This is a genomic window from Bifidobacterium platyrrhinorum, assembly GCF_010667645.1.
Lineage (GTDB): Bacteria > Actinomycetota > Actinomycetes > Actinomycetales > Bifidobacteriaceae > Bifidobacterium > Bifidobacterium platyrrhinorum.
Map to the genome: position 1 here is coordinate 1 of NZ_WHZV01000011.1, position 57,671 is coordinate 57,671.

At 66.9% G+C, this 57,671-nt stretch carries 41 protein-coding genes, 2 tRNA genes and 1 pseudogene (1 of these 44 running past the window's edge); 9 read left to right on the forward strand and 35 right to left on the reverse strand.

The features are described from left to right. Positions 1–725: 725 nt before the first annotated feature. Positions 726–1,286, forward strand: a complete 561-nt coding sequence (locus GFD21_RS09860; RefSeq protein ID WP_225431785.1) for a GNAT family N-acetyltransferase — start codon at positions 726–728, stop codon at positions 1,284–1,286. A gap of 131 nt (positions 1,287–1,417) precedes the next feature. Here GFD21_RS09860 and GFD21_RS09865 read toward each other — a convergent pair whose 3' ends face one another. From GFD21_RS09865 to fbaA, 9 genes are all read right to left on the reverse strand, one after another. Next, positions 1,418–2,683: an ABC transporter substrate-binding protein gene (locus GFD21_RS09865; protein WP_163197803.1), complete on the reverse strand. Its 1,266-nt coding sequence runs from the start codon at positions 2,681–2,683 to the stop codon at positions 1,418–1,420. Between the two features lie 166 nt (positions 2,684–2,849). Continuing rightward, positions 2,850–3,686: an ABC transporter ATP-binding protein gene (locus GFD21_RS09870; RefSeq protein ID WP_163197804.1), complete on the reverse strand. Its 837-nt coding sequence runs from the start codon at positions 3,684–3,686 to the stop codon at positions 2,850–2,852. Between the two features lies 1 nt (position 3,687). Beyond that, the gene (locus tag GFD21_RS09875; RefSeq protein ID WP_225431786.1) at positions 3,688–4,743 is read right to left on the reverse strand and encodes an ABC transporter ATP-binding protein; all 1,056 of its coding nucleotides are present in this window, start codon (positions 4,741–4,743) and stop codon (positions 3,688–3,690) included. Then, positions 4,736–5,719 (reverse strand): branched-chain amino acid ABC transporter permease, encoded by a 984-nt coding sequence (locus GFD21_RS09880; protein WP_163197805.1) that lies wholly within the window; start codon positions 5,717–5,719, stop codon positions 4,736–4,738. Before GFD21_RS09880 ends, GFD21_RS09875 begins: the two co-directional genes overlap by 8 nt. Before the next feature lie 3 nt (positions 5,720–5,722). Beyond that, a complete protein-coding gene (locus GFD21_RS09885) occupies positions 5,723–7,150 on the reverse strand; it encodes an ABC transporter permease subunit (protein WP_163197806.1) in 1,428 nt (475 codons plus the stop codon). 158 nt (positions 7,151–7,308) lie between these two features. Next, a complete protein-coding gene (locus tag GFD21_RS09890) occupies positions 7,309–7,674 on the reverse strand; it encodes a fluoride efflux transporter FluC (RefSeq protein WP_163197807.1) in 366 nt (121 codons plus the stop codon). After that, positions 7,671–8,654, reverse strand: a complete 984-nt coding sequence (locus GFD21_RS09895) for a fluoride efflux transporter FluC (RefSeq protein WP_163197808.1) — start codon at positions 8,652–8,654, stop codon at positions 7,671–7,673. Before GFD21_RS09895 ends, GFD21_RS09890 begins: the two co-directional genes overlap by 4 nt. Before the next feature lie 19 nt (positions 8,655–8,673). Then, on the reverse strand, positions 8,674–9,960 hold the full coding sequence (locus tag GFD21_RS09900) for an adenylosuccinate synthase (protein WP_163197809.1): 1,287 nt from the start codon (positions 9,958–9,960) through the stop codon (positions 8,674–8,676). Between the two features lie 228 nt (positions 9,961–10,188). Beyond that, positions 10,189–11,256: a class II fructose-bisphosphate aldolase gene (fbaA, locus tag GFD21_RS09905; protein ID WP_163197810.1), complete on the reverse strand. Its 1,068-nt coding sequence runs from the start codon at positions 11,254–11,256 to the stop codon at positions 10,189–10,191. Between the two features lie 132 nt (positions 11,257–11,388). Between fbaA and GFD21_RS09910 the strand changes: the two genes are divergently transcribed. Further along, positions 11,389–12,852, forward strand: a complete 1,464-nt coding sequence (locus tag GFD21_RS09910; RefSeq protein ID WP_163197811.1) for a C1 family peptidase — start codon at positions 11,389–11,391, stop codon at positions 12,850–12,852. A gap of 123 nt (positions 12,853–12,975) precedes the next feature. Here the strand turns inward: GFD21_RS09910 and GFD21_RS09915 are convergent. From GFD21_RS09915 to GFD21_RS09935, 5 genes are all read right to left on the reverse strand, one after another. Beyond that, positions 12,976–13,049: transfer RNA gene (locus GFD21_RS09915), tRNA-Gly, on the reverse strand. Positions 13,050–13,210: 161 nt separating this feature from the next. Next, on the reverse strand, positions 13,211–15,286 hold the full coding sequence (locus GFD21_RS09920; RefSeq protein WP_163197812.1) for a glycoside hydrolase family 31 protein: 2,076 nt from the start codon (positions 15,284–15,286) through the stop codon (positions 13,211–13,213). A gap of 70 nt (positions 15,287–15,356) precedes the next feature. Beyond that, entirely contained in the window at positions 15,357–16,793 is a 1,437-nt protein-coding gene (locus tag GFD21_RS09925; RefSeq protein WP_163197813.1) for an MFS transporter, read from the reverse strand. A gap of 377 nt (positions 16,794–17,170) precedes the next feature. Continuing rightward, positions 17,171–18,184 (reverse strand): LacI family DNA-binding transcriptional regulator, encoded by a 1,014-nt coding sequence (locus GFD21_RS09930; protein WP_163197814.1) that lies wholly within the window; start codon positions 18,182–18,184, stop codon positions 17,171–17,173. Positions 18,185–18,309: 125 nt separating this feature from the next. Then, on the reverse strand, positions 18,310–19,533 hold the full coding sequence (locus GFD21_RS09935) for an ROK family protein (RefSeq protein ID WP_163197815.1): 1,224 nt from the start codon (positions 19,531–19,533) through the stop codon (positions 18,310–18,312). A gap of 290 nt (positions 19,534–19,823) precedes the next feature. Between GFD21_RS09935 and GFD21_RS09940 the strand changes: the two genes are divergently transcribed. Then, a complete protein-coding gene (locus GFD21_RS09940; RefSeq protein ID WP_163197816.1) occupies positions 19,824–21,347 on the forward strand; it encodes a xylulokinase in 1,524 nt (507 codons plus the stop codon). Positions 21,348–21,524: 177 nt separating this feature from the next. On the opposite strand, the gene GFD21_RS09945 is transcribed toward GFD21_RS09940, so the two are convergent. From GFD21_RS09945 to GFD21_RS10000, 12 genes are all read right to left on the reverse strand, one after another. After that, on the reverse strand, positions 21,525–22,169 hold the full coding sequence (locus tag GFD21_RS09945; RefSeq protein WP_163197817.1) for a sugar O-acetyltransferase: 645 nt from the start codon (positions 22,167–22,169) through the stop codon (positions 21,525–21,527). 265 nt (positions 22,170–22,434) lie between these two features. After that, positions 22,435–23,796, reverse strand: coding sequence for a sugar porter family MFS transporter (locus tag GFD21_RS09950; protein ID WP_163197818.1), 1,362 nt, complete (start codon positions 23,794–23,796; stop codon positions 22,435–22,437). A 317-nt stretch (positions 23,797–24,113) separates the two neighbouring features. Then, entirely contained in the window at positions 24,114–25,460 is a 1,347-nt protein-coding gene (gene xylA / locus GFD21_RS09955; protein WP_163197819.1) for a xylose isomerase, read from the reverse strand. 218 nt (positions 25,461–25,678) lie between these two features. Next, positions 25,679–26,638 (reverse strand): zinc metalloprotease HtpX, encoded by a 960-nt coding sequence (gene htpX / locus GFD21_RS09960; protein WP_163197820.1) that lies wholly within the window; start codon positions 26,636–26,638, stop codon positions 25,679–25,681. Positions 26,639–26,668: 30 nt separating this feature from the next. Further along, a complete protein-coding gene (locus GFD21_RS09965) occupies positions 26,669–27,727 on the reverse strand; it encodes a serine hydrolase (protein WP_163197821.1) in 1,059 nt (352 codons plus the stop codon). Then, complete coding sequence (locus GFD21_RS09970; RefSeq protein ID WP_163197822.1) at positions 27,714–27,953, reverse strand: hypothetical protein; 240 nt, start codon at positions 27,951–27,953, stop codon at positions 27,714–27,716. The genes GFD21_RS09965 and GFD21_RS09970 overlap by 14 nt, the downstream gene beginning before the upstream one ends. Before the next feature lie 17 nt (positions 27,954–27,970). Continuing rightward, positions 27,971–29,431, reverse strand: a complete 1,461-nt coding sequence (locus tag GFD21_RS09975) for an FAD-dependent oxidoreductase (protein WP_163197823.1) — start codon at positions 29,429–29,431, stop codon at positions 27,971–27,973. 136 nt (positions 29,432–29,567) lie between these two features. Then, positions 29,568–30,155, reverse strand: a complete 588-nt coding sequence (locus GFD21_RS09980) for a TetR/AcrR family transcriptional regulator (protein ID WP_163197824.1) — start codon at positions 30,153–30,155, stop codon at positions 29,568–29,570. A 272-nt stretch (positions 30,156–30,427) separates the two neighbouring features. Beyond that, positions 30,428–31,786 (reverse strand): glycoside hydrolase family 30 protein, encoded by a 1,359-nt coding sequence (locus tag GFD21_RS09985; protein ID WP_163197825.1) that lies wholly within the window; start codon positions 31,784–31,786, stop codon positions 30,428–30,430. 86 nt (positions 31,787–31,872) lie between these two features. Further along, positions 31,873–33,195, reverse strand: coding sequence for an MFS transporter (locus tag GFD21_RS09990; protein ID WP_225431788.1), 1,323 nt, complete (start codon positions 33,193–33,195; stop codon positions 31,873–31,875). A gap of 578 nt (positions 33,196–33,773) precedes the next feature. Next, entirely contained in the window at positions 33,774–36,197 is a 2,424-nt protein-coding gene (locus GFD21_RS09995) for a heavy metal translocating P-type ATPase (RefSeq protein ID WP_163197826.1), read from the reverse strand. Between the two features lie 1,207 nt (positions 36,198–37,404). Beyond that, positions 37,405–39,405, reverse strand: a complete 2,001-nt coding sequence (locus tag GFD21_RS10000; RefSeq protein WP_163197827.1) for a S1C family serine protease — start codon at positions 39,403–39,405, stop codon at positions 37,405–37,407. Between the two features lie 246 nt (positions 39,406–39,651). On the opposite strand from GFD21_RS10000, the gene tgt reads away from it, so the two are divergent. The 3 genes from tgt (at position 39,652) to GFD21_RS10015 (ending at position 41,911) form a co-directional block, all read left to right on the forward strand. Beyond that, positions 39,652–40,956, forward strand: a complete 1,305-nt coding sequence (gene tgt, locus GFD21_RS10005) for a tRNA guanosine(34) transglycosylase Tgt (protein WP_163197828.1) — start codon at positions 39,652–39,654, stop codon at positions 40,954–40,956. A 12-nt stretch (positions 40,957–40,968) separates the two neighbouring features. After that, positions 40,969–41,715 carry a nitroreductase family protein gene (locus GFD21_RS10010; RefSeq protein ID WP_225431789.1) on the forward strand — a complete coding sequence of 249 codons (747 nt, stop codon included), beginning with the start codon at positions 40,969–40,971 and terminating at the stop codon, positions 41,713–41,715. 110 nt (positions 41,716–41,825) lie between these two features. Further along, positions 41,826–41,911: transfer RNA gene (locus GFD21_RS10015), tRNA-Leu, on the forward strand. 252 nt (positions 41,912–42,163) lie between these two features. On the opposite strand, the gene GFD21_RS10020 is transcribed toward GFD21_RS10015, so the two are convergent. Both GFD21_RS10020 and GFD21_RS10025 read right to left on the reverse strand, forming a co-directional pair. Continuing rightward, complete coding sequence (locus tag GFD21_RS10020) at positions 42,164–42,496, reverse strand: putative heavy metal-binding protein (RefSeq protein ID WP_163197829.1); 333 nt, start codon at positions 42,494–42,496, stop codon at positions 42,164–42,166. A gap of 153 nt (positions 42,497–42,649) precedes the next feature. Next, a complete protein-coding gene (locus GFD21_RS10025) occupies positions 42,650–43,573 on the reverse strand; it encodes an aldo/keto reductase (protein ID WP_163197830.1) in 924 nt (307 codons plus the stop codon). Positions 43,574–43,716: 143 nt separating this feature from the next. Between GFD21_RS10025 and GFD21_RS10030 the strand changes: the two are divergent. After that, positions 43,717–44,151: pseudogene (locus tag GFD21_RS10030) on the forward strand (very short patch repair endonuclease); the annotation flags it as partial. A 570-nt stretch (positions 44,152–44,721) separates the two neighbouring features. Here GFD21_RS10030 and msrB read toward each other — a convergent pair. The 4 genes from msrB to GFD21_RS10050 form a co-directional block, all read right to left on the reverse strand. Further along, positions 44,722–45,720, reverse strand: coding sequence for a peptide-methionine (R)-S-oxide reductase MsrB (msrB, locus tag GFD21_RS10035; protein ID WP_163197832.1), 999 nt, complete (start codon positions 45,718–45,720; stop codon positions 44,722–44,724). Between the two features lie 10 nt (positions 45,721–45,730). Next, the gene (locus GFD21_RS10040; protein ID WP_191996930.1) at positions 45,731–48,655 is read right to left on the reverse strand and encodes a bifunctional lysylphosphatidylglycerol flippase/synthetase MprF; all 2,925 of its coding nucleotides are present in this window, start codon (positions 48,653–48,655) and stop codon (positions 45,731–45,733) included. Then, positions 48,652–50,211, reverse strand: coding sequence for an alpha/beta hydrolase-fold protein (locus GFD21_RS10045; RefSeq protein ID WP_163197851.1), 1,560 nt, complete (start codon positions 50,209–50,211; stop codon positions 48,652–48,654). The genes GFD21_RS10040 and GFD21_RS10045 overlap by 4 nt, the downstream gene beginning before the upstream one ends. A gap of 663 nt (positions 50,212–50,874) precedes the next feature. Next, positions 50,875–51,399, reverse strand: a complete 525-nt coding sequence (locus GFD21_RS10050; protein WP_163197833.1) for an Hsp20/alpha crystallin family protein — start codon at positions 51,397–51,399, stop codon at positions 50,875–50,877. Positions 51,400–51,707: 308 nt separating this feature from the next. On the opposite strand from GFD21_RS10050, the gene GFD21_RS10055 reads away from it, so the two are divergent. Next, positions 51,708–52,691 (forward strand): hypothetical protein, encoded by a 984-nt coding sequence (locus GFD21_RS10055; protein WP_225431790.1) that lies wholly within the window; start codon positions 51,708–51,710, stop codon positions 52,689–52,691. Between the two features lie 1,039 nt (positions 52,692–53,730). Here GFD21_RS10055 and GFD21_RS10060 read toward each other — a convergent pair. Further along, positions 53,731–54,654, reverse strand: a complete 924-nt coding sequence (locus GFD21_RS10060; RefSeq protein ID WP_163197834.1) for a DMT family transporter — start codon at positions 54,652–54,654, stop codon at positions 53,731–53,733. 131 nt (positions 54,655–54,785) lie between these two features. Between GFD21_RS10060 and GFD21_RS11185 the strand changes: the two genes are divergently transcribed. Continuing rightward, a complete protein-coding gene (locus tag GFD21_RS11185) occupies positions 54,786–55,205 on the forward strand; it encodes a hypothetical protein (RefSeq protein WP_225431791.1) in 420 nt (139 codons plus the stop codon). A gap of 94 nt (positions 55,206–55,299) precedes the next feature. Here the strand turns inward: GFD21_RS11185 and GFD21_RS10070 are convergent, their stop codons facing one another. Together GFD21_RS10070 and GFD21_RS10075 are read right to left on the reverse strand one after the other, a co-directional pair. Further along, on the reverse strand, positions 55,300–56,490 hold the full coding sequence (locus GFD21_RS10070) for a toxic anion resistance protein (protein WP_225431792.1): 1,191 nt from the start codon (positions 56,488–56,490) through the stop codon (positions 55,300–55,302). A 208-nt stretch (positions 56,491–56,698) separates the two neighbouring features. Beyond that, positions 56,699–57,671 carry the 3' portion of a substrate-binding domain-containing protein gene (locus GFD21_RS10075; protein ID WP_163197835.1) on the reverse strand. Its footprint extends 128 nt past the window's final position, so 973 of the gene's 1,101 nt are visible here — the last part of the coding sequence; the start codon falls outside the window, past its right edge; its stop codon occupies positions 56,699–56,701.

The following is a 57,671-nucleotide window of genomic DNA, read 5'->3' on the forward strand; positions in this document are numbered from 1 at the left end:
ACATGTAAACCATGCCCCAGGAGACACCGTCAACCATGCCCCGAGACATGCGTCAACCATGCCCCGAGACAATACAGAAACGCCGCTCGAGTCCGGAACACGGCCCTTTTTGGGAGCGTCTACGCAAAACCCTTATTTTCCGCGGATCTCCAGCCTGGACGATGCCATCCCTCAACCACAATCCGACCGTTCCCGGCATTGAGGGATGAACCGGCCTTTCCCTCAACATGAGAAACGGGCGGACGCCGATTGAGGGGGAGGCATTTCCTATCCCTCAATCCCCGAAACGGGACGACACGGGTTGAGGGGCGTCTCTTCGCCCTCGTCCGTCCGGCGCGAACGGACGATCGACGGACAAGGCGAAAGAGCCCACATCACATGGGGCCTGCACATCGCAATCGGAAGGCCGATATGGCCATGACCATATGACCATGACCATATGACCATAATGTGAAAGAAATCATTGTTGTTATGCAAACAATAATAACAATAACCAGCCATACCTCCTATAAACATGTGCACAATAGGTGGAGCACGTCATAAAACACCTATATAAGACTGAAATTGCAGTGTTTATGGCTACGCGAAGCAACCAAGGGCACCCCTTCCGGAAATCTTGCCGCCATGTAGCATACCCTTAGGCGCGACGCTACATAATACCCAATTCATCCAGATAATGAACTATCTTGATAATGCTCATTACTATATAAGGTATTTTCGGGGGCATGCGAAGCAAGAGGAATCTCCACCCCGGAAAGAAAGTCGTTTTGAAGGCGCCGACGATGGCCGACCTCGAGGACCTGCACCGCATGTACGCCGATCCGCGAACCTGGTGGAACCGGCCGAACCACCGGCATCTGAACATGGACCACACCAGGATCATGCTGGAAAGCTGGATCGAGGACTGGAAACGCGACGACATCGGCTACTGGGTGATGCGTGAACGCAACGGGGCGTTCGTCGGCGCGGGAGGCATCCGCCGCCGCGCCACGATGTGGAACATGAGCTACTCCATCATGCCCGGCCAATGGCACCGCGGGTACGCGACCTACGTCGCACGGTGCGCGACCCTCGCCGCGAGGCGGTTCGACGGCACCGCCCCCATCTTCCTGACCACGCTGGCGAAGAACCTCGCCGCATGCCTGATCGCCGACAAACTGGACTTCGTCGTGGTGCGCAACGACTTCGACCTGCTCGCCGACGCCGAACCCCGGCGCATCTACGCGGACCGTCCGGTCTATGACGAGGAGATCCGCACCTACCTCGACAGCAAGGAGATCGAGTAGCGACGACCCCGATCGACGCACGTGGGGGGAGGCGACGACCCTTCCGGCTGCCGCCTCCCCCACGCAATCGCGATCGGCCGCCGCCCGCAACCGCCCTATCGCGAACGGCCGCGAACGTCGGCGAACGCGACCTACTTGGTCGGGACCTTGCCTTCCTGGGCGTGGTCGAAGCTCGGCACGTTCTTCGCATCGAACTTGTACACGCCGATGTTGGCGGAGCTCGGGTCGTTGCTGGAGTTGAACGGCCCGATGCCGGTCACGCCCTTGTAATGGATGTCCTTTCCGGACTTCAACGCGGCGAGGCATTCCTTGTAGGACTTGCATTCGGTGCCGCCGTTCGCGCCGGAGACGGCCGCCATGTTCTTCTGGATGGTTTCGCCGTCGGCGCTGCCGCCCTTCTGCGCGGCGAGCGCGGCGAGGATGATGCCGTCGTACGTTTCGGCGCCGTAGGTGAAGGTGGAGATGTCCTTGCCGTACGCGTCGACGAGCTGCTTCTGGAAGTCGTCGGACGCCTGGACGCCCGGGATGGTGCCCTTCGAGCCTTCGAGAAGGCCCGCGTCGAGGTCCTTCGAGTAGTCTGACGTGTTGCCGTCGACGAAGTACAGCTTGTGGGTGTCGACGCCGGCGCTCTTCAGCTCCTTGACGAGCGGCTTGGTCTGGTCGAACGCGATCACGGCGACGGCGTCCGGGTTGCTCGCCTTGATGGCGGTGGCGATGGACGAGAAGTTCGTCTCGGTCGGGTCGAACGCGTCCTTCTCGCCGTAGACGATGTTCACGCCCGCGTCCTTGACGGTCTTGACGACCGTGTCGCGCAGACCGGTGCCGTACTCGTCGTTGAACACCGCGACGGCGAGGTTCTTCACGCCGTCCTGCGCGATGACCTGGCCGAGCACGGTGCCCTGCACGGTGTCCGGCGGGACGGTGCGGAAGAAGTACGGGCTCAGGCCGGAGAAGTCGGAGCTGGTGGCGCCCATCGAAAGCATCGGGATCTTCTGTTCGGTGATGGTCTTGTACACGTTTTTGACGACGGCGCTGGAGGCCGGGCCGATCACGAACGACGGGTCCTTCGACAGCACGGACTGGACGGCGGACGTGTTCTGGTCCGCGTGGTCCGCGTCGGAGGTGTCGGCGTCGGTGGTGGTCACGTCCTTGCCGAGCACGCCGCCGGCCGCGTTGATGTCCTTGACGGCGAGCTTTTCGGCGGCGAGTTCCGGCGGCGCGAGGTACGCGAGCGAGCCGGTTTCGGGCCAGAGCCCGCCGAGCACGAACGCGTCCTTCTTGCCGGATGACGATCCGGAGGCGTCGGACGACGAGCTTGCCGAGCCGCAGCCGGCGAGCGCCATGACGGCCGCGGCGACGGCCGCCGTGGCGGTGAATAGGATCTTCTTGCTGTTCATGATTGCTTCCTCTCTATTCAAGCGAATATGAACGTGTGTGAGGTACGAAATCGGGTCGATCACTGTCCTTCTGCAAGAAGGTCAGTGATGCGTGCGGAGACGGCCGTCCAAGACCGAAGGCGCGCGAAGGCACGTCGAGTGTCGAGGAAAGGCCGTATACACACCATCACTGTCCTTCTTCCTCCACCTCCTGTTCGAGGTTGCCCAAGTACAGGCTGATGACCTTGGGGTCGTTGAGCAGGTCGCGCCCTTTGCCGGAGTAGGCGTTGCGGCCTTGGTCGAGGACGTAGCCGCGGTCGCAGATCTGCAGGCAGCGGCGGGCGTTCTGTTCGACGATGATGACGGAGACGCCGGCCTTGTTGACCTGGCGCACGCGGATGAAGGTCTCGTCCTGGAGCATCGGGGACAGGCCGGCGGAGGGCTCGTCGAGGAGCAGGACGGACGGGTTCATCATCAGGGCGCGGGCCATGGCGACCATCTGGCGTTCGCCGCCGGACAGTGAGCCGGCGAGCTGGTCCTTGCGCTCCCCCAGCCTGGGGAAGATGGAGCACACGTAGTCGAAGCGTTCGTTGAACTTCTTCGGCGCCTGGTAGGCGCCCATGTGCATGTTCTCGGCGATGGTGAGCGAGGGGAACACGTTTTCGGTCTGCGGCACGAATCCGACGCCGAGGGAGACGAGCTTGTCGGCGCGCAGGTTGGTGATGTCCCTGCCTTTGAGGATCAGGTGCCCGGAGTGGATGTGGACGAGTCCGAACAGTGATTTCAACAGCGTGGATTTGCCGGCGCCGTTGGGGCCGATGATGCCGACGATCTCGCCTTGGTGGAGGGTGAGGGATGCGCCGTTCAAGATGTTCACGCCGGGGATATAGCCGGCGACGAGGTCGACGGCGTCGAGCAGCGGTTCGCCTTCCGGCTCGCCCACGTGGATTTCGGCGCGCGAACGGGTGTCCGCGGCCGTCTCGGCGGTCGTGGCTGGCGCGGTCAGTGTTGCGGTGTCGGTCATGTCAGTGTTCCTCGCTTTCCTTGAGGTCCATCACCGAGTCGTCGCCGAGGTCGATGTTGGCGTGGGCGCCGAGGTAGGCGTCGATGACGGCGGGGTCGTTCATCACGCTCTTGGGCTGGCCTTCGGCGACGATCCTGCCTTCGGCCATGACGGTCACCCAGTCGGCGATGTGGCGGACCATGTTGATGTCGTGTTCGACGAACAGCACCGTGGTGCCTTCCTCGCGCAACGCCATGATGTGGTCGAGCAGCGATTGCTTCAACGCGGGGTTGACGCCGGCCATCGGCTCGTCGAGCATGACGAGCTGCGGGTCGCTCATCAGCGCGCGCGCCATTTCGAGGAGCTTCCTCTGCCCGCCGGAAAGCGAGCCGGCGAAGTCGTCCTTCTTCTTGATGAGCAGGAAGCGTTCGAGCAGCGCCTCCGCCTTCTCGATGTTCGCCTTCTCCTGGCGACGCCACAGGCCGGGCACGAGCGCGCGGAACAGGCCCTCGCCGGGCTGGACGGGCGCGCCGAGCAGCATGTTGTCGAGCACGGTGAGGCGGCTCATCACCTTGGTCAGCTGGAAGGTGCGGACCATGCCCATGCGCGCCACCTGTTCGGGGTGCACGTGCGCGAGGTCCTTGCCGTCGAACCGCCAGGCGCCCGTGTTCGGGGCGTCGAAGCCGGTCATCAGGTTGAAGAACGTGGTCTTGCCGGCGCCGTTCGGGCCGATCAGCGCGGTGATGCCGTGCCGTTCGATCTCGAAGTGCTTCACGTCGACGGCGGTCATGCCGCCGAACCGGCGCGTCACGTTGTCGGCCACGAGGATCGGGTCGGGCTTGTGCACGCCGGGCTCGTTGTGCACGAACTTGAGGTCCTCCTTCACCTTGTCGCCGAATGCGGTGGAGATGAGGCGCTCGCCTTCGGGTGCCTTGGTGGCCCATTGGGCGAGGTCGTGGAACGGCTTGCCGGGCCGGATGCCCCTCGCCGGCGCGGGCGCGGGCGCGGATGCGGCGGTCTTCCCGGTGGTCTTCCCGGATATTCTCTCAGCTGTGTTCTCGGACGTGTTCTCAGACATTGAAGGCCAGCTCCTTTCGGTCTCCCAGCAGGCCCTGCGGCCTGAAGATCACCAGGCACATCAGCGCGACGCCGACGATCACCCATCCGAGCGACTCGACCTGGTTGGAGGAAATGACGGTTTCGGGGATCGCGCCGCGCATGAGCTCCTTGACGAAGGTGAGCAGCACCCACAGCACGCAGGAGCCGATGATCGGCCCGAAGATCGTGGCGGCGCCGCCGAGCAGCAGGATCGTCCACGCGTAGAACGTGACCGCGCGTCCCAGCGAATCGGGCTGCACGGAGCGCGGCAGGACGAAGACGATGCCGCCGAGCGCGCCGAAGATGCCGCCGATGATGAGCGCCTGCATCTTGTAGACGGTAACGTTCTTGCCGAGCGAGCGGATCGCGTTCTCGTCCTCGCGGATGCCCTTGAGCACGCGACCCCACGGGGAGCGGAACCAGCGCCAGCACAGCACGGCGGCGATGGCGACGAGCGCCCAGGCGACGATGCGCAGCCACCACGAGTTCGCGATGTTGTTCGAATACGTCCAGAACAGGATCGTGGTCGAATCGTCCGGCAGGGGCGAGAGGCTCTCGAACTTCGTGGTGAAGTCCTGCGGCGAGATGCCGGCCGAGCCGCCGGTGAGCTTGGTCATGGCGGTGGAGCGGCCGATGATGCGGATGATCTCGGCCGCGGCCAGCGTGACCATGGCGAGGTAGTCGGGGCCGAGCTTCAGCGTCGGGATGCCGAGCAGCAGCGCGTAGATCACGGCGAGCGCGATCGCGGCGCACACGGAGGTGAACAGGTTCGCTCCCATCGACTGCGTGATGGCGAACCCGTACGCGCCGAGGAGCATGAAGCCCGCCTGGCCCATGTTCATCAGTCCGGTCATGCCGAAGTGGATGTTCAGTCCGATGGCGGCGAGCGCGTACGCCGCCGTGGTGGGGGCGATGAGTTCGCCCAGCGTGTTGGTGATGATGGTCATGATGTCCATGTCTCAGCCCACCCTTTGCTGTTTGCCGAAGATGCCCTGCGGACGGACCAGCAGGACGATGATGAGGATCGCCAGGGCGCTGGCGTATCGCATGTCGTTGGGGATGACGAGCGAGCTCATGTCCGCGACGATGCCGATGATCAGGGAGCCGACGAGCGCGCCGTTGGCGGTGCCGAGGCCGCCGAGCGTGACGGCGGCGAACATGAGGAGCAGCAGCGTGGCGCCGGTGTTCCAGGAGATGCCGTTGAGGTAGACGCCGAGCAGCACGCCGGACAACGCGGCCATCGCGCAGGAGATGATCCAGACGATGCGCACGACCTGTTCGACGTTGATGCCGGATGCGGCGGCGAGCGCGGCGTTGTCGGAGACGGCGCGGGTGGCGCGGCCGAGCCGCGTCCGGTAGAGGAACAGGCTCACGCCGACGATCGCTACGACGGCGATGGCCGCGGAGATGAGCGTGGGCGAGTCGGTGGTGATCGGGCCGACCCGGAAGCTGTTCGGCACGGATTTGACGATGCCTTTGATGTCGCCGCCGAAGAAGAACTGGAAGAGGTATTGCAGCGCCATCGACAGGCCGATGGTGACGATCATCTGCTGCATGGTGCCGACGTGCTTGCGGCGCAGCGGCGCCCATACGATCTCGTTCTGGATCCAGCCGGTGAGGCCGCCGATGACGATCGCGAAGATCGCGGCGGGCACGAGCGGCCAGTGGAGGATCTGCGTGCCGACGAACGCCATGAGGCCGCCGAGGGTGACCTGCTCGCCGTGGGAGAAGGAGCTCAGGCCGGTGGTGCCGTAGACGAGGTTCATGCCCACGGACATGAGGCCGAGCATGAGGCCGAAGATCACGCCGGAGTAGAGCTGCTGCCAGAAGCGGGCGCCGATGTTGGCGCCGGCGCCACCGGCATCGGGCGAGGCGGCGGCCTCCGAAGCCGAATCGGACGCGCCCGAACCGGACGCGCCGGACTTGCCGGACGCGGAACCCGAGCCGCCCGCCGCCGGCGCGGGCTTGTCGAAGCGGACCACCTGGCGGGCCGCGTCGAAGCTGTTCTTCTCGACCTTGACGGTGGCGGTGGCGGCCTTGAGGCCGTGTTCCTTGGCGACGGATTCGTCCATCGTGACGGTGTACGAGCCGTCCTTGCCGACGCTGAACGCCCAGTTGCCGTTGGCGTCGGTCTTGGTGGTGGCGCTTTCCGCTCCGGTGAGCTTGAGTTCGACGCCGGCGATGGGCTTCTTGGACGCGTCCTGCAGGATGCCGTTGACGCATCCGTTCTCGGCGGACGGGTTGCAGGTGGGGACGGCTTCCGCCGCCTGGGCTTGGTCGGGTGGTGTGAAACAGAACGCCATCAGTAGGGTCAATGCCGCCGCGCAGAGCGACGAGCGCAACAATCCCATTCGACGACGCCGTTCGATGTTCTTCACGGCTGTCATGTGAATGTCCTCTCTGGATTTGTTCCATAACCTAGAGAGGCAAACCGCGTGCGCCGTTATGCTCCGGTTTCCCGGGCGTTACCGCTCACAGCGCATATTTCCCGAACATGTCGCGCGCCGGCGTTTGATTTCCCCGGCATTACAAGATGTCGGCCACGTTACAGCGAGGCCACCCACCATCCGGCGGCGACGCAGCCGATCGGCACGAGGATCGTCATCGCGCAGTAGACGGCGGCCATGCGCAGACGCCGGGCGCGCACCAGCGACACCATCTCGTTGATGGCGGTGGAGAACGTGGAGAATCCGCCGAGGAACCCGGTGACGAACAGCAGGTACACGCCGTGGTCGACGGTGCCGGACGCGTAGGCGCCCGCGGCGATGCCGGCGCAGAACGTGGCGATCACGTTGATGATGAACGTGGACAGCGGGAACGCGCGGTTCCACCAGCGTTGCACGGACGTGTTCACGACGAACCGGGTCACGGCGCCGACGCCGCCGCACAGGCACACGAGCAGGAAGGTCATCGCGTGTCCTTCCTGCCGTCGTGCGCGTCGCCGGTGACGGGGTCGCCGACCATCGGGATCTCGTCGGTGATCGGCGCCGGTTCGAACGCCGGCGCGTCGGCCGCGGCGGGAGACGTCGCCGGCGCCCCGGTGCGGGAGGCGACGTGCGCAGGCTGCCGGCCGCGGTCGCCCTCCGACGGCGTCGACGGCCTGATCTCGATGGGGCCGGCCGCGGGGTCGCCGACCTCGATCGGCTTGTCGGCGAGGGCGCGGCCGTCGAGATCGCGTTTCGGCGCGGCGTGCGCGGGCGCGGGTCTGCCGCCCGACCGTCCGGATCGACCGCCATGCCCGGTGGCGTCGGCGGCGGCGAGCGCTTCGGCGACGACGCGGGCCGACCGGCGCGAGGCAAGCGCGAGCGCGCATCGCACGCCGGCCGCCGCGATGGCAAGACCGCAGGCGAAGCTGGCGAGCATATAGAAGAGGAATCCGCCGATCTGGTCGGCGCGGATCGAGACCAGCTCCTCGATGACCATGGCGGACAGCGTGGAGAAGCCGCCGCACATGCCCATGCCGATGCCGCGCGAGGCGAGCTGGCGGACGCGTTTGCGGATCCACGCGGCCTGCGACATGTAGGTGGAGACGAGGGCGAAGATGAAGCATGCGGCCATGTTCGCGACGAATGTGGCCGTGTGGAACGCGCCGAGGAAACCGTGCGCGGCGGCCGGGCCGGGCAGCGCGAGGGACAGGGCGTAGCGCAGGCCGGTGCCGAAGCAGCCGCCGACGAACACGACGAGGTACATCATGCCGTCGGCGAGCGGGTTGAACTGCGCCTGCATGCGCTTGCCCGGCGCGAGCGGGATCCGCGGGGGCGCGGCCGCGGCGGCGGCGCCCTGCGGATGCGGCACACCCGCCGCGTAGGAGCGGGCGTGCGCGGCGCTCATCTCCTGCGTGGTGGGGTCCGGCTCGGCGAAATACTCGGGCTGTTCGGTCGTTACGGCCATATCGGCGGTCGGGCCGGCGTCAGTCGATGAGCGAGTGGACGGAGATGATGTGGTCGCGCTGCGGGCCGGTGCCGATGGCGGAGATGCGGCAGTTGCTCAGCTCCTCGAGGCGCTTCACGTACGCCTGGCAGGTGGCGGGCAGCTCGTCGAAGCTGTGGCAGTTGGAGATGTCCTCGTCCCAGCCGGGCATGGTCTCGTAGATCGGCTTGGCGGCGGCGAAGGCGGCCTGGTCGGTCGGCATGTCGTCGTGGCGTTCGCCGTCCACGTCGTAGGCGACGCAGATCGGGATCTCCTTCAGGCCGGTGAGCACGTCGAGCTTGGTGAGCACGATGTCGGTCAGGCCGTTGACCTGGCTGGCGTAGCGGTTGACGACCGCGTCGAACCAGCCGCAGCGGCGCGGGCGGCCGGTGGTCACGCCGAACTCGTGGCCCTGCTGGCGCAGCCACTCGCCCGACTCGTCGAACAGCTCGGTGGGGAACGGGCCCTCACCCACGCGGGTCACGTACGCCTTGGAGACACCGACCACGCGGTTGATCTTGGTGGGGCCCACGCCGGTGCCGGTGCAGGCGCCGCCGGCGGTCGGGTTGGAGGAGGTGACGAACGGGTAGGTGCCGTGGTCCACGTCGAGCATGGTGGCCTGGGCGCCCTCGAACAGGACGGTCTTGCCCTCGTCGAGCGCCTTGTTGAGGATGAGGCCGGTGTTGGCCACGTACGGCTTGAGACGCTCGCCGAGCTTCAGGAGCTCGTCGGTGGTCTGGTCCACGTCGATGGCGCGGCGGTTGTACAGCTTGACGAGGATCTGGTTCTTCTGGTGCAGGCTCGCCTCCACCTTGTCGTGCAGGTGGTCGGCGTTGAACAGGTCGTGCACGCGGATGCCGACGCGGTTGATCTTGTCCGCGTAGGCGGGGCCGATGCCGCGGCCGGTGGTGCCGATCTTGTGCTTGCCGAGGAACCGTTCGGTGACCTTGTCGAGCGTGCGGTGGTACGGCGCGATGATGTGCGCGGCCTCGCTCACCTTGAGATGGGAGCAGTCGATGCCGCGGGCCTCGAGGCCGTCGATCTCCTCGAAGAGGACCTCCGGGTCGACGACGACGCCGTTGCCGATGACCGGGGTGAGGTGCGGGTTGATGATGCCGGAGGGCAGCAGGTGCAGCGCGTACGATTCGTCGCCGACGACCACGCTGTGGCCCGCGTTGTTGCCGCCGTTGAAACGGGCGACGTAGTCGACCTTCGTACCGATGAGATCGGTGGCCTTACCCTTGCCTTCATCGCCCCACTGGGCGCCGATCAGAACAATTCCAGGCATGATGCACCTCCGCAACTGCATGATTTCCGCATGATTCCGCCGGGGAACACACTACCGTACGCCCTCTACCCGGCCTTGGGGCGTCTCACGCGCGCATCGGGCGGGATTTCCGGCAAGGAACCACGGCATGACGAAGGCCCGCCGAACCCGGCGGGCCTGACCGTGGCTGCGGACCGGACACGGCCCGCATGCCGCTTCGCGCGATGCTTCGCGCGCGCTACTCGAGCGCTACTTGAGCGCCTTGCCGGCGGAGCCGAGCTCCTGGCAGGCCTCGACCACGCGCGCGGCCATCGAGGTCTCCGCCTCGCGGCCCCACGAGCGCGGGTCGTAGAACTTCTTGTTGCCGACCTCGCCGTCAATCTTGAGCACGGCGTCGTAGTGCTCGAACATGTGGCCCGCCACCGCGCGCGTGAACGCGTACTGGGTGTCGGTGTCGACGTTCATCTTGACCACGCCGTGGCTGACCGCCTCGGCGATCTCCTCCGGGCGGGAGCCGGAGCCGCCGTGGAACACGAGCGCGAACGGCTTGCCGTTGGGGAAGTCGACCGCGCCGGCGGCGGAGGCCACGCGGCCGTCGACCACGGCGGAGGCGACCTCGCGCTGGATGTCGCCGAGCAGGTCCGGGCGCAGCTTCACGAAGCCCGGCTTGTACGCGCCGTGCACGTTGCCGAACGTGAACGCGGCCATGTAGCGGCCGCGCTCGCCCAGGCCCAGGCGCTGCGCGACCTTCACGCCGTCGGCCGGAGTGGAGTACAGCTTGTCGTTGATCTCGTGGCTGTGGCCGTCCTCCTCGCCGCCGACCGCGCCGATCTCGATCTCGAGCACGGTGTGCGCCTTGACGGACTTGTCGAGCAGCTCCTCGGCGATGTCGAGGTTCTCGTCGAGCGGCACGGTGGAGCCGTCCCACATGTGCGACTGGAACGTCGGCTCCTTGCCGTGCGCAACCTCGTCGGCCTCGTGCGCGAGCAGCGGGCGCACCCACTCGTCGAGGTACTGCTTGGCGCAGTGGTCGGTGTGGAGCGCGACGGTGATGTTCGGGTACTTCTTCGCGACCTCGTGCGCGAACGCGGCGAACGCCAGCGAACCGGTGACGCGGTCGTTCACGGACTGGCCGGAGAAGTAGGCGGAACCGCCCACGGACACCTGGATGATGCCGTCCGATTCGGCTTCGGCGAAGCCCTGCAGGGCGGCGTTGAGGGTCTGGGTGCTCGTCACGTTGATGGCGGGGTAGGCGTATCCGCCGCGGCGCGCGGCATCCAGCATTTCGGCGTAACGTTCGGGAGTTGCGATAGTCATACCTGCCATTATCGTCCCGCGGCGCGGAACATGCGCGCCGGATGATCATTCCGCGCTGTGAATTCCCGCACATGTCACGTGCGCGACGCCTTGCGGCCATGCGCGCGGGCGAACGCGCGATAATGGGGGACCATGACCGATACCGTCAACGCAACCGACAACGCCGGCGCCGCGCTCACCGCCGCCGCGCTCGACTCCTATTCCTCCGACTTCAACGCCTCCCGCGCGAACCGCGTGGCCGCGACCGCCGCGACCAGCACCGGCGTGCTCAGGGCCGCGACCGACTACCGCGGCCTGCGCGCGCTGCCCCGCGACGACTTCTCGATCGAGCTCAAACAGGGTTCGGTCACCGCGCAGGAGCGTTCCGGCCGCTGCTGGATGTTCGCCGGTCTCAACACGCTCCGCCACGACGTGATCCGCCGCTGGGACCTCGACGATTTCGAATTCTCGGAGACCTATCTGTTCTTCTACGACAAGATCGAGAAGTCGAACTTCTATCTGGACCAGGTGCTGGCCACGCTCGACGAGCCGACCGATTCGCGCCTGTTCCAGGCGATCAACGACTACCCGGCGGACGACGGCGGCTGGTGGCAGATGTTCGCCTCGCTCGCCGGGAAGTACGGTCTGGTGCCGAAGTCCGCGTACCCGGAGACCGCGAATTCCCGTGATTCGGACGCGTTCACGCAGTATCTCAACGCGAAGCTGCGCGAGTTCGCGCTCGAACTGCGCACGCGGCACGCGGCGGGCGAGGGCGTCGACGCGTTGCGTGCGCGAGTGCGCGAGCGGATGGACGACGTGTACCGCATCGTCGCCGTCGCGCTCGGCGAGCCGCCGAGGACGTTCGACTGGACGGCGCGCCGGAAGGACGATGACGATGACGCGGGCGACAGGAAGACGGCGGAGGGTTCCGATGCCGGGAAGACCGGCAAAAAGGCCGACGACGGGTTCGTGAAGGGCGGGCTGATCAGCGAGCACGGCATCACGCCGCTCGACTTCTACGCGAAGTACGTCAAGCAGGATCTCGACGATTACGTGGGCGTGGTGAACGCGCCGATGGCCCGCACGCCGTTCGGACGCCTGTACCGTCTCGCGCACACGGGCAACGTGGTCGGCGGGCATCCGATCGAGTTCGCGAACGTGGGGATGGACGTGTTCAAGAAGGCGGTCATCGACCAGCTGAAGAGCGGGCGCCCGGTGTGGTTCGCCTGCGACTGCGACCAGTTCTCGCTGCGCGGCGAGGGCGTGTTCAGCCGCGACGTGGTACGTGTGGAGGACCTGTTCGGCATCGAATACACGATGGGCAAGGGCGACCGGCTCGAGTACGGCGTGAGCCCGTCGAACCACGCGATGACGCTGATCGGCGTGAACCTCGACGCGGACGGCAGGCCGAACCGCTGGAAGATCGAGAACAGCTGGGGCAAGGACGCGGGCCGCGACGGATATTTCGTCGCCTCCGACGCCTGGTTCGACGAGTACGTGAACGAGGCCACGATCCACACGGACGTGCTGGACGAGCCCGTGCGCGCGGTCTTCGCGACCGAACCGGTCATGGTGCAGCCGTGGGAGCCGATCTCCCGCGCCACCCGCTGCGCGTAAGCCGGCCCATGCGGGTTCCGGGGGTCATGTCGCCGCCGGCCCCCGGACCCATATACCCCGCTATAACCCACGACTGATCCACCCGGACGACGAAAAGGGCCGTTGGAATTCCAACGGCCCGAGTGGAGCGGATGACGGGAGTCGAACCCGCCTTTAAAGCTTGGGAAGCTTTCGTTCTACCGATGAACTACATCCGCAAGGGTGCGTCTTTTGGACGCGAGCCACCAGTGTAAACGCGGCGCGGGACGTGGATCGCGCCCGTCTCACTGTGCGGGATTCCGGTGGCTGCGGTCGGAGGCGTGACCCGGCCCGGCACGGATGCCGGGTCACGCCCCGACCACAGCCACCGACGATCAGGTCACAGCCTGCCGGCCAGACCGTGGTCCCTGCCGTCGCGGGCGAACACCGGCACGGTGTCGAGCGCCGCGGCGGCCGTCACCGTGGAGCCGCCGGCGTGGGTCGTGCCGTCACGCAGATCGGTCCAGGTCACGGACGCATCCCCGGGCAGGTAGACCGTACGTTCGCGGGCGCCGTACTCCATGACGGGCGCGACCAGCAGGTCGGGGCCGAACATGTATTCGTCTGCCACGTCGGCGGCCCGGCCGTCATCCGGGAACTCGTAGAACAGGCCGCGCACGAGCGGCTGGCCGTCGGTGTGGGCCTCGTCGAAAAGCTCGCGCGTATAGGGGCGCAGCGTCTCGCGCAGCTTGATGAACTTGACGAGGATCCTCTCGACCGTCTCCCCCATCGACCACGGTTCGTTGTCGGCGCCGGAGGGCGAGCGGTGCGCGCCGTCGGAGCGGGTGACGGTCTCCTTCATCGTGCCGTCGGGCTGCAGCGCGGAACGGTCGCCGTGGTTGCGCATCACCGGGGAGAAGCAGGAGAACTGCGCCCAGCGCAGAAACAGCTCGCGGAAGCGGTCCGAGTCGATGTCGCCGTCGTGGAAGCCGCCCATATCGGTGGTGAACCACGGGATGCCGGCCATGCCCATGTGGATGGCGCAGGTGATCTGATGCTTGAGGTCGTCGAACGTGGAGCCGACGTCGCCGGACCAGACGAGCGCGCCGTACTTCTGGGAGCCGGCCCATGCGCAGCGGGTGAGGTTGACGATCTCCCCCTCGCGGCCCGCCTCCACCTGGCCTTCGTAGAAGCCGCGGTTGTAGTCGCGCGGGTAGGTGTTGCCGACCTGCACGTTGGGGCCGGTGTAGTAGCGGTAGTTGGCGAAGTCGTAGGAGCCGTACTCGGGTTCGGCCTCGTCGAGCCAGAAGGCGTCCACGCCGTAGTCGGCGTAGTTCCTCCTGCACTTGTCCCACACGTACGCGCGGGCGGCGGGGTTGGTGGCGTCGTAGTACTGGCTGGGGCCTTCGAACATCATGCCGAGGTCCATGCCTCGCTCGGCCTTGACGAGCAGGTTCCTCGACTTCATCTCGACGTAGTTCTCGGAGTCGATGGCCACCTGCGGCCAGACGGACACCATAACCTTGACGCCCATCTCGTGCAGTTCGTCGCACATGGCCTTCGGATCCGGCCAGAACTCCTTCTCGAAGCGGTAGTCGCCCATGTACGGCCAGTGGAAGAAGTCGATGACGATGAGGTCGAGCGGGATGCCGCGCTTCCTGAAGCCGCGCGCCACGTCGAGCAGCTGCTTCTGGTTCCAGTAGCGCAGCTTGCACTGCCAGAATCCGAGTCCCCATTCGGGCATCTTCGGCGCGTGCCCGGTGGCGTTCGCGTAGTTGCGCTCGATGGCGGCCGGGGTGCCGCCCACGGTGACCCAGTAGTCGATCTGCTTGGAGGAGTCGGCCTCCCATACGGTGCGGTTCCTCGCGAACGTGGCGGTGCCGACGGCCGGGTTGTTCCACAGGAACCCGTAGCCGGCGGAGGAGACGACGAACGGGATGGACGCCTGCGAGTTGCGGTGCGCGAGCTCGAACGTGGAGCCCTTGAGGTCCATGACGTGCTGCTGGTATTCGCCCATGCCGTACAGATGCTCGTCCTCCGGCCCCACGAAGGAGGCGATCACCTTGTGGTCGCCGCCGGTGATGGGCTCGTAGCGGCGCGCCTTGAGGTTGAGCGACCCACCTTCTGGCAGCTCCTTGAACAGCAGGGCGCCGTCGGAGGTCCGGTGAAAGCTCAGCACGCAGCGGAACTCCTCGTAGTCGGAGGAACCGTAGCGCCAGTGGCGCGCCTCGGCCTTCACGGTGACGGCGCCGTTGACGAGCGTGGCCGTGTCGGCGGCCTCGTCGACGGCGACCGTCGCGGCGTCCGCGGAACCGGCCGCGGGCCGTTCCAGCGCGAAATCGAGGTCGAGCGGTTCGTGCATCTTCGCCGCGCGCACACGCACGGAATCGGCGCCCCACGGGTCGATGCGCAGGTATTCCCCGTCGCCGGTCCAGGCCAGGGACCGGCCGTCGTTGATGATGGTGAACTGTGTCATGGTTGTCTCCTTGTCGGGTTTGCCGGCTCTGCCGGGCTTGTCGAGGTTGCCAGGCGATGGCGTGCGGTCGTCAGTCGGCGTCCGCGGCGGTGGCGGCGCGGGCGTTGAGGTCGGCGATGACGGCCGGCTCGTGCTTCTCGTACTTGATGTAGAAGAGCATCGGGATGATGGCGAGCGCGTATGCGATGGCCGGCACCCACACGAACGAGAAGCTGATCGAGGCGAGCGACGAGGCGCTCTGCGCGTGGTCGGCGACGTAGCCGCCGGCGTTCATGATCATCGACGGCACGAACCCGCCCAGGCCGGAGCCGAGCTTGATGCAGAACGCGCTGCCGATGGCGGTGAGGAAGCCCGCGGCGCGGATGCCGGTCTTCCACTCGCCGTAGTCGACGGTGTCGCCGATCATCTCGAAGAACAGCGAGCAGGCGATGCCGGCGCCGATGCACGCCACACACCACGACACGATGAGCGGCGCGCCGCCGAGCGCGGCGGTGAAGGTGATGGCGGCCTGCCCGACGATGCCGACCACGAAGCCGAGCATCGTGCTGCCGGTCTTGCCGAGCGCCTTGACGAGGAACGGCACCGAGGCCATGCCGAGCACCTGGATGATGGAGAAGCCGTTGAGCACGGCGGTCATGGTCTTGTCGCCCATGTTGTACTGCGCGTAGTACGGCACCATCGAGTTGCGGGCGGACATGCCCACCCAGAACAGCGTGTTGGCGACGAACAGCAGCAGCCACGGCCAGTTGCCCTTGAGCGCGCGGACGCTGTCCTTGATGGAGATGGACTTGGCGCGGTGGATGGCCTGTTCGCGCATGTCGAGGAACGCGACGATCAGGCAGGCCAGGCCGATGACGCAGTAGGCGCCGACGGCCAGCGACCAGCCGAGCTTGGAGGTGCTGTCGCCGCCGCCGAACGCGGTGGCGAGCGGCAGGATGAAGGTGACGGCGAAGAAGTTGCCGACGTTGCCGCCGATCATGCGGAACGTGTTGGCCACGGTGCGCTCGTCCACGTCGGAGGTGAGGTTCGGCAGCACGGAGGTGATGGGCGCGTTGATGCCGGTGAAGCAGATGCCGGCCACCACGTAGATCACGCCGGCGTAGATGGCCTTGGCGGTCGGGTCGGTGAACGGCGGCGCCGTGAAGACGAGCCACACGGCGAGCGCGAACGGCACGGCCATCCACAGGAACCACGGGCGCGACTGTCCCCACCTGCTGCGCGTGTGGTCGATGATGATGCCCCACACGGGCGCGTCGAAGGAGTCGAAGATGCGCGCGACGAGCAGGATGACGCCGGCGGCGGCCATCGAGATGCCGTACACCTCGGTGAAGTAGTACAGCGCGTAGCCGCTGATGATGCAGTACAGCAGGTTGCCGGAGAAATCGGTCAGCGCGTAGGTGACCTTGCGGTGGAACGGCATCTGCTTCGTTCCGGGTCGGGTTCCGGGCTGTGTTCCGGATGACGTTCCGGCAGCCGATGCCGGGGTGTTCGTGGTGGCGACGCTCATGGTCTTCCTCTTTCGTCGGGTTTCACGGGTTGTCCGCGACCGGCACCAACCATCTACTGCTCCGGAGTTGTTCATCAGTGAATTCATTGGTTTGAACCGGTTCAATCAATAAGTATAGCCATCGAACGAAGTGGCGGCAAACTTCAGGCACGAAAATCTCCATAAATGGCTGTACACCAACGAAATCAGCACGTCCCGCCGGCGCGTCGCCGTGCGGCTATATCGTCATTATGGTTTTGAATCGGTTCAATACGGTCGAACATCATTCAACAGCATTGAATATCAATCGGCACGATCAATCATCATCCGACGCCAATCGCGCCGATCACCATCGAACACCGCGGCCCGCACCGAAGCGCGACGGCGGGGCCGACGCCTCACAGCGAGCGGACCGACCCCAGATCCGCTAGCGGCTGCTGCACCAGCTCGCGCACCACCGGGCGGTCCGGACGCGCGATGCGCCGTTTGAGCACGTCGACGGCACGCTCCGCCACCGCGTCGAGATCGATGTCGACCCCCGTGTACGGCACGCGCATGCCGACGCCCATCTGGTCGGGCACCACCACCTCCACCGACAGGTCGCCCGGCACGTCGACGCCCAGTTCGCGCAGGGTCTGGTTCATCCCCATCATGACGGCGTCGTTATGGACGATCATCGCCGTCGCATCGGGGTGTTCGTGCAGCGCGGCGGACAGCTCCCGGGCCGAACCGAGCGCCTCGTTCCGCGCGCAGACCACGGTCAGCGCCATGCCGTGGCGACGCGCCTCGGCCTCCGCGGCCTCGCGGAAACGCACGGCATAGTTCACGCCTTTGGCGTACATCCATTCCGGCCAGCCGACCAGCAGCACGTCGCGATGGCCGTGGGAGGCGAGGTTCCGGACCAGCACGCGCGCCGCGCTTTCGAAATCGGTATCCACCGCGTCGACGCCGGAATCCGGCTCCGACATGCCCAGCGTGACGCTCGGCAGCCCCAATCGCCGGACCGCCTCCAGCCGCTCGTCCCCTTCGGAGACCTCCATGAGCACCGCGCCGTCGATGCGCTTGGTGCCCACCGCCTTGCGCAACGCCTCCACGCCGTTCCCGTCGGTGAACAGCATCGTGTCGTAGCCGGCCTCGCGTGCCGCGTCCGACAGGCTGTACAGGTACCCGCCGAGCGACAGCGAGAAATACCCGGCCCGGTGCGGCGGTGCGAAGACGCCGATCGTGTTCGTGCGGTCGGTGGCCAGCATGCGCGCGGCATGGTTGACGGAATACCCGAGCTTCGCGGCCGCCGCACGCACCTTCTGCGCGGTCTTCTCCGCGATGAGGTCGCTGCCGGAGAGCACATACGAGACCGTGGCCTTGGAGACCCCAGCCTCCTGCGCCACGTCCTTGATGGTGACCTTGCCCATGCCGCCGTCCTTCCACGGCGCCCCGCGGCGCCTCGCCGAAAACGCCGCCAGTCTACCGCATGCGGGACCGCACGGGAATCGCCGGGCGCAGACCGTCGCCGTCGGTCGCCCCGCCGGCCGCCCCGTCAGTCGCCGACGAACCGCAGCGGGTTGTCGATGAACCGGCGCAGACCCCGCTCGGCGGCGCCGTACAGCGAGGGGTTGCGCCCCACCGGCGCCGGCGACACCTTCACCGTCATGCTCGCAGGCCCGACGATCTCGTCGCGCAGCCGATGCTCGATCACGACGGTCAGCTCGTCGCCGAAATGCGTCCACAGGCCGCCGAGCACCACGGTGTCCACGTCGACGATGTTGACCGCCGAGGCGATGGCGGAGACCAGGGCGTCCACGGCGCGGTCGACCACCGACACCACGGCCCGGTCGCCGGAACGCCAGCGATCGAGGAACCGTTCGGCGAATTCGATCTTGGTGGCGCCCGCGTCGTCGGTGATGCCGGCGGCCTCGACCATGGCGCGACGGCCCGCATACATCTCGAGGCACCCCTTGCGCCCGCACGTGCATCGCGGCCCGTTCAGATCGACGGACATGTGGCCGATCTCGCCGGAGAAGCCGTGCGAGCCGCGGACCACCTCGCCGTTGCGCACGACGGCGCCGCCGATGCCGATGTCGGTGGACACGTAGATGAAGGAGTCGCGGCGCCCCACCACATCGAGGAAGTCCGCACGTTCGGTGGCGTAACCGGGAATCTGCGCGACCGCGGCCATCTTCGCCTCGTTGTCCGGAACGGCGCCGAGCCGGCGCACCACCTCGAAACCGGACAGATCCACATCCGTCCAACCGAGGTTGCGCGCGACCAGCAGCCGCATGTCGGTGATGATGCCGGGCAGCGCGAGCCCGGCGCCCACCACCCGGCATCCGCGCCGGGCGAGCTGCTCCTCGAGGGACGCCGTCATGGCGTCGAGTTTCGCGAAGACCTCCTGCGGGTCGGAGCCGGTCATGTCGGCGTTCACCCATTCGCGGCCGAGCACGTCGCCGTTGATGTCGAGGGCGAGGCAGCCGTAGCCGTCCGTGTTGACCTGCAGGCCGATGCCGGCGATGCGCCCGCCGCGCAGGCGCAGCGGCGTGCTGGGCCTGCCGTAGGAGACGGAGGCGTTCGGCACGCCCTCCTCCACCACGCCCGATTCGAGCAGCAGCGATGACAGCAGCGACATGGTCGCCTTGGTGAGCCCGGTGGCCTTGGCCAGGTCGGCGCGGCTCATCGGGTCCTTCGCGCTCAGCATGGCGTCGAGCGTCACCGAAAGATTGTGGTTGCGCAGATCATCCTGGTTGATCTTCCTCAAACCGGCCATGTGTCCTCGTTCCTTCACGTTCGTTCCGTCCGTTCGTATGGGTGAGTCGCGCGCCCTCGGGAACCTGTGCCACCGGCCACATGGCGACGTACACTCCATAGTATGCGCCCCCGGCCGGGCCGGCGCCCCGGCGACATGTCCCACGACGCCCCGCGATGCCGTACGGCATGCATTCCGCCGCGAGTCTCCGCTTGCGTTCACCCGCTGAAATACAGTATAGTTTAATCGTCTAACTTATTAGGTGCGGCGCGTCGAAAGCCTTGCGCGCGGCCCTCATCGAGGAGGAATACATGACTCAAACACTGGTCGCCGGAGTCGATACGTCAACTCAATCAACAAAGGTTCGCATCACGGACGCGGCAACGGGCGAACAGGTGCGTTTCGGCCAGGCCAAGCACCCGGACGGCACCTCGGTCAATCCCGAATACTGGTGGGAGGCGTTCCGCGCCGCCGCCGAACAGGCCGGCGGGCTCGACGACGTGGCGGCCCTCGCCGTCGGCGGGCAGCAGCACGGCATGGTCATCCTGGACGAGCAGGGCAACGTGATCCGCGACGCGATGCTGTGGAACGACACCAGCTCCGCCCCGCAGGCCGCCGCGCTCATCGAACGGCTCGGCGAGGCCGCCCCGGCCGCGGACGGCGAGCCCGAGGACGTCGTCGCGCGCGGCAAGCAGCGTTGGGTCAAGGCCGTCGGATCCTCGCCGGTCGCCTCCTACACGCTCACCAAGGTCGCGTGGGTCGCCGAGAACGAGCCCGAGAACGCGAAGAGGATCGCCGCGATCTGCCTGCCGCACGACTGGCTGAGCTGGCGCATCGCCGGCTACGGCCCGGTGGCGGAAGGCGAGGACGCCCATCTCGACAAGCTCTTCACCGACCGCTCCGACGCCTCCGGCACCATCTACTACGACGCCGCGCACGGCGAGTACCGCCGCGACCTCATCGCGATGGTGCTGGCCGCCGCCGAGGGCGAGGAGGCCGCCAAGGCCCACGCCGACGCGATCGTGCTGCCCACCGTGCTCGGTCCGCGCGAATCCGCCGCGGTGAAGGCCTCCCCCGCCATCGCCGGCAAGGACGTCGAAGGCGGCTGCATCCTCGGCCCCGGCGGCGGCGACAACGCGATGGCCTCGCTCGGCCTGGGCATGGGCGTGGGCGACGTGTCCGTCTCGCTCGGCACCTCCGGCGTGGCCGCCGCCATCGCCGAAAACCCGGTCTACGACCTGACCGGCGCCGTCTCCGGCTTCGCCGACTGCACCGGCCACTACCTGCCGCTCGCCTGCACGATCAACGGCTCGCGCATCATCGACGCCGGCCGTGCCGCCCTCGGCGTGGACTACGACGAGCTGGCCGAGCTGGCCTTCAAATCCGAGCCGGGCGCCGGCGGCATCACGCTGGTGCCGTACTTCGACGGCGAGCGCACGCCGAACCGCCCCGACGCCACCGCCTCGCTCACCGGCCTGACCCTGCACAACACCACGAAGGAGAATCTGGCGCGCGCGTTCGTCGAGGGCCTGCTGTGCTCGCAGCGCGACTGCCTGGAGCTGATCCGTTCGCTGGGCGCCGAGATCAACCGCATCCTGCTCATCGGCGGCGGCGCGAAGTCGGTGGCGATCCGCACGCTGGCGCCGTCGATCCTCGGCATGGACGTGACCCGCCCGGCCACCGACGAGTACGTGGCGATCGGCGCCGCTCGCCAGGCCGCATGGGCGCTCTCCGGCGAGGCCGAGCCGCCCGTGTGGAAGCTCACCATCGACGGCGTGGAGACCGGCGAGCCCACCGAGTCCGTGTACGAGGCCTACGTGAAGGCCCGCGGCTGAAAAACCACGGCCCCGCCGACACCGGCGGGGCCCGACGCCTTCATTCGGTTCCCGCTCGGCTCATTCGGCAACCGCTGCCGGCACCAGCCTCCATCGCATATGGCAAACCCCCGGAATGAAGCCATTCTTCATTCCGGGGGTTTGCCATATCGGGGCCCGTCGGCCGCCCGGCCGCCGTCAGCCTTCCGCGGCGGCGCGCTCCTCGGGGGTCCAGTCCTCGGGGACTTCGCCGATCACATGGCACGGATTGCCCACGGCGATCGTGTTCGCGGGGATGTCATGCGTGACGACCGATCCGGCGCCGATGATCGTGTCGTCGCCGATCGTCACGCCCGGGCAGACCACCACGTTGCCGCCGAGCCACACGTTGTTCCCGATCGTGACATCCTCGTTGTGCTGCCATCCCTCGAGCCGCGGCTTGGCGGGGATGGCGTGGTTCGGCGTGTAGATGCTCACGCGCGGCCCGATGAGGCAGTCGGAGCCGATGGAGATCGGCCCGCCGCCCACGACGAGGAAGTCCATGTTGATGAACGTGCGGTCGCCGATGCGCAGCCCCAGACCGTAGTCGAGCCGGATGGGCGGGCGGAAGTCGACGCCTTCGCCGGCCGCCGGCACGAGTTCGCGGAACAGCCGTTCCGCCTCGGCGGTGTCGTCGAAGTAGATGCGGTTGATGCGGTCGCACGCGGCCTGCGCCTCGCGCGTGAGCTCCGGCAGGATGTCCGACTTGCGGTATTGCAGCCAGTCGTCGGCGAAGAGCGCGGCGACGTCCGGATGATCGCGTTTGAGCGCTTCGAGATCATGCTCGGGAACGTGGAAGGTCATGGAACCACCTCGGTTCGTGTCGATGGAGGGAAACGGCGGCGGGGCGCGCTGGGCGTCACCACCGGCCGTCGCGGCGCAGACGGGTACGCAGCACGACGCCGAATCCGGAGAGGGCGAAGGCGATGAGGGATGCGATGGCCATGATGACGGTCCTTTCGTGGGTGGGTCGGCGGTTGCCGGGAATGGGTCGGGCCCGATCGGGGGAAATCCCCCGGTCGAGCCCTGATGGAAGGAATTCAGGAGAAGAGCGTCGGACCGGTCCGGTTCACGCCGCCTTGGCGACGCGGGCGCGCAGGCTGGTCTCGATCTCCTCGAGGGAGCGGTTGCGGGTCTCGAAGACGTACTTCGCGACGAACCACACGGACGCGATGCAGATCACGCCGTAGCCGATGAACAGGCTGCCGGTGCCGAACAGGTTGAGCAGGTAGGGGAAGGTGAGGGACACGGCGGCGTTCGCGGCCCAGTTGATGACGCTGGAGAACGAGGTGCCGAGACCGCGGATGTTGAGCGGGAACACCTCGCCGATCATGATCCACATGACCGGGCCCCAGGTGCCGGAGAAGAACGCGATGTAGACGGTCAGCGCGATGACGCACACGATGGCGGCGGTGTGCGATCCGCCGGAGAACTTCATCGCGAAGCTCATGACGAACAGGGAGACGCCCATGCCCACGGCGCCGACGATGAGCATCGTGCGACGATCGACCTTGTCCATGATGGCGATGGCCACCGCGGTGACGATCACGTTGAAGATGCCGATGCCGATGTGCGCGATGAGGGCGGCGGACACGCCGAAGCCGACATCGGTGAAGATCGTCGGGGCGTAGTAGAGGACGGTGTTGCAGCCCATGACCTGCTGGAAGATCGCCAGGCCGATGCCGATGACGAGCGCCGGGCGGACGGTGGGGCCGAACAGCTCGGCGAAGCCCTTGTTCTCCAGCTTCGCCTGGCCCTCGATCTCGTGGAGCTCCTGAGCGACCTTGGCTTGGTCGTTGTCATAGATCTGCGCGAGCACGCCCTTGGCGGCGTCCAGATCGCCGGTGCGCACGAGGAAGCGCGGGGATTCCGGCAGGAACAGGCCGCCGAGGAACAGGATGATGGCGGGCAGGGCGGCGAAGCCGAGCATCCAGCGCCAGCCATGGACCATGAACGAGAACGTGTAGTTCGTGATGTACGCGAGCAGGATACCGGTCATGACCATGAGCTGGAACAGGCCGGAGACGGTGCCGCGCTTGCTGGCCTGGGACAGCTCGCCCAGGTAGGTCGGGATCAGCGCGGAGGCGACGCCCACGGCGAGGCCGAGCACGATGCGGGAGATGATGAGGGTCCAGAATTCGGGCGAGAGTCCGGAGCCGAGCGCGCCGAGGGTGAAGATGACGGCGGCGATGAGCAGCAGCTTGCGGCGGCCGAGCTTGTCGGACATCGGTCCGATGAACGCGGCGCCGAGCACGGCGCCCAGCAGCACGGCGCTGACGACCCAGCCCTGCTGCCACGCGCCCAAGTTCATCTGGTCCTGGATGAAGAGGATGGCGCCGGAGATCACGCCGGTGTCATAGCCGAACAGCAGACCTCCCAGTGCGCCGAAGAAGTACACGACCCCCTTGGGGAGTTTCCTTGTGGTGTTCATATGTTCTTCCTTGAATCGATTGCGTCACCGACGAACCGGGCGCCACTGCCCGCGGCGGTCATCATCGTCCAATGGAACGGCCCTCCCACACGCCGGCGCCATGGCCTGCGGTAGGATGGGTGCGTTCCCGTGAACGTCCATCGTGACGTTGATGTGGAACATTCGGGACGGCAGCCGCTACGGGCTTCAATCGGAGGGGCTGCCGTCCCCTTTCCGTATTCAGTTGTTCTTCAGTTATTGTTATTTGGTTATGCGGTAGATGACGGAATGACCCGTCATACGGGATTGGCTCCCTCATTCGAGGGAGCCAATCAGCGTCACGCCTCGGCCAGGGCGTCGACGATGTAGTTGTTGATGGTGGCCTTGACCTGCTCGAGGTGGTCGGACTTGGTCGCGGCGCGCAGCTCGGCCTGGGTCTTGTCGAGGCTGTACTCCTCGAGGGAGGCCAGCGTGGCGGAGCCGTCCTCGATGGACTTGCCGATGCCGGACTCGTAGGAGCTGTAGCGGTCGGCCTGCAGATCCTCGATGTAGTGGTCCTCGTGCATCTTGGCGGCGACCAGGAGGCCGGCGGCGTAGGAGTCCATGCCCACGATGTGCGCGCGGAACAGGTCGTCGGCGGCGAAGGAGGTACGGCGCGGCTTGGCGTCGAAGTTCAGACCGCCGTGGGGGCCGATGGAACCGTTGGCCAGGACCTCCCACATCACGGCGACGCAGTCGTACAGGTCGGACGGGAACTCGTCCATGTCCCAGCCGATGAGCTTGTCGCCCTGGTTGGCGTCGAGGGAGCCCAAGATGCCGTTCTCACGGGCGAAGCGGACCTCGTGCTGGTAGGAGTGGCCGGCCAGGTTGGCGTGGTTGCCCTCGAGGTTCAGCTTGAAGACGTCCTCCAGATCGAAGGTCTTGAGGAAGGCGAGCGCGGCGGCGGCGTCGAAGTCGTACTGGTGCGAGGTCGGCTCCTTCGGCTTCGGCTCGATGAGGAACTGGCCCTCGAAGCCGATCTCCTTGGCGTAGTCCGCGGCCAGGTGGAAGAGCTTGGCCATGTGGGCCTGCTCGCGGTGCATCTCGGTGTTCCACAGGTTCTCGTAGCCTTCACGGCCGCCCCAGAACACGTAGTTCTCGGCGCCGAGGCGCTTGGCGATCTCGAGGCTCTTCTTGACCTGGGCGCCCGAGTAGGCGAAGATGTCGGCGAACGGCGAGGTGGCGGCGCCGGAGACGAAGCGCGGGTTGGTGAAGAGGTTCTGGGTGTTCCACAGCAGCTTGACGCCGGTGGACTTCATGTTCTCCTCGATCTTGTCGACGACCTTGTCCAGGTTGGCGTTGGTCTCGCGCAGGGTGTCGCCCTCCGGCGCGATGTCGCGGTCGTGGAAGCAGAAGTATTCGACGCCCAGCTTGGTGTAGAACTCGAAAGCGTAGTCGACCTTGGCGAGGGCCAGGTCCATCGGGTTGGTGTACTTGTCGTACGGACGCTCGGCGGTGCCGTCGCCGAAGGGATCGACGAGGCGCTGGTCGAAGGTGTGCCAGTAGGCGACCGCGAAGCGCAGCCAGTCCTTCATCTTCTTGCCGGCGACGACCTTGTCGGCGTCGTAGTAGCGGAAGCCGAGGCCTTCCTTGGCGCCGCCCTTACGGCCGACGTATTCGATCTTGTCGATGTCCCACAGACCCATTGCAGTCTCCTTTGATGTCGTGTTCACTGCGTTGTTTTCGTCGGTCCCGCACGGCGCCTCGTATCTCTGCGCCGCCGTTCGTTTCCGGCTGACGGTTTATATGTTAAATGATTAAACAATCTTTGTCAAACGAATAAACTTAATAGTAGGGCCATGGCGTGTTGCCTGAAATACCAACGATTTGACGCCTATGCGAGCGGGATCGTCCGCCTCGGTCCTCAGTACCGCACCTGGGCGGCGGAACCGGAACCGCCGTATCCCGCGCCGTACAGCTGCTGGGCGCGCATCTCCTGCGCCATTTGCATGAGGCGCGCGATGCGCTGGTCGGTCGGCGGGTGGGTGGAGAACAGCTTCGAGAACCCGGCGGCGGAGAACGGGTTGGCGATCATCATCGCGGAGACGGACTGCGTGCCGGCGGTCTTGCGCATCGGCGTGGTCTGCGCGCCGTAGGAGATCTTGTTGAGCGCCGAGGCGAGCGCCTCCGGGTCGCCGGTGAGCCGGCTGCCGTCCTCGTCGGCGTCGTATTCGCGCGTGCGCGAGATCGCCATCTGGATGAGCGAGGCGGCGAGCGGCGCAAGGATGGCGCTGAGCAGCACGCCGATCAGGCCGAGGCCGCCGGAGCCGCCCTCGCGGTCGTCGCGCGAGGTGCCGCCGCCGAAGTACATGAGCGAATAGCCGAGGTATGTGATGACCGTGGCCATCGCCGAGGCGACGGCGGAGGTGAGGATGTCGTGGTTGTACACGTGCATGAGCTCGTGGCCGAGCACGCCGCGCACCTCGCGCTCGTTGAGGATGCGCAGGATGCCCTGCGTGCAGCAGACGGCGGCATGGCGTTCGTTGCGGCCGGTGGCGAAGGCGTTCGGGCTCATCGTGGGGGCGACGTAGATGCGGGGCATCGGCTTGCCCGCCTTCGCGGACAGTTCGCGCACGATGCGGTACAGGGTGGGCGCCTCGGCCTCGCTGACCTCCTTCGCGCCCATCGAGGCGATGGCGAGCTTGTCGGAGAACCAGTAGGAGCCGAACGTGGTGGCCAGACCGATGACGATGTAGATGCCGAGCGTCCCCCGGGAACCGCCGGTGGCCCACCAGACGAGCATGATGACGCCCCACATCAACCCGAAAAGCAGGGTCGTCTTCAGGCCGTTGAAGTGGCCGTGCACACGCAGTTCGCCGTTCATATGGCACACGCTATAGTCCGTGTCTGAGTTTTAGCTGGACATGTCCCGGGAATGTATGCCGTCGAGCACGGACACCAGTCCGGACACCAGTTCGTACTCGTCGACCGCGTCGGTCATCACCGCCAGAACGTAATCGCCGGAGCCGGTGGAGACGATGCCGGCGTCGTTGAGCGCGTAGTATCCGCCGTCGCCGTCGATCCAGCCGGCCTTCGTGTAGACGGTGTACCCGCCGTCGCCGGCCAGCGCCATGTGGATGGACGAATTGAGCGTGTTCGTGTATTCGCCCGCGAGCCACTGCCGGGAATCGTCCGACGCGGCGGGCTTGGAGCCGTTCACCGCCAGGACGTCGCCGTCGAACAGGTAGCCGTAGCCCATCACCCACATGCGAGCGAGGTCGGTCGCGGGCATGGTCAGGTACGCGCCGGACGTCACGTCGACGCCCACCTTGCCGCGCGCCGACCACTGGGCGAACGCGCCGGCGCCGTAGGTGCGGTGCAGGGCGGCGAAACTGTCGTTGTCGGATATGGTGACGGCCTGCTCGATGAGCTGGTGGACGCCCGCGCCGGTGCCGGTCTTGGCGATGTCGTCGGCGATGGACGCCTCCTCGGCGCCGTCGTCCGTGGCGCCGGACGCGTCGCCGTCCCCGGACGAGACGGGATTGCCGTCGGCGCCCACGCCGGTCGGATCGGTGTCCGACTGCCGCGCGACCGCATCCAGGTCGATTGCGCCGGTCGCGGCGAGCGAAAGGATGTACGGCCCCTTGATGGCGGAGGCGGAGTATCGCGCGTCGCCGCCGTTGACGGACAACGCCCGGTAGTCGGACATGTCCACCAGCGCGACCGAGGCGGAATGCCCTTCGGCCGTGAATTTCGCGAGCTCGCTTTCGAGCGCCGCGCGGTCGTCGTCCGCCAGCGTGAACCCGGACGTGGAGATCTCCGCGCCTTCGTCCAATCCGGCCAACCCGTCCAACGCGCGTTCGGCGCGGGTGAGCGCGCGGGGCTTGCCGACCGCCTTGCGCACGAGCGTGGGGCGGCCCTGCGAGGCCTCGACCGCGTCGTCGACTGCGCTCGTGGCCTCACGCACCCACACGGGGACGTGCACGATCGAAGCAGACCACGGCGAGCGCCGCCGTGCCGACGACGATGCGCCGGCGCAGGTAGACGCGGCGCATGCGCGCGGAGGCGCGGCGGTATTGCGTGGTGTGCACGCGGGCGGAACGACGGCCGCGGGAACGGCCGGCGGCATGCCGTTCCGTGTTCCCGCGGCGCCGGTTCGGATACTGGCCGGAAGCGCGGCCGGAACGCCTGGTCGCCATGAAGGCAGGCGCCCCCGTCAGGCGTGGGCGAGCTCGCGCATCTGGGCGGGCTCGACGACCTTCTTGTGCTCGCGGCCCTCCTTGGCGCCCTCGGCGCGTTCGAAGGCGTCGACCTTCTTCCAGCCGGCGAAGTCGATCGGCTTGACGCCGCGGCTCTCCAGCAGACGGTCGATGGACTCGGGGTCGCGGTCGGCGGCCACGCGGCCGCCCTCGGCGGCCTTGGCGAGATCCTCGAGCATGTTGGTGACGATGGCGAGCGCGTCGGACTTGGTCGAGCCGATCAGGCCGACCGGGCCGCGCTTGGCCCAACCGGTCGCGTAGAGACGCTCGCGCACCTCGCCGCCCTCGGCCTCGGTGGTGATGCGGCCGTCGCCGTTCGCGTTGGCGAGGTGGGCGCCGTGCTCGTCGTAGGCGATGCCGGGGGCCTCGGCCGGCTGGTAGCCGATCGCATGGTAGACGGCCTCGACCGGGTAGTCGGTGAATTCGCCGGTGCGGTGCATCACGCCGTCGGCGCCGGTCTCGGTGCGCTCGACGCGGATGGCCTTCACCTTGCCTTCCTCGCCGACGATCTCGGTGGGTGCGGAGTTGAAGTGGACGTAGTACTTGCGGTCGGCCGGGTTGCCCTCGTAGTCGACGTCGCCGTCGTCCTCCATGTCCTCGGCCATCTCGCGGATGGCGAACAGCTCCTCGACCATCTGGCGGGTGAGCTTGTCCTTGCCGGCGACCTCGATGGTCTCGTCGTCCAGTTCGAAGTCGTCCTCGTTGATGATGAGCTGCACGCCGGGCAGCTTCTCCATCTCGCGCAGCTCCTGCACGCTGAACTTCGCCTGGGCGACGCCGCGGCGGATGAACAGGTGGAGCACCTTGGCCTTGTTGTTCCGGATGCCCTCGTAGACGTTGTCCGGGATGTCGGTCTTGGCCTTGAGGTCGTCGGCGTTGCGCATGAGCTCGCGCGCGACGTCCATCGCCACGTTGCCGCCGCCGATCACGGCGACGTTCTCGGCGGTGAGCGGCCATTCGCGGGCGCCCGTGGGGTAGCCGTCGTACCATTCGACGAACTTGGCGGCGCCGTACACGCCGTCGAGGTCGGCGCCGGAGATGCGCAGCGGCTTGTCCTTGACGGCGCCGGTGGCGAACAGCACGGCGTCGTAGCGGGCGAGCAGGTCGTCGAGGGTGACGTCCTTGCCGAACTCCACGTCGCAGTACAGGTGGATGTCCGGGTTGTCGAGCGTCTTCTCGAGCGCGGAGGCGATGAACTTGATGGACGGGTGGTCGGGGGCCACGCCGTAGCGGACCAGGCCGAACGGCACGGGCAGCTTCTCGAACAGGTCGATACGGGCCTCGGTGCCGAGGCCGAGCTCCTCGCCCAGCTTCTTCAGCTGGCGCAGGAAGATGTCGGAGGAGTAGACGCCTGCGGGGCCGGCGCCGATCACGGCGATGCGGAGTTCGTTTGCGTTGGTATTCGAAGATTCAGTCACGCATTACAGGGTATCGCAGGCCACCGAATCGCGGTACCCCCACTTTCCGCGCATTTCCGTGTGTTTTCGCACACTCCTCACATTCCCGTGTCGCGTGCGGGGCGACGGGGCCGGACGGGCGTCGGACGGCCGGGCGTCAGTCGATGATGCGGTCGATGAGTTCCCGCCATTCGCCCGCCAGATCGATGTGCCCGCGGTCGTGCAGCCATCGCATCTGCAGGCCGTCCATGGCGGCCAGCGCCTGCATCGCGGTCCGGCGCGGATCACTGCAGCCGTCGTTGGCGGCGGCCTTCGTGTATTCGCGCATCACCCACTGCTCGCGGTCGCGGAAGTACTGGAAGGCGGGATGGTTTTCCGACAGGGCCTCCCCCTGCAGCACGGTGTAGAGGCGCACGATCTCCGGCTGGGTGGCGTTGCGTTCGGTGGTGGCGCAGGTCAGGTCGCGCAGGCCCACCGGGAACGGGTCGTCCTCGCCCACCGCCTCGCCGCCGGACGGCATCGGCACGCCGAGCGTGCGGTACAGCGCGGCGCGGTCGGTTTTGTCGCGGTAGTCGAGCAGGGCCAGCAGCAGCCCCTCCTTGGATCCGAAATGGTAGAGCAGCCCGGCCTCGGTCATGTCCTCGGCAACGGCGATCTCGCGCAGGCGCAGCCCCCAGAACCCGTGTTGCGCGACGAACTGCGCCGCCGTGTTGAGGATGCTGATCCGGCGCTCCTGCGCGGTCATCGTGGATTTCGTTCTCGCCCCGGCCATCGGCCACCACTCCAGTTTCCGTCCCGCTCGGTCACGTTCCGTTTCGCATGCGCGGGCGCCGCCCGCACGTTTCGCTGAATCGTGATCAAGTATTCAACTATCGGTCGGGGCCATCCTACGCGAAGGGGTCCTCCCGGCCGGAGGAAGGACGGCCGGGAGGACCCTTTGGGTGGAACGGTCGATCGCCGTTCGCGTGTGGCGCCGTGAGCGCGACGCGACGCCGCACGCATGCGCGGGCGATACGGTCAGTCGAGCGTGAACGTGCTGAACGAGCGCGGCGCGAGCGTGGCGGTGAACGCGCGTCCGGCGTTCGACGGGTCGGCGAAGCTGAACTCCACCTCACGCTCCAGGGCGTTCTGCACGACGACGGCCAGCGTGCCGTCCGGGTTTTCGTAGGCGGAGGCCATCGACGAGAAACGGCCCTCCACGTCGAGCACGCGCGCGCCCGGCCTGACGAAGTGCGCGTAGTGGCGCATCACGTAGTACTCCGGGTTGCGGGTGAAGGTCTTCGCCTCGGTGTCGACGGAGAACAGCGAGTTCTGGTGCCAGCCCCACGTGCTCTCGGTGCCGGCGAGCACCATGTTCCAGTAGGTGTAGCCGAGCGCGCCGTGGGTGAGGTAGTGGTTGACGAGGTGGAAGATGTATTCGGCGTACTCCCACGAGTTGTCGCCCATGCCGCATTCGGATTCGGTCTGCATGAGCTTGAGCTCCGGCCACGCCTTGTGCGTGCGCTCGATGCAGTCGCGGCCCTCCCACTGGTAGCCGACGCCGGTGATGTACTTGCGCGCCTCGTCGTCCATGAGGATGTTGTCGACGTAGCGGTTGTAGTTCTCGAGCGACATGCCGTACAGGCTCACGAACTGCATGTCGCGCGGGCCGTTGAGCGTGCCGAGCCAGATCTCGACGCCGCCCTCCTCGGCCTTGCCGAGCAGGCCCTCGCGCTCGAAGGTGGGGCCGAGGTAGTCGCGGATGAACGTGCGCAGCTGCTCGCTCGTCCACTTGCAGGTGGGGTACTTGGCGTCGGACCACGGCTCGTTCTGCGGGAAGATGCGGGTCACGTTCACGCCGAGCGCGCGGTAGGCGCGCACGTACTTGACGAAGTAGTTCGCGTAGGCCTGCAGGTTCTCCGGGGTCATGACGAGTTTGCCGTAGTTGTAGACCGGCGGATTCTTCATCCAGGTGGGCGGGCTCCACGGGCTGGAGTGGACGGTCAGCTGCGGCTGGTACTTCTTGGCGGCACGAATGTACGGCAGCACGGCGCGTTCGTCGCCTTCCACCGAGAAGTCCTTGAGCTCGTAGTCGCCGGGGGTCTCGTCGTAGCTGTACCAGCCGGCGGCGAAGTCGTTCGCGCCGATCGGGGCGCGGTTGAGGCGGAAGTTGAGTTCGTCGGGGCTGAACAGCTCCTTGACGACCTGCTCGCGGTCCTCGGCCGCGAGGGACTGCAGCGGCAGCCAGCCGAGTTCGTTGAAGCAGCCGCCGAATCCTTCGACCTCCTGCTCCTTGCCGCCGGTGAGGGCGATGCCGAGTTCGCTCGTCGCTCCGGCCTTGGGCGCGGGCTTGGCGACCCAGCGGGCGTCGTCCGTGGTTTCGATCCAGGTGACCATGGTGTCGTTTACTCCTTATTGGTTAATCGGTATTCAGTCTAATGGGCGTGATTGGACCGGGAATGGGTGCGGTCAGTGCGGCTTGCCTACTTCACGCGCTTGATCATCATGATGAGCGCGGCGCCGACGAGCGAGACCACCGCGCACACCGGGAACAGGCCGTAGTAGCTGCCGCCGGTGGCGCCGACGATCGCGGCCGCGACCAGCGGGCCGAGCAGCTGGGAGCCGGTGTTGGCGAGGTTGAGGATGCCGAGGTCCTTGGCGGCGTTCTCGGCGTTCGGCAGCACCTCGATGTTGAGCGCCTGGTCGACGGCGAAGAAGATGCCCATGCCCAGGCCGGCGACGGCGCCGTAGACGACCATGGTCCACGCGGCGTTGGAGACCATCGGCATCGCCACGCCGATGGCGACGAGCAGAGCGGCGAAGGCCACCGGCAGCTTGCGGCTGTGAATCCTGTCGGAGATCGGGCCGGCCACGATGGACATGACGATGGCGGTGACCATGAGCAGCATCGAGATGATGGACACGTACTTCTGCTGACCGGAGGTGCCGAGGCCGATGTAGTCAGACAGGATGTAGAGCTGGTACGCCATGATCGCGGTGGTGGCGGTGTTGACGAGCATCTTGCCGAACAGGGCGAGGTAGAAGTCGCGGCAATCCTTGACCGGGAAGATGAAGTGCTGGACGAACATGTTCCACGTGAAACGCTTCTTCTCCATGCCGAGGCTGGACTGCTCGCGCATGATGACGACGGCGACGGGGCCGCACAGCAGGGTGAGCACGCTCATCACGATGATGCCGGTGCCGATCTTCGGCCCGAGGAACTGCGCGCCGAGGAGCTGGCCGCCGTACTGGCCGATCACATAGCCGAACGCGTAGATGGAGGAGATGAGGCCACGGTGCTTCGGCGCGGTGCGGTCGGCGATGACGGCGACCAGCGGCGCGACGAGGGCGTTGAGGAAGATCTGATAGACGCACCAGGTGACCACCAGCAGCGGCACGGTGGTCACGGCGTTGAACGCGAGCAGCATCACGAAGCAGCCGATGGAGCCGGCGATAAGCCACGGGGTGCGGCGACCCCAGCGGCTGCGGGTCAGATCGGACATGCCGCCGATGATGATGTTCGCGAGCGTGGCGAACACCATGGCGGAACCGGACAGCAAGGCGATGATGCTGGCCTTGTTCGTCGGGTCGATGATCTGGACCTTGGCCGGCAGCAGTACGGCGTTGACGCCGAGGTAGGGGCCGAGCCACAGCATCGCGCCGAGCGCCGTGGCGATGCCGATCTTGATGGGGGCCTTGGGCTGTTCCCCGTCGCTGACGGAACCGGACCATGGACGCGCGGACTGCGCCGGCCGGACGGCCTGCGCCGACTGGGGCGATTGTGCGGCTTGCATTGAAACGGACATCGTTTCTCCTTGCATTCACCATATGCCGTCCGGCCGATCTGCGACGTTCTTCAACGAACGAGCGTCATCACTTGCGGCAGTTCCGGGCGGCTCTTCCTGTGTTGGACGACTCTCACTTTACACTTAATGACTGTTAAGTCAAATCGGAAAGGAAGCCACTGCGGCACGGCGCGTCGCCTTACGCCGCAACGGTTCAGGGCACGCATCACACTTCTTTCCGGGCGCGATCATGGGTTCGTCCGATTCATCCGGCAGACTCCCGATTCGTCCGTCAGGCTCCCGATTCATCCAGCAGGCTCCCGATTTTCCCGGCAGGCTCCCGCGGAGCACCATCTCGCGTACCCTCCCGACAAGGCGGTCGTCGTTGCCTAGGTCGGTCTTCCCGAAACCGACCCAGACAACGACGAAGGAACCTGGCGACGCATGGGAACGGCTCGCGCGGCCCATGCCATACCAGCGGCTCCGTGCCCGGACCGGTCCGCCAGCCGACAATGTCCGTCGCCCAGCAGTCCTATGGCCTATGACCTATGGACCTATGACCGAGCAATTCCGTGCCCGGCCCTGTCCATCCTCCACCCCTAGTCACGGTCCAGCACGGCGGTGAGCGCCCACAGGATGCTCACCACATCGATGCCCTCCTGCAGGAACGCGCCCACGACCACCGGAATCAGGTCGAACGCGGCCGCGACCATGCCGACGACCGCGAGCGCCAGCCCCACGACCACCGCCTGGAGCATCACGCGTTTCGTACGGCGCGCGATGGCGATGGCGCGCGGCACGGCCGCGATATCGTCGTTCATCACGACGACCTGCGCGCTTTCGGAGGCCGCGGTGGAGGTGCCGTCGGTCATCGCCACGCCGATGCCCGCAGCCGCCAGCACCGGAGCATCGTTAACCCCATCCCCCACCATCATCGTGACGGGATCGGCCGCCGCATGGGAACGAACGATTTCTCCGGCCCCGCCGTTTCCGCGTTCCTTGTCTCCGCCGGCGGCCGCACGCACCGCGGCTACCTTGTCTTCGGGGAACAGCTCGGCGTGCACCTCGTCGATGCCGACTTCGCGCGCGATGATCTCGGCCGAGGCCCGCTTGTCGCCGGTGAGCATCACGAGCTTCGCGACGCCCAGCTGGTGCAGCTTCGCGAGCGCCGCCTTCGCGTTCGCGCGAGGCACGTCGCGCAGCACGATGCGCGCAACCAATCGCCCATCCACCGCCACATACGACGCCATCTCATCCGCCGCCAGCATCCCGAACCGGGCACCGCCGGCGGGAACGGCCGACCCGGTCGTCGTCACGAATCCGTCCTCGCCCGCTGCCGCGAACGAGAGCCTCCCGACGCGCACCTCATGCCCGTTGACCGCGGCGGAGATGCCCTTGCCCGGCTCCTCCTTCACGTTCGTCACGACCGGGTAGTCACGACCATATCCGCCATGACCAAACCCCTCGGTACCGACGCCGGCGGCACCGGCGCCCGCCGCGTTCTCCGGGCAGTCCCGGCGACCGGCCGCATACCGCGCATGCAGACGATCGAGGGCCTCGCGCCCGGCCGCCGCGATGCCCTGCGCGAGCACATGCACCGAATAGCTTTCGACCACGCCCGCAAACATGAGCACATGGTCCTCGTCCAATCGCGGCGCCGGCACCGAGGCGGCGGACACGGCATCAACGGAATCCACCATCTCCACACGGACCACCCGCGGCTGCTTGACCGTCAACGTGCCGGTCTTGTCGAAGAACACCCGCGTGACGCGCCCCAACTGCTCAATCACATCCTGCGTCTTGATGAGCACGCCCGCGGCGGCAAGCCGCGACGTACCGGCGATATACGCGACCGGCGCGGCGATGAGCAGCGGGCAGGGCGTGGCGAGCACCAGCACCTGCGCGAACCGCAGCGGCGTGCCGGCCACCGCCCACGCGACGCCGGCGATGAGCAGCGACAACGCCGTGAACGGCACGGCGAGCCGGTCCGCGGTCCGCACCACGGCCGGGCGCGACTCCTGCGCCTGCGAGACGAGCGCGAGGATGCGCTGGTACTGCGAGTCGGCCGCGACCTGCGTGGCGCGCATGGCCAGCGTCGTCGAACCGTTCACCGCGCCGGACATGACGCGCGCGCCCGCATACACCTCGCGCGGCACCGGTTCGCCGTTGATCGCGCTCAGATCGAGCGTGGCCGCGCCGGACAGCAATTCGCCGTCCACCGGCACGGTTTCGCCGGGCAGCACGATGACCACATCGCCGAGACGCACCTCCTCGACCGGCACCGTGTCGAACCGTGCGTCCGCGGTCGGTCGTACACGCGCATCGGCGCGCACGACCGCCGGATCGCAGGATTCCGGATCGCGGCCGGTGAGCGCGCACACATCCCGCGCACCCGAAACGTCCCCGGTCGCGCCGCGGCGGGCGGAAGCCGCGCTCCCCCGCATTCCGGCGACATCATGCGCCGTCACGTGGCGGAACCCGTCATCGTCGCGGATCGGCGCGATGTTGCGCGCGGCACGCGGTGCGGCTGCGGCATCGGCATCGGAGGCATGGGAGCCATGCGCCGCTCCTCTGCCCACGCCCGGCAGGTTCGCGACGTGCGCGGCGCGCGGGGCCGCGTCGAGTAGCGCGGTGAGGCTGTGCTCCGCCTTCGACTGCGCGTACTCCTCGATGGCCTCGCCGGATGTGACCATGAGGACCACCGCCCAGGAGGCCCAGTATTCGCCCACGGCGAGCGTGGACAGCATGGCGAGGACCGCGAGCAGGTCGACGCCCACATGCCCGTGGCGGATGTCGTCGATCATGCCGATGACGGTGACGGCCACGGTGTACGCGACGAGTGCGACGACCACCCATTGGCCGATCGAGGGATCCGGCAGCGGCGCGGGGATCACGGCGGCGCCCCACGGGCGGAGATTCCATAGGACCGCGACGGGAATCGCGGAAAGGACGACGATCGGCAGCATGGGTACGCGACGGCACAGATCGGCAAGATGGGTGAAGAACGTGATGAGTCTGCTCATCCGATGCTCCTTACGCTGGTATACGGGCCGGGCGTGCCGCTCTGCACTCGCTCTTGGCCTTGGCGGGTTGCACAACGTGACGCACGGCTGGTGCTATCACGCCTTGTTAACCCATCGGCGGGCATCCGGGGCGGGCTGGACCCGTCCGATGCGCTGCACGATACACGGCGTAAAGAATCGATATTCGGTTATCGTGTGGCGTGGGCCGTTCCACGGTCCCGCCATCGGTTGCCACCCTAACAGGGGTTCAAGGACAAGGCAAACCACGGCGTGGGAGGGATTGCCGCCTGACCATGGCCATGGACCTTCCCCACGCCGACCGGCGGGTGGCAACGGGGCAAGACGATTCCAAAGGCTTGGCAACAAATACCAACAAATACATGGGATTCCCGCATATGCGAGGAACACCGGGGAGTCGCCGTTCTGATGCTGGTCCGACCGTGATCATCCCCATGTGCGGGGAGTACGCCATCTTGTAGTCCTTCACCCATTGGTTCTCCATAGCACCCGCGCATGCGGGGAGCACAAGGCGAGGAACGGATTCGACTTCCACAAGCGGCGTGGCATCCCGCGCATGCGGGGAGCTACCGACCGGCTTGGATGACGCCGCCGATGCCGGGAGGATGCGAGCCGGGCTGAGGCGACCTGTGAAATTCGGGATGTTACCTGCGGAGTTCGAGACATTAGCTGTGGAGTTTACGGGCAACGTGCGGAGTTCAATGGGCAACGTGCGCACCGTGCTTGAGTAGACGTCCCTTAGTGCGCCGCGAACGCTCTCGGAAAATGGCGGAATTCCGGCTTTGTCGAATATGCGCACAGGCGCCCCTACTGGACCATGGTCCGCAGCTGATATGGCGAACTCCGCACGTTAGTCCGAAACTCCGCACGTCACTGTCCGAATCGCACACGTACGTTCTGGGGAGAGCCGTGGGAATAGGAAAACCGCAAACCACGGGGTTGGCGACTTCGGTCTGGAGGACGGTGTCAAACCATTCGTCAGGAAACCGCAACCACGAATTGCTTTGGTCTGGAGGACGGCATCAGTCCACTCGTCAGGAAACCCGCGATCGTGGAGGATCCGGAAACGGTTGATCCCATGGAAACGACCGCGCCCCGTGCGCCGAACCGGTTCCACTCGGTTCGGCGCACGGGGCGCGGTGCATATCGGAGAGGACGCCTCCTTATGGTTTCAATGGTTTCCGGCGGATCACCACATGTTGAACGGGAATCCGTTGCTGCCGGAACCGCTGTCGCCGTTGCCGGAGTTGCCGTCACTGTTGCCGTTGCCGTCCTGGCTGTTGCCGTTGCTGGATTCGGAACGGTTGGAGCCGTTGACCTTGTCCTCCTGCTGATCGAGCGTCACGTCGACGTCGATGGTCTTGCCGTCGCGCACGACGGTGAGCGTCGCCTTGTCGCCGAGGGCGGCGGCGCGCACGAAGCCGAGCAGGGAGGCGTTGCTGCTCACCGCGTTGCCGTTGAAGGCCACGATGACGTCGCCCTCCTTGAGGCCGGCCTTGTCGGCCGGGGAGCCGGAGACGACCGCGGAACCGGCGGTGGCGCCCTTGGTGATCTTCGCGCCGGCGCGGGTCACGCCGTCCGCCTCGACCGTGGAGGAGGTGATGGTGATGCCAAGGGCCACGTGCTTGACCGAGCCGTTGCTGATGATCTCGTTGGCGACGCGCTTGACCAGGTTGGACGGGATCGCGAAGCCGATGCCGATCGAGCCGGAGGAGCTGGACGACGAGCTGGACGAGGTGGAGGCGATCGAGGAGTTGATGCCGATCACCTGGCCGGCGGCGTTGAAGGTCGGGCCGCCGGAGTTGCCCGGGTTGATGGCCGCGTCGATCTGGACCGCGTTGGTGACGATGTCGTTGTTGTTGTCGTCCATCACGGTCACCGGGCGGTTGAGCGCGGAGACGATGCCGGAGGTGGCGGTGTCGTCATAGCCGAGCGGGTTGCCGACGGCCATGATGTTCTCGCCGACGGCGAGCTTGTCGGAATCGGCGAACTCGACGGCCTTGAGGTCGCTCGGCGGGTTGTCGAGCTTGATGACCGCCAGATCGGTGGTGGTGTCGGTGCCGACGACCTGCGCGGAGTACATCTGGCCGTTGGACAGCGTCACCTGGATCTGCTGGGCGCCGGAGATCACGTGGTTGTTGGTCACGATGTGGCCTTCGGTGTCGAGGATCGCGCCCGAGCCCTGGGCGGAACCGTCGGACAGCTGGGTCTGGATGGAGACCACGGAACCGGAGACGGCCTTGGCGACGGCCTGCCAATCCGGGGCTTCGCCAGACTTCGCGGTGGCGGAGCCGGAGCCGGAGGTGCTGGAGTCGACGTTGGCGAGGGAACTGGTGGTCGGCACCTTGACGGCGCCGCTGGTGATGGCCGCATAGCCGACGCCGAGGCACAGCGCGGCGGACAGCAGGGCGGCGACCACGCCGATGACCACGCCGCGGACGGTGCCGTTGGAGGCCTGCGGGCGGGCGGCGCCGGGCCGGCCGGGACGGCCCGGCTGACCCGGGTTCGGCTGGGCGAACGGGTTGCCGTTGCCGCCGAACGGTCCCTGCGGCGGAATCTGGCCGTTGGAGCCGGAGGCGGGCTGGTTGGGCTGCTGCTGGTTCGGATTCTGCTGGCCGGACTGCGTCGGGGTCGGTTGGCCGGACTGCGGCGTGAACGGGTTGTTCGCGGAAGGCGAGGTGAAGTACGGGTTGCGGTCCTGACGCGGCTGGGCGGCGGCCGGGGCCGCGTTCGGGGTCTGGCCGTTCACGCCGCCGAGCGGCTGGGTCGGGGCGAGACCGTACGCGCCGTATTCCGGCGCCGGACGGTACTGGCCGTATGCCGGCTGGGAAGCCTGGGTCGCACCCGTGGGAATCGGGGTCGTCGGGGCGGAGGAGACCACGGTCTGTTCGCCCTTGGCGGAGGAGACCACGGTCTGTTCGCCCTTGGCGGAGGCGTAATCCGGCTTCACCTCACCGGGGTCGGCGGCCGGGAACGTCGCGGTGGGAGCGGCGCCCGATGCGGCGGCGGCCTGCGCGCCCTGCACGGCCGAGGGGTCGATGGACTCAGTGGGCTGCTCGCCTCGCGCGTCCGCGGCCGGTGCGGCGGGTCCGAAGTTCTGCGTTTCCTGCGTATCCTGCGGCGCGGCGGCGTTCTGCGGCTGCGCGTTCTGGTCGCCCTGCGGGCTCCAGTTGTTCGGCTCATCAGCCATGTTCGTTCACTCCTTCTATGACCGGCGGCTACGGGGTAACTTCAGCAATCTCGCTGCCGGTTCGATTTGCTACCTAAGAGTAAAGGCAGTGGCTCTGGAAGTTTCCTGAATGTTCGTTGGAAGTGCCGAGTGAATATTCTCCCGACTTTCCACATACCGACGGCGGACGGCCACGGCGGCCGCACAGGCCCGCCGTGCCGCCCACGCGACCGCCGTCAATCCGCTTGTTCGCCTAAAGTGAGCCGTATGACCAACACCCCCGCAATCGACCTCAACGAGCAGCCGCGCGGCGCCGCCCCCGGCAAGCCCGGAGACCGCGCCGCGTTCTCGTTCGAAACCATCACCCGCCTGCCCGACGCGGCCGACGGCAAAGGCAAGGGCGGCGCGCGTTACGGCCGCACCGGCATCATCCACACGCCGCACGGCGACATCCGGACGCCCGCGTTCGTGCCGGTGGGCACGCAGGCCGCGATGAAGGCGGTCCTGCCGGAATCGATGAAGGACCTCGGCGCGCAATGCCTGCTCGCCAACGCGTTCCACCTGTTCGAACGCCCCGGCGAGGACGTGCTCGACGCGGCCGGCGGCCTCGCGAAGTTCATGAACTGGCACGGCCCGACGTTCACCGATTCGGGCGGTTTCCAGGTCATGTCGCTGGGCGTCGGCTTCAAGAAGACACTGGCGATGGACGTGACCGGCATGAAGTCCGACGAGGTCATCGCGGAAGGCAAGGAGCGCCTCGCCTGGGTGGACGAGGACGGCGTGACGTTCAAGTCGCCGCTCAACGGCGACGAGCACCGTTTCTCCGCCGAGATCTCGATGGGCATCCAGCACAAGATCGGCGCGGACATCATGTTCGCGTTCGACGAGCTCACCACGCTGATGAACACGCGCGCCTATCAGGTGGACTCGGTGGAGCGCACGTACCGTTGGGCGAAGCGCTGCGTGGCTGAGCACCAGCGGCTCACGGAAGCGCGACTCGGCAAGCCGTACCAGGCGCTGTACGGCGTGGTGCAGGGCGCGAACTACGAGGATCTGCGCCGGCACGCGGCCGAGCAGATCGCGTCGCTCGACTTCGACGGCGTGGGCATCGGCGGCGCGATCGAGAAGCGCATCATCGGCGAGACGTGCGCGTGGATCTGCGACGCGATGCCTCAGGACCGGCCGCGCCACGTGCTCGGCATCGCGTCCGTGGACGACATCTTCGCGTGCGTGGAGAACGGCGGCGACACGTTCGACTGCGTCGCACCCGCGCGATGCGCCCGCAACGGCGCGATCTTCACGCGCCACGGCCGCTACAACATCAAGCGCGCGCAGCACAAGTTCGACTTCGGCCCCCTGGAGGAGGGGTGCGACTGCTACACGTGCGCGCATTACTCGCGCGCCTACGTGGACCATCTGCTGCGCGCGCACGAATTCACCGGGTTCACGCTCGCCACGATCCACAACGAACGGTTCTTCGTGAAGCTGCTCGACGACATCCGCGCCTCGATCGACGGCGGGTACTTCGAGGAGTTCCGCGACGAATCGCTGGCGCATTTCTACGGCAAGTGACGGGAGCCGATCATGATGAATCTTCTTGAGGCGATCGATGCGCGGCATGCGATCCGCGCGTATACGGACGAGCCGGTGGCGGCGGATACGCTGGCCGCGTTGCAGTCCGACATCGACGCATGCAACGCCGAGAGCGGGCTGCACATCCAGATGGCGTCCGGGCTGGACGACGCGTTCCTTGGACTGAAGACGCACTATGGCCGGTTCAAGGGCGTGCATAATGCGATCGCGCTGATCGGGCGCGCAAGCGGAACGGGCGACGCGGAAGGCACGCCGGTTTCGCCGGCCGCGGCCGCGCTGCAGGAGCGCGTCGGCTACTACGGCGAGCGTCTGGTGCTGCGCGCCGTGCAGTCGGGGCTCGCGACGTCGTGGGCGGTGCTGGACGGCGCGGAGACCGTGCCGGCGGCCGACGCGTGGTGGACGCTGGACGACGGCGAATCCGTGGTGTGGGTCATCGCGTTCGGCCATGGCGCACGCCCGGGCGGGCGGCGCCGGTCCAAGCCGATCGAGGAGCTGGCGAGCGTGGCGGACGGCACTGGGGTCGACGCTTGGCCGGACTGGTTCGTGCACGGTATGGAGGCGGCGATGGCGGCCCCCACGTCGCTCAGCCAGCAGCCGTTCCACTTCACGCTCAACGCGGACGGTTCGGTGACTGCCGAGGCGTTGGACGGCCTGTTCGCGCATGTGGGCCTCGGCTGCGCCAAATACCACTTCGAGGTCGGCGCCGCCCCGCACAAGGTGGAGTGGCGCGCCGCCTAGCGCGCGGCGACCCACATCGCGTCTCGCTTTGGCGCATTCCGCCGCGACACGCCGAAGACATATCCGATTTGCCTCTTTCACGCAGGCAGTGCTAAGTTATCCACTTGTCTGCGAGTGTGGCGGAATGGTAGACGCGCTGTCTTCAGGTGGCAGTGAGTGTATGCTCGTGGGGGTTCAACTCCCCCCACTCGCACCAGCAGGAAAGGGCCGGAACCGAAAGGTTCCGGCCCTTTTGCTTCGCCGGGAAACGAAGCAGCCCCGGGAACCGTTGGGATGCCAACGCTCCGGGGCTGTTCCTCATGCAGCATGACGGCGCGATGAAACGCGGGATGAAACATGCTCCGCAGCCCGGGAACCGCGCCGAATCGAGGTTCCGGAATCCGAGAGCCGAAAGCCCCGGAACCGAACCAATACACACAATGGGCTTACGCCCTCCTGTACAGGACGGTCAGCCCTTGCGCGCGAGCTGCACGGCCGTGCCGGACGCGGTGACCATAAGCATCGAACCGTCGGCGCCGAGCACCTCGTAGTCGATGTCCACGCCGACGACGGCATGGGCCCCGAGCGTCTCCGCACGCTGCTGCATCTCGGCGATCGCCTCGTCGCGCGCCTTCGTCAGCTCCTCCTCATAGCCTTGGCTGCGACCGCCGAACACGTTGCGGAAGCTCGCGCCGATGTCCTTGAACATGTTCACGCCGGCGACGACCTCGCCGAACACGATCCCCTGATATCCGGTGATTGCATAGCCGTCGACCGACGGTGTGGTGGTGACGAGAATCATAACGGCCTCCTTGACGCCATGGATGCGTATCGCGTTTCGCTCACGGCCCGCACGCACCATGCGCATGGGCCGCTTCCTATCCATGCTACCGGCCGTTCGCCGGACGGAACCCGCCGGCCCGCCCAAACCCGACCAAAGCCGCTCGAAAACCGGTCAGATGTTGCCGCGCACGTGCTGGTCGGCCCACGACTGGGAGTGCGTGAACGTGGCGGGATCGGAACTCACATTGGCGTGAGGGTCGTCAAGCGCGTCGATAGCCGCGATTTCGGCGGGCGTCAGGTCGAACCCGGCGCCCGCGGCGGCGCCGGAACCGGCGGCGAGGTTCTCGCGCATGCGTTCGGCGTGCTTCGACTTCGGGATCACGATGCGCCCTTCCTGTGTGTGCCAACGGAGCACGACCTGGCCGGGCGTCACGCCGTGCGCGGCGGCGGCCGCGAGCACCGGCTCGGAGGCGATGTCCTTGCCGTGTCCGAGCGGACTGTACGCCTCGACCGCGATGCCGTGCGCCTTGCAGAACGCGCGCACGCCCGGCTGGTTGAACCGCGGGTGCACCTCGATCTGGTTCACGGCCGGGGTCTCGCCCGAATCCTCGATGATGGCGCGCAGATGCTCCGGAAGGAAGTTGCTCACGCCGGGCACGCGGATCGCGCCCTCGTCGCGCAGACGCAGCAGCGCACGCCATGTCTCGCGGTAGAAACCGGCGGCCGGGAACGGCCAATGGATCAGGTACATGTCGATCACGTCGACGCCGAGCTTGCGCCGTGATTCATCGAAGGCGACACGCGCCGCGTCGTATCCCTGATCGCAGTTGCGCAGTTTCGTGGTCACCCACACCTTGCCGGCCATGCCGGTCGCCCTGAGCGCGTCGCCGACCTGCTGCTCGTTGTAATAGGCGGCGGCCGTGTCGATGTGGCGGTAGCCGATCTCCAGCGCCTCCTCGACGGCGCGCTGCGTGTCCTCGGGCGGGATCTGGAACGTGCCGAATCCGACCTGTGGAATCACCGTATGGTTCGCGTCGTCCAACGTCAGTTCCGGCGACTGTGCCTGTACCTGATTCTGCGCCTGCTGCTCACTCATCGTTTCCCCCATTCCGATGGCGATATGCCATTCACGGCTCATTGTAGTGACGGCGACGAGACTATGGGATCGATGTCACACTCCCCTCTCCCCCGGCTTGCCCCCCCCCGATCTTGGCTGCGCGACGCGTTATCGTGTGTGTCATGACCAGCGGATCGCCCCGACGGAGGCAGGAGAAATACGAGCGCGGCACGCGTTCGTACACGATGTCGCATATCCGCGGCAAGGACACCTCCATCGAGACGATGGTGCGAAGCTACCTGTTCCGACGCGGTCTGCGGTTCCGCAAGAACGACAAGCGGTACCCCGGGCACCCGGATGTGGTGCTGCCGAAATACCGGACCATCGTGTTCGTCAACGGCTGCTTCTGGCATATGCATGAGAACTGCACGAAGCATTCGATGCCGAAGTCGAACGTGGAGTTCTGGACGGCGAAGCTCACCCGCAACCGCGAGCGCGACCGCCGCCAGCACGCCCAGCTCAAGGCGGATGGCTGGCGGGTGATCGACGTGTGGGAATGCGAGCTGGCCAAGGCCACGCGCGAGGAACGCCTGGAACTGTTGTACAGGGAAATCGTCGGAAGGCCCGAAACCGGTACTATGGCCACTACCGAACTCACCGCGTCCGGCGATGGCCTCGTGAGCGTAACGATCTCCACACTGCGACCGGCAAAACCGCTCGACCCGGAACTCTATCGCCACCTGACCAGCTGATTGCTCCATGTGCCAGTCGAGAGAGCAACGTGCGGAGTTTGGGAGCGATGTGCGGAGTTTGGAGGGTAACGTGCGGAGGTACGTCCTGAAGACCCTGAGCAAACAACTGATCGCAGACTGTCGGCACACCTTCACAAGCCCGGAATGACGCCGATTCGGCATGTGACGCAACATATGCCGAATCGGATGTCGCGGGTCTTTTCAAGGTGATACTCCGCACGTTGCATGTGTAAGTCCGCAGCTACGCCCCAAACTCCGCACGTATGAACCGCAATCGCGCAGGAACAAGAAAAACAACCTGAACCATGCAGATTTGCATCCATCGATACGATCCGCAATGGTCCGTCGGCACCGGAAGGACTTCACCATACGAAGGAGTTCGGCGTCCCCCTATCCGGTGAACCGATACGGATGGAGCTCAGGCCATCCGCACCGTCACTCACCGTCGACCATCGGAATCCACTTGGCGTAGCCTTCGGCCTCCATGCGGGAGCGCGGCACGAAGCGCAGCGCGGCGGAATTCATGCAATAGCGCAGGCCGCCGCGCTCGGCCGGGCCGTCCTCGAACACATGGCCGAGATGGATCTGCGTGTCCGCGGTGCGGATCTCGATGCGCGGGCGTCCGGGGACACGGTCGTCGGCATGCTCGGTCAGCGACGACGCCTCGATCGGCTTCGAGAACGCCGGCCAGCCGCAACCCGAATCGAACTTGTCGCGCGAGGAGAACAGCGGCTCGCCGCTCACGATATCCACGTAGATGCCCGGCTCGAACGTGTGGTCGTATTCGTTGACGAACGGGCGCTCGGTGGCGGCGTTCTGCGTCACCGCGAACTGTTCGAGCGTCAGGTCCCAGATCCGCTCCACGTACTTCTGGCGGCGCTTGACGTTCGCGATCGCGGCGAGCGGGATATGGCAGTAGCCGCCGGGATTGTTCACCAGATAATCCTGATGATGCGCCTCCGCCGGGTAGAAGTTGCGCAGCGGCTCGATGAGCACGGCCGGGCGCTGCGGCTGGCGGTCGATCAGCTGCTCGATCGCCGCGATGTAGGTCGACTTCTGCGCATCGGACGTGAAGAACATGCCGGTGCGGTACTGACGGCCGGAATCCTCGCCTTGGCGGTCCACGGAGAACGGGTCGATGACCTCGAGGAACAGCAGCGCAAGCGTACGCAGGCTCACGCGCGACGGGTCGAACTCGACCTTCACGGTCTCGGCGGCGTCGGTCTCCCCCGCGCACACCTGCTCGTAGGTCGGGTTCCCGACGGTGGACTGCGCGTAGCCGACGGTCGTGTCGGTCACGCCGTCCACGTTCTGGAAGTAGCGCTCCAGCCCCCAGAAGCAGCCACCCGCGAAGTAGGCGACGTTCGCGGCGGGAACGGAAGTCTCGCCCGACGCATTCGTCCCGTTGTTCTTGTTCTCGTTCGTATCGGTCATACGCCCCAGACTACTTGCGCAGCGTCCTGAGCATGCCGGCTATCTCGCCGGGCGTGACGGACGGCACGTAGGCGTGCGTGACGGCCAGGCCGATCTGCGCGAGCTTCGCCGAATCCGGATAGCACACGTACACCGGTTCCTCGCTCGGCTGGAACTTGCGTTTGAAGTTGAACAGCGAGTGGAATCCGTACGCGGGTTCCATCCAGTCGGCCACGAGCTGGAGCGCATGCTGCAGCACCTCGATGCCCGGGTCCATGCGCCCGGCACCGCCGGCGCCGCCGTCGACACCATGGCCGTCCACGCCGCCGCCAACGCCGCCGTCAACGCCGGCACCATCAGCACCAGCACCGCGGGCATCGCTCTCGCCGTCCCCGCCGGGGACGGGAACCGTATTGTCCCGTTCCGGGTTCATGCCCGCCAGCGGCGCGGCGGACAGGCTCATGAACTCGACCGCCGATCCGGCCCCGGCATCCACTCCAGCACCAGCACCAGCACCAGTCTCGTCACGCAGCCGTTCCGCCATGCGCGCGATGAGGAACTCCATCACGCCGTTCGGACTGTCCGGACGATGCCTCATGAAATCGAGCGTCCACCCGACGATCCGCCCGTCGCGCCATGTGGGCAGCCAGCTGGTCACGCCGAGCACGCGCCCGTCCGCGTCCACCGCGTACAGCAGCCGCACGCGCGGGTCGCGCAGCTCCTCGACGCCACCCAGCGTGAACTTCATCTCCGGCAACGCCTTGCCCTGCGCCCACTCCTCGGAGATGTCCTCGATCTGCTCGCGCACGTCGAGCGGCGCGTCGAGGAACGTGGAGTACACGTCCACGACGCCCTGCCGCTTCGCCTTGTTGATGGCGGTGCGGATGTCCTGCCATTTCTTGCCGGTGGTCTTCCACCGCCGCGGGTCGACGACCATCTCGCCGCCCACTTCGATCGAATGCCATCCCATCGTGAGCAGGCGATCACGTTGCGCACGATGCACCGCATAGAACGCGGGCGTCAGCGACCGTTCCGCGCAATACCTGGAGAACGCGATCAGATCGTCATCCCACTCGGACGGGTCGCCGAACGGCCCGGTGCAGGTGAGCGCCACGCCGCCCCACACGCGGTACGCGACCGCGGACCGCCCGGAATCGGACATCCAATACTCGTTGCCCTCCCACGTGGTCATGAAGCTCATCGATTCGCCGCCGGCCTCGACGAGCCGTTCCGCACGGGCGCGCGCACGCTCGTCGACCGCGGTCACGTCGCCCATCCACCGCACGACGACCACCAGCACGACGACCCAGAACACGAGCCCCACGCCCTGGTACACGATCGACGCGAGCGGCGTGGCCGGCACGAACGCGAGCCGCACGTGGCTGAGGAACCCGATCGGCAGGAACCGTCCCGGCAGTTCGGCAAGGAGGTCCGCGGCGTCGGCGCGCGGCGCGAAATCGCCCGGGCGCGCGAGACCGTACAGCAGGTACACGGCCGTGCACGCGAGCAGCACGAGCACGCACGCCGCGACGCCGCCGGCCAGGCGCCGCCATCCGACGCGCACCGGGAACCGCCGCATTCCGACGACCAGCGCGACGGCGAACACGAGCGGCGGCAGCGCGTTCGCGATGCATGCGGCGAACGCGCCATGGTCGACGAGCGAGTCGACGCCGTCCGGCGCGAACCGCAGCGGCACGACGAGATAGTAGGCGACCGCGACGCCAGCCGTCACGAGATTGACGGCCACGGAGGCGAGCGCTGCGAACCGGCGGCCGCGGTACAGGCCCCACGCGAGCACGAGCGTGACGGCGGTGGGCAGCAGCGAGCGCAGCACCGCGCCGGGCATCGACGTGCGCAGCAGGTCGAACTGGAGGAAGCAGTCGGTGCGTGCGGAGCCGGCGATGCAGCGGGCGAGCGTCGCGTCGTCGGCCGCGGCGGGGCTCATGATGAGTCCCAGCGTGCTCAACGGCCCGGCGTGCGTGTGCGCGGTGATGGCGAGCACCGGGCCGAGCGCGAGCACGACGGCGATGGCGGCGTAGAGGCGCCGGATCTCGTATGAGGTGCCGCGCAGCCAGTGCCAGCGGGTTTCGGCGGATTCGGTTTCGGCCGGGACACCGGTTGCGGCGCGTGTCGCGTCGAGCGCATCGACGCGCCGTTCGCGTTGATGCATTGCCGCGCCGGCGATGTGTCCGATGACCGCGGCGGCGAGGATGCAGTAGCCGCCGGGATTGCCGCTGTACAGCAGCGTGACCAGGATCGCCACGTAGCCGATGAGACGGATACGCTGCCGCCACAGGTGCGTGCAGTACGCGCTGGCGGCCATCAGCGCGCCGACCGGCAGCGTGAGCGGGCTCAGCACGAACGAGATGCGGTCGACGATGCGGGTGTCGTGCAGCAGCGACCCGGTCGCGGCGCACAGGGCGAGCCCGACGATCACGCCGCCGAGCGCGCATGCGACGGCGATGCGGACCGTGCGCGCGCGGCCCAGCCATCGTTCGGCGAGGGACAGCATGACGAGCCACAGCAGCGCGTCGACGACCAGTTGGATGACGCCGCGCGCGAGGAACAGCGAGCACAGGAGCTTGCCGAGGCTGAACTCGGCCATGCTGGTGTGCAGGCGCAGCGGGAAGTCGAATCCGGTGACGGCCGCCACGATCCACGCGACGAGGTTCACCGCCGTGAACGCGAGGGTCGCGCCGACGGCGAACCGGTGCGCGGCTGCCCATCGCCGCGCGTCGCCGGCGAGCGCGAGCCACGCCCGGGTGTTCCGGCGGGGTTTGCCGGTCTGACGGGGATTACCGGTCTGACGGGATTGCGGTCGGCAGGCCCGGGTGGCCTGGCCTGGGTGGCTGGCTTGGCTAATCTGCGTGGTCCGGCTGGCCTGACCAGTCTGGGTGGCCTGACTTGTCTGGGTAGCCGGGCCTGTCTGGGTGGTCTGCTGGGTCTCTCCGCTCATTGCTGCACCTCCACTTGCGGATACTCCTTGATGCTCTTCGTCATCGCGCCGAGGCCGGTGCGCGCGCCGAACCAGTCGACGCCGGGCCGCCACACGGCCTGCACCGCATGCCAGTCGTGGCCGCGCCCGGGCACGACGATCTCGGTCACGTCGTCCACGCCGGCCTTGCGCGCGGCCGCGGCGATCGTGCGCATGTTGCGCACGGAGTCCTTGTCGCGCTCCCCCGCGCCGGCGAACAACGCGAGGCCGCGCGCCTCGTCGGGGTCGAGCGCGGCGAGCGCGTTGACCGGCACCTGCGCGTCGTAGTCGGCGCGACGGCCGCGGAAGTAGTTCTTCGTCATGTCGGCGACGGAGCCGTTGGTCGGCTTGAGCTCGCCGTCGACGGGCAGCATCACGCCGTACAGCGCCGGGTGGCGGGGCGCGAGCTGCGTCGTGCACGTGCCGCCCTGCGAGAATCCGCCGATCGCCCACATGCGTGGGACGGTCGCGACGGGCAACGTGTGTTTCGTCCACGCGACGACGTCGCGCGTGAGGTACGTTTCCGCGTCGCCCTGACTGGTGTCGGCGCACAGGCTGTTGTGCGTGTCGGCGCCGTTCTGGTCCGGCACGACGACGACCGGCGCGAGACCGTCATGCGCGGCGGCGTACGCGTTCATCATGCGCGCGAGTCCGGCGGCCGCGACCAGCCTCCCCGGGCTGCCCGGCTGCCCGGCGAGCAGCTCCATGACCGGCAGCCGCGGCGGCCGCTTCGCGAGCGCGGCCGGCGGCAGGTACACCATCGCCTTGCGCGCCGCGAAATGGGATTTCGTGTTCGGGATGGTCACGGACAGTATGCGGCCGTGCGCGGGATGGTCCGGCGCGGCGTGGCGCGCGGCGGCGGCGCGCCACTGCGCGACCGTCATCGCCGCGCGGTGAACGGTCACCGAGTCGAGCGACGCGTACGGCGTGTACCCGACGACGCTGCCGACGGTCTGGTATTCGCCGAAGATCGCGTCGACGCGCAGCGCGGTGGCGAGCAGCGTGAGCGGGATAAGGATGACGGCGATCGCGCGCGTGATGCGGCGGGCGGCGACGTGGGGCGCGCGGCGACGGTTCGCGACGACGATCGCGGCCGCGATCGCGCCGAGACCGGCGAATCCGCACGCGACGGTGATGATGACCGGCCAGCCGAGCGAAACGCCGAACACCATGATGCCGTCGGACAGGAACCAGGCGAGCAGCAGGCCGATGAGGCCGGCGGCGAGCGCGGCGGCGGGGACGGCCGCGATGGCCCGAATGGGGCGGAATGCGGGCGCGGGGGTTGGGGAGGATGCGGGGGTTGCGGCGGCGGTGCGGTGGGCGACGCCGGCACGGCGGGCGGCACCGGCGGAATCCACGGAATCGATGGAGCCGGGGCGCTCGGCGCCGCCGGCGGAATCCGCGGGATTGCCGGAAGTCGGGCGGGAAGTCGGGCGGAAGAGCGCGATGACCAGTGATATGACGAGCGCGACCGCGGCGCATGCGGCGAGCGCGAACACGGTCCGCGGCAACACGCCCCGGACCAGCGACACCTGCATCAGCCATGCCGACGCGGCCGTATCCGATGCTGAGACCGAAGCAGAACCCATCTCGATCATCCCCATGACATACTCCACAATGCGCACGTAAGACTAACGCGCATTTCAGGAAGGGCCGAGAAAACTCATGCATTTCACCGACGGTTCCCATGAATCCTTCAGGCTGGGCCGTGAAGCAAACGCCTCCGGCGTTTGCAGGCGAAGGCGAACGACGGCAAGCAGACGTATTGTCCAGATGCATTGTCCAAATCAAATGCATTGTCGGCCGAAGTTCGCCCGCAATTGCGTAGAAGCCGTCGGCGGAGCCGACTGGCCGACTGGGCGGATTGTCGGCGGAGAGGGCCGATACACAAAAAGGGCCGGTGCATCGGGGATGATTCCCGATGCACCGGCCCTTCATAGGCTTGGCTTGTTTCCCGTCGCCCGTCTACTCAATCCCGTGGAAGGGGACGTATGGGACGGACGACGCGCCACAGTCGCATGGCGTACCTCCGAGAAGCGCGCCGGTCCCGCCATTGCGAGTCAAGGTGTCCACCTCACGGCTCGCCTCCGGCCCAGCAATTACGGACCGGCCTACGGCCGGAACCAGACCTGCCTTCGCCCGGCTTCCGCCTTGCTCAGGCTGAGCCTACAGACAGCCCACCGGGCTGTCTGCTTAACGGCTCAGCCCTCGATCGCGATCTGGTGCTTGGACTCGACCTGCGGCTGGGCCTGCATCTTCGGAACCTGGATGCACAGCGTGCCGTTGTTGTAGCTGGCGTGGATGTCGGACTCCTTCACCTCGTCGCCCACGTAGAAGCTGCGAGAGCAGGAACCCATGTAACGTTCGCGACGCAGCCAACGACCGGACTCGTCCGAGCCGCAGGCGCACTTGTCACCGGACTGGGCCGAGGCGTCCGCGGACTCCGGAGCCTTGTCCTCATGCTCGCTGGAACGCGAGGCGGACACGGTCAGATAGCCGTTGTTGAGCTCGAGCTTGATGTCGTCCTTCTTGAAGCCCGGCATATCGATGTCCACGTCGTAGCCCTTGTCGGTCTCACGCACATCCGTGGTCATCATGTTCGCCATCGTGTTCGCCGGCATCATGGAGCCCATCTGGCTGTCCATGTTGCGCCAACCCTCGAAGAACGGATCGTCGAACAGATCGGAGAACATCGTGTCATTCATCAAAGCCGGAAACATTGCCATAATCGGTACTCCTTAATCAAGGAGGGAACGCGGCTTGGCTACCGTTCCGGCCGCCGCCCTACCGCAGGCGGCAACCCCGAACGGATATCGTGGCCGGTTCCGGAACCCCTCCCGGGGCTCTCACCTTCGCCTTTCACTTCACCCAATTCCCTGCGACGCGAATCATTCCCCGGTTTTACCCACAGTGAACACGCCCGGAATCGGAAGTGTTATCCACATTGCCCTTGCGGGCTTCCCCTTGCCGACGGGCACGCGCTACGGTGGCCGTCAACCCGCATCGACGACGACAGGAAGACAAGGAACGGATCATGAACACCCCCACGACCGACGATTTCGAATGGCCTCCCGTCCCCATGGCATCTCCCGCGGCAGCCCCCGTGGCAGCGGAATCGCCGTCGATGGGCGAGTCCCTCGCGCAGCGGCGACGCGACGTCGCACAGCGTTGCACCGAAGCCGCACGACGATTCCGAAAACGACTGATGTTCGGCATGACGACCTCGCTCGCACTGCAGTCCGTGCCGATCCCCGCGGACTGTTCCCTGGACACGCAGGTCCTGCACACCGTATCCAGCACGAAAGCCAAACGCATCCGTCCAAGGTCGTCATCGATACACGCGCACACGTGGGCCGCGCTGATCGGAGCCGACAACATCCGCGTCAACCAATGGGTGCATGCACTCGACCTGTTCCACACGTGGGCGCAGCTGGCCCCGTACATGCCGCTGCCCTCGCTCATCGCCTTGGGCGACGCCGTCATCGCGGCCATCGGCGACAACCCGGGGCTCGCCAACGACCGCGATCCCCTCGCCATTCATACCGATTTCCTGCGGTTCGCCAGGACGCTGCCACGATTCAACGGCAAATCGAAATGCCTCCGCGCGTCGGGATTCATCCGCCCCAATGTCGATTCCCTGCAGGAGTCGGCATGCCGGTTGATGCTGCTCGCCCACGGCATTCCCGAACCCGTGACCAACCACACGGTACCTGGCATGAGGTTCCGCTCCGGCGCATCGATGACATTGGACCTCGCATGGCCGGATTTCCGTGTGGCCCTGGAATACGACGGAGACCACCATCGCACGGATAAAACACAATGGCGGCGCGACCAGGAGAAGCGCGACCGGCTGCGCAACGACGGCTGGATCATCTCCACCGCCACGGGCGCGACGCTGTCCAGCACATCGGCGCGCGACGACGCCGCGTTCGCGGTGGCACGCCAGCTGGCCGGACGCGGAGCCGATTTCACCTTCCACGTGTTGGAGCGCCCCATCGAGCGGCTGACGGCACGGTAGGGGAAAAGAAGAAGACATGATGGACGCAGAGCCCCTGACCACAGGCACGCGGCCGTTCGCCAACAACGCACTCCCCCGTTCGCGTGCAGGCACGCGCCCCGATGACGGGCAGACACGCCCCTGTTCAGACAGGACGCATCCCGGTCCACCGACGGGCGCACCCCTGACCGTCTGCAGGCGCCCCCTGTCCCGGCGCATGCGACCGGCAATGGATATGGGGGCACACCAGTGTGCCACCGTATGCGTCCAAGCGATGTTCGGCCAATGTCCGGCGTAATACCGCGCCCCCGCTCAGCACCCAGACAATATCGGGGATACAGGGGCACAATATCGGGGATACAGGGGCACAATATCGCACCCCCGTTTGGTATGCCGGCAATATTGGGAGCACAGGGGCACGGCCTTGTGCCCCTGTAATGAAAAACATGAAGAAATCCAGAACAGGGGTACAATCCCATATCTCACAATCCTTGGAAAATGGCCATTCTTGTCAAGAGACTTGCATAGCGGCCATCATGGCCCGCGCCCCCGTTATCCCCAAACACATGCCGAGGCACATCAGGGGCACATTATCGTGCCACAGCTTGCCAAAAGCGAGGCCCGAGAGGATCAGGGGACACAGCAAGTCCCAGAGACGCGGCATCCAGGGTCATGGCCGCCCCCGATCGTGTGAGGCTGGACGAATGAAAGGAACAGCATCCAGCACTGCATGCCCTCGGCTTCCGCAACCTCGACAACTACATCGCCCGAGCCTGCTCCGCACAGGCGGATTCGGACAAGCCATCCAAATCCACCTCTAATCGTCATCCCCGCACCGCAAAATGCGAAGACCCCGAAAACCGACGTCGTACAGGGGTACGGCTTCGTATCCATAGGTGCCACGACAAACGGGGTTCCGCCGATTGCACATGGTCATGCGAAACGGAATACAGCGGCCGGGCATACCCCTTGTGGCATGCGGGTCCTTTTCTCCGGCCGATCCCCAGCCCGGACGATACGGCGTTCCGCCGAGCCGGAAGCGTGATCCCGCACGGCCGGCTCAACGCACGAGGAAGACCATGGCGAGGATCATCACGAAGCCCACCAGGTCGGTGGGGGTGAACACGGCGCCGAGGCACAGCACCGAGGAGACGGTGGCGGCGATCGGCTCGCTGGTGCCGAGCATCGTGGCGCGCATCGCCCCCACGCGCATCACGCCGGCGAGGAACAGCCCGAACGCCCCGAACGTGCCGAGCGCCACGGTGAACGCCATCAGCGCCCAGCCGAGCCCGTCGAACACGGGCGGGTTCGACCACGGCCGCACGATGGGCAGCAGCACCAGCCCGGAGATCACGAACATGATGCCGTTGACCATCATGTTGCCCCACCGCTGCACGAGCCGGACCGGCAGGATCGACATCGCGCCGGTGGCGGCCGCGTTGACGAGACCCCATACCAGGCCCATCGCCGGCAGCTTCAGCGAAGACGGGTCTCCGCCGGTGGCGATGAGCGCGGTGCCGCCGAAGGCGAGCACCACGCCGATCCCCTCGCGCAGCCCCGGCAGGCGCCGGCCGCGGATGCAGACGAACGCGAGCACGAACAGCAGGTTGAGCGCCTGCAGCACGGTGGCGGTTCCGGCGTTCGTCCAGTTGATGGACGACAGGTAGGCGACCTGCACGGCGGTGACGCACACCAGCGCGCATACGAGATAATGCAGGTAGTTGCCGCGGTCGCGCAACGCGCCCGCGAACAGTTTCGGCGAGCGCACGCCCGCCACGATGAGGAACAGCACGCCGGCGAGGAGTTCGCGCACGCAGGCGAGCCACAACGGGCCGACATGGTATGCGCCCATGAGCACCTTCGACACGGTGGCGTTGCAACCCCACAGCACGCCTCCGAACAGGACCAGTCCGGCGCCGATCAGGATGTCGCGCGGCGTGCGTTCGAATGTGGGGGCGTTCCTCCCCTGCCTCTTCTCGCTCATACGCCCAGTATGGCACTGCGGGAATCACGCGGCGGGCGCCCGGCGGGGCGGGGCGGGAAGCAGAGCGCGCGGCGACGAGCGAGCCGGAGGGCGGTACGCGCGTCGCCGCGGACCGCATTAAGCTGGACGCCATGAGCGAAGCACATGACGCCGCCCCCCGGGACACGGGCGCCCGGAGCGGGACCGACCGCACCGCCGGCACCACCGCAGCCGGTCACGCCACCGCCCGGCCCAAGGCGGCGGCCGACAACATCAGAAGCGCCAAAAGCACCGGGAGCGACGAAGGACGCAAGGACGGTCTCGGCGCGGTGAGCGCGAAATCGCGCACGGCGATGATCGTCGCGGGCGTGGCGATCGCGGCGTTCGCGTTCCTTGCGCTCGGGTTCGCGGTGAACTGGGGGTTGGCGGCGATCTTCGCGATCATCATGGTGCCGGGCGCGATCTCGACGGCGATCATCGCGCGTCACCCGGAGAAGACGGGCGGGCGCAGCATGCTCGGCGTCTCGAATCCGGACACGCTGCTCGAACCGTTCACCGGCAAGCGGAAGTAGGCGCGGCGATCCGTGTCCTGATCCGGCCGACCGGGCCGGATCAGGACACCCAACCGGCCGGATCACGCCCAGGCCACGCCAACTCGCGCCCGGGTCACATGGACTGGGCGTTCTCGATGAGGGCGTTCTTGAGGTCGGATTCGATCTGACGCATCTTGACCTGGGCGGCCTCGCGGTTCGCCTTGCCCTGGCGCTGGATCTGCACGGTCTCCTTGAGCGTGGCGATGAGCTCGCTGTTGATCTTCTCCAGCGTCTCGATCTCCACCACGGACCGCTGGTTCGCCTTCTCCGCGTCCACGGCGCCCTTGTGCAGGGCGGCCGCGTTGCGTTGCAGCAGCTTGTTGGTCACGTCGTCGGCCTTGTTCTGCAGGTCGAGCGCCTTGCGCTGGTTGGACAGGCCGAGCGCGATCACCATCTGCGACTTCCACACGGGGATCGTGGTGGAGATGGTCGTGTCGATCTTGTCGACGATGGTCTGGTCGGCGTTCTGGATGATCTTGATCTGCGGCGCGGTCTGCAGCGTGACCACGGAGATGCGGTCGAGGTCGTCGAGGCGCTTCTCGAAGCGGTCGAGCTTCGACTTGAAGTCCTTGAGCAGCTGCGCCTGCATCGGGTCGCCGCTCTTCGCGGCCTCGGCCTCGAGCCCGGGCAGCTGCTGCGCGCGGAAGTCGGCGAGCGCCTTCTTGCCGGCGAGGACCGTCATGCGCAGTTCGCGGTACTGCTGCGCGTTCTGCTCGTACATCGTGTTGTACATGGAGATGTCGGCGACGAGGCGCGACTGGGCGGCCTCGAGCTTGATGATGATCTCGTCGATCTGCGCGTCGACCTTCTGGTAGCGGCGGCGCAGCTTGTCGATCGAGACGGCCACCTGGCCGAGGATCGGCACCTTGCGAAAGCCCCCGAGGTCGGCCTCGTCGATGGTGACGAGCATCGTGCTGAGCAGTTCGCCCGCCTCGCCGGTGTCCTTGGAACGGGTGTCGGAGAGGATCTCGTCGGCGAAGGTGCTGGTGGCGCGTTGCGCGTCCTTGCCGTAGGTGGATTCGATGCCGTCGCGCATGAAGTCGATCTGGTCGGCCATCTGCACGACCGCCTGCTGGTCGGCTGCGGGCAGTTTGGCGATCTGCTGGTCCGGGGTGAGGCTTGCCGCGTCGGCGACGGCCTGTGCGGCGGTGGGCACGAGCGCGCCGTTCGCGGCGGCGTCCCCGGCGCCGTTCAGTCCGGCGAGGGCGGGGTTGGTGACGGCGTTGCCGCCGGCGAGGTCGGCGAGCGAGATCTGTTTGGCCATGATGGTTACCTGTGGGTCCTTTCGTATGGTGCTGGTGGTGCGGTCAGTGCGGGCGTGTGGTGCGGTTCCGTGTCGGATGCCGGGATGCGGGGTGTCGGGGGCAGCGTCACTGCGGCTTGACCGTGGACCGGCCTCCGGCCGGCGTTACTCATGCTTCACGGCTGCCGCCGTTCAGTGAAACCTACGGACAGCCCGCCGGGCTGTCCGCTCACGGTTTCACTCCTTTGAGCGCCTCGATCAGCTCCTGCATGGCTTTGTTGCCGGGCAGTTCGGAGACGGCGGGGATCTGGTCGAGCGTGCCGTTGACCTTGAAGCGTGCGATCGAGTCGGTGCCGGAGAAGTTCGCGGCGCGGAAGCCGTGGCGCTCCCAGGCGAGCTTCTGGATCTTCGGGGATTTGAGCACGGCGAGCAGCTTTTCGCCCTTCTTGTCGAGGGCCATGAGCGTGTGCGTGCTCCACACCGTCGGCGTCGGGTAGACGATGACCACGTCGTCGCGGATCTGCTTGAACGCGTCCGGCTGGTTGGCGGCGAGGTCGAGGATCTGCGATTCGTAGCCGACCATCATCGGCTTGGAGCCGACGCCGAGCGTGAGGAACTGGTTGAACGCGTCCTCGGAGGAGGTCTCCATCCATCCGGATTTCGCGAAGATCGACTTGATGGTCTCCTTGTCGCGGTCGAGCGAATCGGTGGTGGCGGGCTGGCCGCCGTTGAGCACGGTGGCGATGAGCGCCGCGTACTCGTTGCCGGAGTTCGACTGCACGGGGTCGGTGGAGTCGATGCGGAACTGGCCGTAGCCGGCCGTGTAGCCGACGTCGGCCCAGGTCTTGTCGTTCACCATCGCGTCCACGGCCTTGGACATGTCCATCGAGTAGACGCCGTCCTTGCCTTTGCTCATGAGCCCGCCGGAGACGAGCCCGTCGGCGACGGCCTTGTGTGTGTACAGCACGATGGGCGAGTTGAACACGATGTCGCTCTGCGTGGCCTTGACGCCCTGCGCCTTGCCGTATTCGACGGCGGCGCGCGAGGAGGGGAACAGGTAGTCCATGCCCTTCGCGTCGGCGGTCATCATCGCGAGGCTGCCGGCCTTGCGGTAGTCGACGTCGAGCCCCTGCGCGGCGGCGGCCTTCCTGAAGGCGGCGTCGTCGAACAGTCCGATCTTCTCGCCGCCGAGGTAGCCGTTG

Excerpts from the sequence above, each read along its gene's own strand:
- GFD21_RS10060 (WP_163197834.1), bottom strand. The coding sequence starts at position 54,654 with ATGAGCGAGAAGAGGCAGGGGAGGAACGCCCCCACATTCGAACGCACG.
- GFD21_RS09930 (WP_163197814.1), bottom strand. The coding sequence starts at position 18,184 with ATGGGCAAGGTCACCATCAAGGACGTGGCGCAGGAGGCTGGGGTCTCC.
- GFD21_RS10000 (WP_163197827.1), bottom strand. The coding sequence starts at position 39,405 with ATGGCTGATGAGCCGAACAACTGGAGCCCGCAGGGCGACCAGAACGCG.
- xylA (WP_163197819.1), bottom strand. The coding sequence starts at position 25,460 with ATGGGTCTGTGGGACATCGACAAGATCGAATACGTCGGCCGTAAGGGC.
- GFD21_RS09870 (WP_163197804.1), bottom strand. The coding sequence starts at position 3,686 with ATGACCGACACCGCAACACTGACCGCGCCAGCCACGACCGCCGAGACG.
- GFD21_RS09880 (WP_163197805.1), bottom strand. The coding sequence starts at position 5,719 with ATGGACATCATGACCATCATCACCAACACGCTGGGCGAACTCATCGCC.
- GFD21_RS10050 (WP_163197833.1), bottom strand. The coding sequence starts at position 51,399 with ATGGCAATGTTTCCGGCTTTGATGAATGACACGATGTTCTCCGATCTG.
- msrB (WP_163197832.1), bottom strand. The coding sequence starts at position 45,720 with ATGACCGATACGAACGAGAACAAGAACAACGGGACGAATGCGTCGGGC.
- GFD21_RS10055 (WP_225431790.1), top strand. The coding sequence starts at position 51,708 with ATGAACACCCCCACGACCGACGATTTCGAATGGCCTCCCGTCCCCATG.
- GFD21_RS10040 (WP_191996930.1), bottom strand. The coding sequence starts at position 48,655 with ATGAGCGGAGAGACCCAGCAGACCACCCAGACAGGCCCGGCTACCCAG.
- GFD21_RS09860 (WP_225431785.1), top strand. The coding sequence starts at position 726 with ATGCGAAGCAAGAGGAATCTCCACCCCGGAAAGAAAGTCGTTTTGAAG.
- GFD21_RS10020 (WP_163197829.1), bottom strand. The coding sequence starts at position 42,496 with ATGATTCTCGTCACCACCACACCGTCGGTCGACGGCTATGCAATCACC.
- GFD21_RS09985 (WP_163197825.1), bottom strand. The coding sequence starts at position 31,786 with ATGGTCACCTGGATCGAAACCACGGACGACGCCCGCTGGGTCGCCAAG.
- tgt (WP_163197828.1), top strand. The coding sequence starts at position 39,652 with ATGACCAACACCCCCGCAATCGACCTCAACGAGCAGCCGCGCGGCGCC.
- GFD21_RS09995 (WP_163197826.1), bottom strand. The coding sequence starts at position 36,197 with ATGAGCAGACTCATCACGTTCTTCACCCATCTTGCCGATCTGTGCCGT.
- GFD21_RS09875 (WP_225431786.1), bottom strand. The coding sequence starts at position 4,743 with ATGTCTGAGAACACGTCCGAGAACACAGCTGAGAGAATATCCGGGAAG.
- GFD21_RS10025 (WP_163197830.1), bottom strand. The coding sequence starts at position 43,573 with ATGAGTGAGCAGCAGGCGCAGAATCAGGTACAGGCACAGTCGCCGGAA.
- GFD21_RS09920 (WP_163197812.1), bottom strand. The coding sequence starts at position 15,286 with ATGACACAGTTCACCATCATCAACGACGGCCGGTCCCTGGCCTGGACC.
- GFD21_RS09950 (WP_163197818.1), bottom strand. The coding sequence starts at position 23,796 with ATGAACACCACAAGGAAACTCCCCAAGGGGGTCGTGTACTTCTTCGGC.
- GFD21_RS09925 (WP_163197813.1), bottom strand. The coding sequence starts at position 16,793 with ATGAGCGTCGCCACCACGAACACCCCGGCATCGGCTGCCGGAACGTCA.
- fbaA (WP_163197810.1), bottom strand. The coding sequence starts at position 11,256 with ATGACTATCGCAACTCCCGAACGTTACGCCGAAATGCTGGATGCCGCG.
- GFD21_RS09935 (WP_163197815.1), bottom strand. The coding sequence starts at position 19,533 with ATGGCCGGTTTGAGGAAGATCAACCAGGATGATCTGCGCAACCACAAT.
- GFD21_RS09885 (WP_163197806.1), bottom strand. The coding sequence starts at position 7,150 with ATGACAGCCGTGAAGAACATCGAACGGCGTCGTCGAATGGGATTGTTG.
- GFD21_RS10070 (WP_225431792.1), bottom strand. The coding sequence starts at position 56,490 with ATGGCCAAACAGATCTCGCTCGCCGACCTCGCCGGCGGCAACGCCGTC.
- GFD21_RS10045 (WP_163197851.1), bottom strand. The coding sequence starts at position 50,211 with ATGCAGGTGTCGCTGGTCCGGGGCGTGTTGCCGCGGACCGTGTTCGCG.
- GFD21_RS09890 (WP_163197807.1), bottom strand. The coding sequence starts at position 7,674 with ATGACCTTCCTGCTCGTGTGCCTGTGCGGCGGCGTCGGCGCCGTGACC.
- GFD21_RS09970 (WP_163197822.1), bottom strand. The coding sequence starts at position 27,953 with ATGGCGACCAGGCGTTCCGGCCGCGCTTCCGGCCAGTATCCGAACCGG.
- htpX (WP_163197820.1), bottom strand. The coding sequence starts at position 26,638 with ATGAACGGCGAACTGCGTGTGCACGGCCACTTCAACGGCCTGAAGACG.
- GFD21_RS09900 (WP_163197809.1), bottom strand. The coding sequence starts at position 9,960 with ATGCCTGGAATTGTTCTGATCGGCGCCCAGTGGGGCGATGAAGGCAAG.
- GFD21_RS11185 (WP_225431791.1), top strand. The coding sequence starts at position 54,786 with ATGAGCGAAGCACATGACGCCGCCCCCCGGGACACGGGCGCCCGGAGC.
- GFD21_RS09910 (WP_163197811.1), top strand. The coding sequence starts at position 11,389 with ATGACCGATACCGTCAACGCAACCGACAACGCCGGCGCCGCGCTCACC.
- GFD21_RS09865 (WP_163197803.1), bottom strand. The coding sequence starts at position 2,683 with ATGAACAGCAAGAAGATCCTATTCACCGCCACGGCGGCCGTCGCCGCG.
- GFD21_RS10010 (WP_225431789.1), top strand. The coding sequence starts at position 40,969 with ATGATGAATCTTCTTGAGGCGATCGATGCGCGGCATGCGATCCGCGCG.
- GFD21_RS09945 (WP_163197817.1), bottom strand. The coding sequence starts at position 22,169 with ATGACCTTCCACGTTCCCGAGCATGATCTCGAAGCGCTCAAACGCGAT.
- GFD21_RS09980 (WP_163197824.1), bottom strand. The coding sequence starts at position 30,155 with ATGACCGCGCAGGAGCGCCGGATCAGCATCCTCAACACGGCGGCGCAG.
- GFD21_RS09895 (WP_163197808.1), bottom strand. The coding sequence starts at position 8,654 with ATGGCCGTAACGACCGAACAGCCCGAGTATTTCGCCGAGCCGGACCCC.
- GFD21_RS09990 (WP_225431788.1), bottom strand. The coding sequence starts at position 33,195 with ATGTCCGTTTCAATGCAAGCCGCACAATCGCCCCAGTCGGCGCAGGCC.
- GFD21_RS09940 (WP_163197816.1), top strand. The coding sequence starts at position 19,824 with ATGACTCAAACACTGGTCGCCGGAGTCGATACGTCAACTCAATCAACA.